The following is a 57,671-nucleotide window of genomic DNA, read 5'->3' on the forward strand; positions in this document are numbered from 1 at the left end:
GCGCCGAGTTTTTCGGCCACGGCGATGACCTCGTCGGTGGCGTTCAGCGCGCCCGCACCGACCAGCACGGCGACCTTCCTGCCCGCATTGAGCCACACCCACAGCCGGAGCGGCAACAATGGGGGGCATGAGCGACAGCCCCGCCCCCCTCGCCGATCCGCATCTCCTCTTCGACACCGCGGACGGCCGCCGGGATCTGGTGATCCTCGGCTCCACCGGGTCCATCGGCACCCAGGCCATCGACCTGGTCCTGCGCAACCCCGACCGCTTCCGGGTCACCGCGCTCTCGGCCGCCGGCGGCCGGACCGCCCTCCTCGCCGAGCAGGCGCACCGGCTGCGCGCCGGCACGGTCGCCGTCGCCGACCAGGACGCGGTCCCCGCCCTGCGCGAGGCGCTGCGCGAGCGGTACGGGGCCGGGGAGCCGTTCCCCGAGATCCTCGCCGGACCCGACGCGGCGGCCACGCTCGCCGCGAGCGACTGCCACACCGTGCTCAACGGGATCACCGGCTCCATCGGGCTCGCCCCGACACTGGCCGCGCTGAAGGCGGGCCGCACGCTCGCCCTGGCCAACAAGGAGTCGCTGATCGTCGGCGGCCCGCTGGTGAAGGCGCTGGCCGCCCCCGGCCAGATCATCCCGGTCGACTCCGAGCACGCCGCGCTCTTCCAGGCCCTGGCCGCCGGCACCCGCGCCGATGTCCGCAAGCTCGTCGTCACCGCCTCCGGCGGTCCCTTCCGGGGCCGTACGCGCGAGGAGCTGGCCGACGTCACCCGGGAACAGGCGCTCACCCACCCCACCTGGGCGATGGGCCCGGTGATCACGATCAACTCCGCGACACTGGTCAACAAGGGCCTCGAGGTCATCGAGGCGCACCTCCTCTACGACATCCCCTTCGACCGCATCGAGGTCGTCGTCCACCCGCAGTCCTACGTGCACTCCATGGTCGAGTTCACCGACGGCTCCACCCTCGCCCAGGCCACCCCGCCGGACATGGGCGGCCCCATCGCCATCGGCCTCGGCTGGCCCGAGCGGGTCCCGGACGCGGCCCCCGCCTTCGACTGGTCGAAGGCCTCCACGTGGGAGTTCTTCCCGCTGGACACCGAGGCCTTCCCGTCGGTCGGGCTCGCCCGCCACGTCGGTACGCTCGGCTCGACGGCCCCCGCCGTCTTCAACGCGGCGAACGAGGAGTGCGTCGACGCCTTCCTCGCCGGACAGCTGCCCTTCAACGGAATCATGGATACGGTCACCGCTGTGGTGTCCGAACACGGCACCCCCGCCCCGGGAACCCCGCTCAGCGTCGCGGACGTCCTCGAAGCGGAAACCTGGGCCCGCGCACGGGCCCGGGAACTCTCGGCGAAAGCGACAGCGGAGGCGCGCGCATGAGTCTGACCTCGATCCTGCTGACGGTTCTGGGGATCGCCGTCTTCGTCGTGGGCCTGCTGTTCTCCATCGCCTGGCACGAGCTGGGCCACCTCTCCACGGCCAAGATGTTCGGCATCCGGGTCCCGCAGTACATGGTCGGATTCGGCCCCACGCTCTGGTCGAAGCAGAAGGGCGACACCGAGTACGGCATCAAGGCCATCCCGGCCGGCGGCTACATCCGCATGATCGGGATGTTCCCGCCCGGCGCCGACGGCCGCCTGGAGGCCCGCTCCACCTCACCGTGGCGCGGCATGATCGAGGACGCCCGCTCCGCCGCGTACGAGGAGCTCGAACCCGGCGACGAGAAGCGGCTCTTCTACACGCGCAAGCCGTGGAAGCGCGTCATCGTGATGTTCGCCGGCCCGTTCATGAACCTCATCCTCGCCATCGCGATCTTCATGGGCGTCGCGATGACCTTCGGCTTCCAGACGCAGACCACCGAGGTCGCCGGCGTACAGCAGTGCGTGATCTCCCAGAGCGAGAAGCGCGACACCTGCAAGGACACCGACCCGGTCTCCCCGGCCAAGGCCGCCGGCCTGAAGGAGGGCGACCGGATCGTCGCCTTCGACGGCGAGAAGGTCGATGACTGGGCCACGCTCTCCGAACGCATCCGCCAGACCATCGGACCGGCCACCATCACCGTCGAGCGCGGCGGCCAGGAGATGACCCTCGACGCGGTCCTGCGGGAGAACGCCGTCGCGAAGAAGGACGCCAAGGGCGAGGTCATCGCCGACCAGTACATCAAGGCCGGCTACCTCGGCTTCGCCGCCCAGACCGAGATCGTGCCGCTCTCCTTCGGCGACTCCGTCGTGCGCATGGGCGACATGATCGAGAACGGCGTCGACGCGATCATCGCGCTGCCGTCCAAGATCCCGGACCTGTGGAACGCGGCCTTCAGCGACGGCCTGCGCGCGGACGACTCGCCGGTCGGCGTGGTGGGCGCGGCCCGGATCGGCGGCGAGGTGATGAACCTCGACATCCCGGCCCAGAACCAGGTCGCGATGATGCTGTTCCTGCTGGCGGGGTTCAACCTGTCGCTGTTCCTGTTCAACATGCTGCCGTTGCTGCCCCTGGACGGCGGGCACATCGCCGGGGCGCTCTGGGAGTCGCTGCGGCGCAATCTGGCCAAGGTCTTCCGGCGCCCCGACCCGGGCCCGTTCGACGTGGCGAAACTGATGCCGGTCGCCTACGTGGTCGCAGGACTCTTCATCTGCTTCACGCTGCTGGTCCTGGTGGCCGACATCGTGAACCCGGTCAAGATCACCTGACGCCCGCACGGTCCGGCCGCCCCTTCCGTCCCACAGGTGACCACCGGGCACACGCCTCGTGTCCGGTCGGTCACTTTGTGATGGACTTGTCCGTACGGTGCGTATGTCCCGGCTCCGGTGCCGTAACCTCGAAGCCCGGAGCCCGCCGATATCGGGACCTTGATCCACACCTTGGGGATGCACAGCGCATGACTGCGATTTCTCTCGGAATGCCGGCCGTTCCGACCAAGCTCGCCGACCGAAGGGTCAGCCGACAGATCCAGGTCGGCACGGTCGCGGTCGGCGGCGACGCGCCCGTTTCCGTGCAGTCGATGACGACGACACGCACGTCGGACATCGGTGCCACCCTCCAGCAGATCGCCGAACTGACGGCCTCCGGCTGCCAGATCGTCCGGGTGGCCTGCCCGACCCAGGACGACGCCGACGCGCTCGCCACGATCGCGAGGAAGTCGCAGATCCCGGTGATCGCCGATATCCACTTCCAGCCGAAGTACGTCTTCGCCGCGATCGACGCGGGCTGCGCGGCGGTCCGTGTGAACCCCGGCAACATCAAGCAGTTCGACGACAAGGTCAAGGAGATCGCGAAGGCGGCCTCCGAGACCCGCACCCCGATCCGGATCGGCGTCAACGCCGGCTCCCTGGACGCGCGGCTCCTGAAGAAGTACGGCAAGGCCACCCCCGAGGCCCTCGTCGAGTCGGCCCTGTGGGAGGCGTCCCTCTTCGAGGAGCACGGCTTCGGCGACATCAAGATCTCGGTCAAGCACAACGACCCGGTCGTGATGGTCAACGCCTACCGCCAGCTCGCCGCCCAGAGCGACTACCCGCTCCACCTCGGCGTCACCGAGGCCGGACCGGCGTTCCAGGGCACGATCAAGTCGGCCGTCGCGTTCGGCGCCCTGCTCTCCGAGGGCATCGGCGACACCATCCGCGTCTCCCTCTCGGCCCCGCCGGCCGAGGAGGTCAAGGTCGGGCTCCAGATCCTGGAGGCCCTCAACCTGAAGCAGCGCCGCCTGGAGATCGTCTCCTGCCCCTCCTGCGGCCGCGCCCAGGTCGACGTCTACAAGCTCGCCGACCAGGTCAGCGCCGGCCTGGACGGCATGGAGGTCCCGCTGCGCGTCGCGGTCATGGGCTGCGTCGTCAACGGACCCGGCGAGGCCCGCGAGGCCGACCTCGGCGTCGCCTCCGGCAACGGCAAGGGCCAGATCTTCGTCAAGGGCGAGGTCATCAAGACCGTGCCCGAGTCGAAGATCGTCGAGACCCTCATCGAGGAAGCCCTGAAGATCGCCGAGCAGATGGAGAAGGACGGCATCGCCTCCGGCGAGCCCCAGGTCTCCATCAGCTGACCTGCGACTTTCCCTGTCATCACCGCCTCGTCGGGCCCCGGGCCCGGCGAGGCGGCGGCGTTGTGGGCAGCCCGCTCCCGGACCCGGGCAGCGTTCAAGGGCCTTCTTGGGTACAGTGCGGAAATCAGCAGACCGCATGGTGAGGCCCCCTCGTGTTGACGCAGACCACCACCCGGGTCCTCGAACCCAGCGACCTCGGCGCAGCGCTCGCCATCCTGGAGAGCGAGCCCGTGGCCAACGCCTTCGTCACGTCCCGCGTGCAGGTCGCGGGGCTCGACCCCTGGCGCCTCGGCGGCGAGATGTGGGGCTGGTACGCGGACGGCCGGCTCCGCTCGCTGTGCTACGCCGGTGCCAACCTGGTCCCCATCTGCGCCGGCCCCGAAGCCGTACGCGCCTTCGCCGACCGGGCCCGCCGGGCCGGCCGCCGCTGCTCCTCGATCGTCGGCCCCGCCGAGCCCACGGCCCTGCTCTGGCGACTGCTGGAGCCGGGCTGGGGCCCCGCCCGCGAGGTCCGCGCCAACCAGCCCCTCATGGTCACCGAGAGCCCCTCCGCCGACGTGACCCCCGACCCGCTCGTCCGCCGCATCCGCAAGGACGAGACCGAGGTCCTGATGCCGGCCTGCGTGGCGATGTTCACCGAGGAGGTCGGCATCTCCCCGCTCGCCGGGGACGGCGGCCTCCTCTACCAGGCCCGGGTCGCCGAACTCATCGGCTCCGGCCGCTCCTTCGCCCGGATCGACGACGGCAAGGTCGTCTTCAAGGCCGAGATCGGCGCCGCCACCCCGCAGGCCTGCCAGATCCAGGGCGTCTGGGTCGCTCCCGAACACCGCGGCAAGGGCCTCTCCGAGACCGGCATGGCCGCCGTCCTGCGCTACGCCCTGGCCGACGTCGCCCCCGTCGTCAGCCTGTACGTGAACGACTACAACACCCCCGCCCGCAAGGCCTACCACCGCGTCGGCTTCCGCGAGACCGGCACCTTCATGAGCGTGCTGTTCTGACCGAACCGGGCCGCCCGCGGGCGGACTGTCGCGGCCGCCGCGCGTCCCGGTCCGCCCGCCCCGGCCAGTAGGGTTCGCGCATGGCACCAGCAGTCACCGGGAACGGCCCCGCGGACCCCGGCATCGAGGTCGGCCCCATCGACCTGGCCGCACGCGTCGATGAAGCCCTCCACGTCCAGGCGGCCGCCTTCGGGCTCAGCCAGGACGAGATCGACGTACGCCGCCACATCGTCCTCAGACACCTGGACCACCCCCAGGCCCGCGCCCTCGGCGCCCTCACCCCCGACGGGCGGCTCGTCGGCTTCGTCTACGGCCTGCCCAACGACCGCGCCCACTGGTGGTCCACCGTCGTCGAGCCCTACCTGCGGGCCACCGGCTCCGACGGCTGGCTCGACGACTCCTTCGTCATCACCGAGCTGCACGTCCACCCCGACCACCAGCAGCACGGCCTCGGCCGCACCCTCATCACCACCATCACCGACGCCGTCCCGCACCCCCGCTCGATCCTCTCCGCGATCGACCGGGACTCCCCGGCCCGCGCCCTCTACCACGCCCTCGGCTACCGCGACCTGGCCCGCCAGGTGGTCTTCCCCAGCGCCCCGCTGCCGTACGCGGTGATGGGCGCGCCCCTGCCGCTGCTGAGGCCCGGGGACTGAATGGATTTCCGCCTGCCCGCACCGCCCGGCTAACCTCGGGCTCACCACCCTTGCGAGCAGGAGTTCATCATGGCCCAGGTCCAGCGCATGTCCCGATTGATGATCAAGACACTGCGCGACGACCCGGCGGACGCCGAGACGCTCAGCCACAAGCTGCTGGTCCGCGCCGGGTACGTGCGCCGCAACGCGGCCGGCATCTGGTCGTGGCTGCCGCTCGGCAAGAAGGTCCTGGACAACATCTCCAACGTGGTCCGCGAGGAGATGGACGCCATCGGCGCCCAGGAGGTCCTGCTGCCCGCCCTGCTGCCCAAGGAGCCCTACGAGGCGTCCGGCCGCTGGGAGGAGTACGGCGACCTGCTCTTCCGCCTCAAGGACCGCAAGGGCGGCGACTACCTCCTGGGCCCCACCCACGAGGAGATCTTCACCCAGACCGTCAAGGACCAGTGCACGTCCTACAAGGACCTGCCGGTGATGCTCTACCAGATCCAGACGAAGTACCGCGACGAGGCCCGCCCCCGCTCCGGCGTGCTCCGCGGCCGCGAGTTCCAGATGAAGGACTCGTACAGCTTCGACACCACCGACGAGGGCCTCGCGCACTCCTACGCCCTGCACCGGGCCGCGTACATCAAGATCTTCGAGCGCCTGGGCCTGGACCACCGCATCGTCTCCGCCGTCTCCGGCGCGATGGGCGGCTCCGCCTCCGAGGAGTTCCTGGCGCCCGCCGCCGCCGGTGAGGACACCTTCGCCGACTGCCCCAACTGCGACTACGCGGCCAACACCGAGGCCGTGACCTTCGCGCTCGCCCCGGTCGACGGCTCGGCGCACGGCGCGATCGAGGAGCTGGACACCCCCGACACCCCGACCATCGAGACCCTCGCCGCGCACCTGGGCGTCCCCGCCTCGGCCACCCTGAAGAACCTCCTGGTCAAGGTGGACGGCGAGATCGTGGCCGTCGGCGTCCCGGGCCACCGCGAGGTCGACCTCGGCAAGCTCGGCGAGCACCTGGCGCCCGCCGTCGTCGAGCTGGTCACCGCCGAGGACTTCGTCGGCCGCGACGACCTCGTACGCGGTTACGTCGGCCCCCAGGGCCTGGAGAAGGTCCGCTACCTCGCCGACCCCCGCGTCGCCCCCGGCACCGCCTGGGTCACCGGCGCCAACCAGGAGGGCAAGCACGCGAAGAACGTCGTCGCGGGCCGCGACTTCGAGGTCGACCAGTACCTCGACGTCGTCGTGGTCGAGGAGGGCGACCCCTGCCCCACGTGCGGCACGGGCCTCACCCTGGACCGCGCCATCGAGATCGGCCACATCTTCCAGCTCGGCCGCAAGTACGCCGACACCTTCCAGCTCGACGTGCTGGGCCAGCAGGGCAAGCCCGTCCGCGTCACGATGGGCTCGTACGGCATCGGCGTCTCCCGCGCGGTGGCCGCCCTCACCGAGCAGACCGCCGACGACAAGGGCCTGTGCTGGCCCCGCGAGATCGCCCCGGCCGACGTCCACGTCGTCGCCGCGGGCAAGGCCCTCCAGACGGAGCTGGCCCTGGACGTCTCGGAGAAGCTCAACGCGGCGGGCCTGCGGGTCCTGGTCGACGACCGCCCCGGCGTCTCGCCCGGCGTGAAGTTCACCGACTCCGAGCTGATCGGCGTGCCGAAGATCCTGGTCGCGGGGCGCCGCTCGGCCGACGGCGTCCTGGAGCTGAAGGACCGCCGCACCGGCGAGCGCGAGGAGCTCACGGTGGACGAGGCCATCGCCCGCCTCACGGCCGACCTGGCCTGATCCTGTACGAAGGTCGGTCGGTCCGGTCCCGTACGAGGCAGGTCCGGTCTTGTCCTGTACGGGACCGGCCGTCTGCTCCCGTACGGGACCGGCCCGGTCTGGTCCCGTACAAGGCCGGTCAGCCCTGATCACGTACGAGACCGGTCCGGCCTCATTCCGTACGAGACCGGTCAGCCCTGATCACGTAGAAGGAGGGCCCCCGCGCACCGAGCGCGGGGGCCCTCCTCGTACCGCGTACGTACGCGCTCCTACAGCCAGCCCGCGAACTCCAGGTTGACCTCGCCCACCTGCCGCCGCCCCTCGGCCAGCGCGCGGGTGCCCGACTCCACCGCCCGGAACAGCGTCCAGCCGTGCAGCCGCGCCTGTTCCACCTCCAGCGACTCCGCGAGCTTCTTGACCCGCCGCCGGGCCGTCACCGGGCCGCCCGGGGAGGCGATCAGGTCCTCCACCCGGTCCCGCACCAGCCGCGCCAGGTCGTAGGCGCGCTCACCCACCAGCGGCTCCGGACCCACCGTCAGCCACGGGGCACGCTCGCCGGAGAGCACCTTGCTCTGGCGGAAGTTGCCGTGCAGCAGCAGGAGTTCGGGGGAGCCCTCCACCAGTTCCGTCCGTGCCGCGAGGGCCGCGTCCACCAGTGGCGCCAGCTCCGGATCGGCCTCGGCGGCCGACTGCATCCCCGCCGTCTGCCGCCCGGTCCGCTCGGCCACGGTCTCGAAGGGGTGCCCGGCCGGCGGCTCCACCCACAGCCGCCGGACCGTGCCCGCCGCCTCCAGCAGGGCCTTGGCCTCCGGCAGCGAACGCAGCGACACCTCGTGGTGCAGCCGCTCCAGCAGCACCGCACCGCAGGCGTCGAGTCCGGCCGCGTCGAGTTCCGGGGGGTCCAGCAGCTTCACCGCGCCCCAGCCGTTCCAGTGCGCAAGCGCCGCCCGCTCCTGCTCCGGTTCGGCGCGCGGCGGGGCGATCTTCAGCACGGCCGGGGTTCCGTCGGCCCGCCGCACCAGGAGCACCAGGGCGCTGCGCCCGCCGGGGGCGGCCACCCGCTCCACGGCGAGGTCCGGCCCGGCGGCGCCGACGGCCCGTTCGGTGAGCGTGGGGAGCCGGTCCAGCCAGTCGGCCGCCTCGCCGTCCCCGTACATCTCGCCGAGCGCGCGCACCAGGCGCTGCGGCGGTTCGAAACCCATACGTCCGTTGTTCCCTTTCCGGTCCCTCGATCAGTCCTGGGGAGTGTCCTGGCCCGCGGCCTCCACCGGGCCCGTGGCGGCCGGATCGGTGCCCGGGGCCCGCTCGGCGAGCCCCGGAAAGGCTACGTTGCCGCCTCTCCAGCGGGCCGCCCGCACGGCGGCCTCCCGCAGCGCGCCCGCCGCTTCGGCGCGCGCGGGCCCTTCGGTGGCCCGTACGAGATCGGAGTAGACACCCGCCACCCGGTCCTCCAGGACGGCGGCGAGGCGGACGGCCGACGCGCTGTCGGCGACCGCGAAGGGCAGAGCGTACGCGGCGTCGGCGGCGACCGGCGCACCGCCCAGGTCACGCACGGTGCGCATGAGGGTGTCCCGGCGTGCGCGGTGCCCGTCGTACGCCGCGTTCGCCTCGGTGCGCCGCTTGCCGGGGACCCGGCCGCCGAGCACCCCGTACCCGTAGACCGCGGCGTGCTCGGCGGCCAGCGCGGCCTGCGTGGCGGTGAGGGCGGGGGAGGGTGCCCCGTCCTCGGCGGGGGCGGTCCGGACGGTCATGGGGAGGTCTCCTTGGCCAGCTCGGTCAGCAGATACGCGTGCGCCGCCGCGGCCGCGGCCACCGAGGCCAGCAGCCGCGCCAGCTCCGGCTCGGCGGTGAGCAGGGCCTCGGCGTGCGCGTCGGCCCGGCGGCGCTCGGCGGCGGCCAGTTCCTTCACGGCGGCCTCGGCGTCGGCGGGGACCGGACCGGGCGCGGGCGGGACGGCCGCCTTCCCGCCGCCCGCCGACAGGACCCTGGTGTGCTCCCGTACGGCCGCCCGCAGGGGCGCCAGGCCCTGGGCGAGCCCCGGGTGGACCTCGGCGACCAGGTCGTAGTGGGCGAGCGTCGACGCGCCGGTGCGCGCCGCCGCCGTCCGCAGCTTCCGCTCAACCCTGACCGCCTCGGCCTCGGTCCGTACGGGCCCGCGGCGGCCCTCGGTCTCCTCGTCGCCCCCGCAGCCGGTCAGCACCGCACCCAGTGCGAGAGCCCCCGTCGCGGTGAGCGCGCCCCTGCGGGTCGTCCCCGTGCGCCGCACGTTTCTCCTTCGGGCCGGGACCGATCCTGACAGGATCTGTCCTGAAGTGATCACCGCAGGCGAGCGTACCCGCGGTGACAGGGCAGGCGGACGGCAACACCCCTGGCGACCGGATACCCTTTGACCTGACACACGACGATCCCCACAACAGCACACGCGGCCGAGGAGTCACCCGGATGAGCACCACCCAGAGCGAGAGGCTGCGCGGGTTGCTGGAACCGCTCGTCAGCGCGCAGCAGCTGGACCTCGAGGAGATCGAGGTGTCCCGGGCCGGCCGACGTGGAGTGCTGCGGGTCATCGTGGACTCCGACGAGGGCGTGGAGCTGGACACCTGCGCGGAGCTGAGCCGCGCGATCTCCCAGAAGCTGGACGAGAGCGACGTGATGGGCGAGGGCGAGTACGTCCTCGAAGTCAGCTCCCCCGGCGCGGACCGCCCGCTGACCGAGCACCGCCACTACGTACGCGCCACCGGACGGCTGGCCAGGTTCCACCTCGCCGCCGACGGCTCCGGTGAGCTGGTCGCCCGCATCCTCGCGGTGGACGAGGACGGGCTCGACCTCGAGGTGCCCGGCGTCAAGGGCCGCAAGCCCACCTCCCGCCGCCTCGCCTTCGACGAGATCGCCAAGGCGCGTGTGGAGATCGAATTCAACCGCAAGGACAAGAAGGAAGAGGAGGCGTAGCCGTGGACATCGATGTGAAGCTTCTGAAGGGCTTGGCGCAGGACAAGGAGATCCCGTTCGACGTGCTCGTCGGGGCGATCGAGTCGGCCCTCCTCATCGCGTACCACCGCACCGACGGCAGCTACCGCCGGGCGCGCGTGAAGCTCGACGAGAACGGCCACGTCACCGTGTGGGCCAAGGAGGACCCGGCCGACCTCGAAGAGGGCCAGGAGCCCAAGGAGTTCGACGACACCCCCTCCGGTTTCGGCCGGATCGCCGCGACCACCGCCAAGCAGGTCATCCTGCAGCGGCTGCGCGACGCCGAGGACGACCGGACCTTCGGGGAGTACGCGGGCCACGAGGGCGATGTCGTCACCGGCGTCGTCCAGCAGGGCAAGGACCCCAAGAACGTCCTGGTCGACATCGGCAAGATGGAGGCCATGCTGCCGGTGCAGGAGCAGGTGCCGGGCGAGGAGTACACCCACGGCCTGCGTCTTCGTACGTATGTCGTACGGGTCGCCAAGGGCGTGCGCGGACCCTCCGTGACGCTCTCGCGCACCCACCCCAACCTGGTGAAGAAGCTCTTCGCGCTGGAGGTCCCGGAGATCGCCGACGGTTCCGTCGAGATCTCCGCCATCGCCCGGGAGGCCGGCCACCGCACCAAGATCGCGGTCCGCTCCACCCGTTCGGGCCTCAACGCCAAGGGCGCCTGCATCGGCCCGATGGGCGGCCGTGTGCGTAATGTCATGGCCGAGCTGCACGGCGAGAAGATCGACATCGTGGACTGGTCGGACGACCCGGCCGAGATGGTCGCCAACGCGCTCTCGCCGGCCCGGGTGAGCAAGGTCGAGGTCGTCGACCTCGGCGCCCGCTCCGCCCGGGTCACCGTGCCGGACTACCAGCTGTCGCTGGCGATCGGCAAGGAGGGCCAGAACGCCCGCCTGGCCGCCCGCCTCACCGGCTGGCGCATCGACATCCGGCCGGACACCGAGACGGACGAGGAGCGCGAGAACGCCGACCGTGAGCGGGCCGAGCGGGCCCGGGAGCGTTCGGAAAGGCGTTGACCCGGAGCGGTTCCAGGGAATAGATCTGGGCCGTACGACGCTGAGATCACGACAACGTCCGTTCGATTCTTGCCCCAAAGGGGTGAGGTCGGTACGGGGAGGTAGACTTAAACGTGTCTGGCCGGACGCAAGCCCGCGCTTGCCCCGAGCGAACCTGTGTGGGATGCCGGGAGCGAGCGGCCAAGAGCGAGCTGCTGCGCATCGTGGTGGACGAGGGCGCCTGCGCCCCTGATCCACGCGGTACGCTGCCCGGCCGGGGTGCTTACGTGCACCCCACCTCTGTCTGTCTCGACCTGGCGGTTCGCCGCCGGGCATTCCCCCGGGCCCTCAAGGCCGAGGGGCCGTTCGACACCGCGGAACTCACGCGGTTCGTCGAGCGGGTGACACCGTAAGAAAGTGAACGGCACGGGACCCCGTGCGGTCAGGTACCTCGCGAGTTGGAAGTAGGTCGAGATTGCGATGAGCACTCGATGAGTACGCGATGAGTACGCCCATGAAGTAGCGACGGTCCGGCGGTAACCCGGACCTAAAAGGAGCGAAGTGGCTAAGGTCCGGGTATACGAACTCGCCAAGGAGTTCGGAGTGGAGAGCAAGGTCGTCATGGCCAAGCTCCAAGAACTCGGTGAGTTCGTCCGTTCGGCGTCCTCGACGATCGAGGCGCCGGTTGTACGTAAGTTGACCGACGCACTGCAGGGGCCCGGCGGCAACGCCGGCAAGTCCGCTGCGAAGCCTGGCGCGCCCCGCAAGGCGACGCCCGCGAAGCCCGCGGCGCCCTCCCCGGCCGCCGCGGCACGTCCCGCTGCCCCGAAGCCCGGCGCACCGGCTCCCAAGCCGGCCGCTGCCCAGGCTCCGGAGACCAGCACCCCCGCGGCGCCCTCCGCGCCGTCGGCGGGCCCCCGTCCGGGCCCGAAGCCCGCGCCGAAGGCGGCCCCGGTGACCCCGGTCCCGGCCGCCGAGTTCTCGGCCCCGGCTCCGGCCCAGCCGGCCGCCCCCCAGCAGCCCCAGGCCCCGCGTCCCGCGGCCGCCGCCCCGGGACCGCGTCCTGCCGGTGGCCCTGCCCGTCCGGCCCCGGCCGGCGGTCAGCGTGACGGTGGCTCCCGTGACGGTGGTCAGCGTGACGGCGGCCGTGGTGGCGAGCGTGGCGGAGACCGCCCCGCACGCCCCGCGGGCCAGGGCGCACCGCGCCCCGGCGGCGCCCGTCCGGCCGGTCCCCGTCCGGGCAACAACCCCTTCACCTCCGGCGGTTCCACCGGCATGGCGCGCCCCTCGGCGCCCCGTCCCGGCGGTGCCCCGCGCCCCGGTGGCGGCTCGGAGCGCCCCGGCGCCCCGCGTCCCCAGGGCGGCCCCGGTGGCGCCCCGCGCCCCCAGGGTGGTCAGGCTCAGGGCGGTGCCCGTCCCACTCCGGGCGGCATGCCCCGCCCGCAGGCTCCGCGTCCCGGCGGCGGTCCCGCCGGTAACCGTCCCAACCCGGGCATGATGCCGCAGCGTCCCGCTGCCGGCCCGCGTCCCGGTGGTGGCCCCGGCGGTGGCCGTGGTCCCGGCGGCGGCGGTCGCCCCGGTGGCGGCGGCGGCGCGGGTCGTCCCGGCGGCGGTGGCGGCGGGTTCGCCGGTCGTCCCGGTGGCGGTGGCGGCGGCTTCGCAGGCCGTCCGGCAGGTCCCGGTGGCGGCGGCGGTGCCGGTCGTCCCGGTGGCGGCGGCGGCTTCGGCGGCCGTCCCGGCTTCGGCGGTCGTCCGGGTGGTCCCGGTGGCCGTGGTGGCACGCAGGGTGCGTTCGGCCGTCCCGGCGGTCCGGCGCGTCGTGGCCGTAAGTCGAAGCGGCAGAGGCGCCAGGAGTACGAGGCCATGCAGGCCCCGTCCGTCGGCGGCGTCATGCTGCCTCGCGGCAACGGACAGGCCGTCCGGCTGTCGCGCGGTGCCTCGCTCACCGACTTCGCGGAGAAGATCAACGCCAACCCGGCGTCGCTCGTCGCCGTGATGATGAACCTCGGCGAGATGGTCACGGCGACGCAGTCCGTCTCCGACGAGACGCTGCGGCTCCTCGCGGACGAGATGAACTACGTCCTGGAGATCGTCAGCCCCGAGGAGGAGGACCGCGAGCTGCTCGAGTCCTTCGACATCGAGTTCGGCGAGGACGAGGGCGGCGAAGAGGCCCTGGTCTCCCGTCCGCCGGTCGTGACCGTCATGGGTCACGTCGACCACGGTAAGACCCGTCTTCTGGACGCGATCCGCAAGACCAACGTCATCGCGGGCGAGGCCGGCGGCATCACCCAGCACATCGGTGCCTACCAGGTCTCCTCCGAGGTCAACGGCGAGGACCGCAAGATCACCTTCATCGACACCCCGGGTCACGAGGCGTTCACCGCCATGCGTGCACGTGGTGCGAAGTCGACCGACATCGCGATCCTCGTGGTGGCGGCCAACGACGGTGTGATGCCCCAGACGATCGAGGCGCTGAACCACGCCAAGGCGGCCGAGGTGCCGATCGTGGTCGCGGTCAACAAGATCGACGTCGAGGGTGCCGACCCGACCAAGGTGCGCGGTCAGCTCACCGAGTTCGGGCTGGTGGCCGAGGAGTACGGCGGCGACACCATGTTCGTCGACATCTCCGCCAAGCAGGGCCTCAACATCGAGGCGCTCCTGGAGGCCGTCGTCCTCACCGCCGACGCCTCGCTGGACCTGCGGGCCAACCCGGAGCAGGACGCGCAGGGTATTGCGATCGAGTCCCACCTCGACCGCGGTCGCGGTGCCGTCTCGACCGTCCTGGTCCAGCGCGGAACGCTGCGCATCGGCGACACGATGGTCGTGGGCGACGCCTACGGCCGGGTGCGCGCCATGCTCGACGACAACGGTCAGAACGTGCAGGAGGCGGGTCCCTCGACCCCCGTCCTGGTGCTCGGTCTCACCAACGTCCCGGGCGCCGGCGACAACTTCCTGGTCGTCGACGAGGACCGTACGGCCCGTCAGATCGCCGAGAAGCGTGCCGCCCGTGAGCGCAACGCCAACTTCGCCCGCAAGGGTGTCCGGTTCTCCCTGGAGAACCTGGACGAGGCGCTCAAGGCCGGTCTGGTCCAGGAGCTCAACCTCATCATCAAGGGCGACGCGTCCGGTTCGGTGGAGGCTCTCGAGTCCTCGCTGCTCCAGCTCGACGTCGGTGAAGAGGTCGACATCCGGGTCCTGCACCGCGGTGTGGGTGCGGTCACCGAGTCGGACATCAACCTGGCGACGGGTTCCGACGCCATCGTGATCGGCTTCAACGTGCGCGCCGCGGGGCGTGCCGAGCAGATGGCCGAGCGCGAAGGCGTGGACGTCCGGTACTACTCGGTCATCTACCAGGCGATCGAAGAGATCGAAGCGGCCCTCAAGGGCATGCTCAAGCCGGAGTACGAAGAGGTCGAGCTCGGCACGGCGGAGATCCGCGAGATCTTCCGCTCGTCCAAGCTGGGCAACATCGCCGGTGTGCTGGTCCGCTCCGGCGAGGTCAAGCGCAACACCAAGGCGCGCCTGCTGCGCGATGGCAAGGTCATCGCGGAGAACCTCAACATCTCCGGTCTGCGCCGCTTCAAGGACGACGTCACCGAGATCCGCGAAGGCTTCGAGGGCGGTATCAACCTCGGAAACTTCAACGACATCAAGATCGACGACGTCATCGCGACGTACGAGATGCGCGAGAAGCCGCGAGGCTGATCCGCAGGGGTTCGGCGGGGTTCCGGAGGTCCGCCTCCGGAACCCGGCCACCACGGTCGGGGCCGGTCGACGGGTCGTATTTCCGTCGATCGGCCCCGGCCGTTCCGGTACGGTTCTGAGTGTCCCCGCCAAGCTCTGGCGGGGCACGAACCCGAACCGGCGGGACATCCGGACACACATGTATGTGGGGACCCTGTCCTTCGATCTGCTCCTCGGCGACGTACGGTCGTTGAAGGAGAAACGCTCCGTCGTCCGTCCGATCGTCGCCGAACTCCAGCGCAAGTACGCGGTGAGTGCGGCGGAGACCGGCGGGCAGGATCTCCATCGCAGGGCCGAGATCGGCCTCGCCATGGTCTCCGGTGACACCGGACACCTGACGGACGTACTGGACCGGTGCGAGCGGCTGGTCGCCGCCCGCCCCGAGGTGGAGCTGCTGTCGGTGAGACGGCGGCTGCACAGTGACGAAGACTGACAGTCAAGCGAAACCAGAAGGAAGAGTGACGGACCGGTGACCGACAACGCGCGGGCCCGCAAGCTGGCCGATCGCATCCAGGTCGTGGTCGCGGAGACCCTGGACCGGCGAATCAAGGATCCGCGGCTGGGATTCGTGACGATCACGGACGCCCGGGTCACCGGCGACCTGCGGGAGGCCACGGTCTTCTACACGGTCTACGGCGACGACGAGGAGCGCGCGGCCTCCGCCGCGGCGCTGGAGAGCGCCAAGGGCGTCCTCCGTTCCGAGGTCGGCCGGCAGACCGGGGTCCGGTTCACGCCGAGCCTGGCCTTCGTCCCGGACGCCCTCCCGGACAACGCCCGCACCATCGAGGACCTCCTCGACAAGGCGCGGGCCAAGGACGCGGAGGTGCGCGAGGTGTCCACGGGCGCCAAGTACGCCGGCGACGCCGACCCGTACCGCAAGCCCGAGGACGAGGACGACGAGGCCGCGGCCGACGGCCCCTCCGAGAAGAACGAGGGCCCGGCCTCCGCATGACCGAGCAGCAGACCAACACGCCAGATGATCACAGAGGGAGCGAAGCGACCTCGGACAAGGGCGGTGGCGGGCGACGGGAGGACGGCCTTGTCATCGTCGACAAGCCGTCCGGCTTCACTTCGCACGACGTCGTGGCCAAGATGCGCGGCATCGCCCGCACCCGCCGCGTCGGCCACGCCGGGACGCTCGACCCGATGGCGACCGGGGTGCTCGTGCTCGGCGTCCAGCGGGCCACCAAGCTCCTGGGCCACCTCGCGCTGACCGAGAAGGAGTACCTGGGCACGATCCGGCTCGGCCAGGACACCGTCACCGACGACGCCGAGGGCGAGATCACCTCGTCCACCGACGCGTCCGGCGTGACCCGCGAAGGCATCGACGCCGGGGTGGCGGCCCTGACCGGCGCGATCATGCAGGTCCCGTCCAAGGTCAGCGCCATCAAGATCGACGGCAAGCGGTCCTACGCGCGGGTGCGCGGCGGCGAGGAGTTCGAGATCCCGGCCCGCCCGGTGACCGTCTCCTCCTTCCGCGTCTACGACGTCCGCGAGGCCGTCGCCGAGGACGGCACCCCCGTCCTGGACCTGGTCGTCTCCGTCGTCTGCTCCTCGGGCACGTACATCCGCGCCCTCGCCCGGGACCTCGGTGCCGGACTCGGTGTCGGCGGCCACCTGACCGCCCTGCGCCGCACCCGCGTCGGCCCGTACGGACTGGACGCGGCCCGCACGCTGGAGGCGCACCAGGAGGAGCTGACGGTGATGCCCGTCGCCGAGGCGGCCGCCTCCGCCTTCTCCCGCTGGGACGTGGACGAGAAGCGCGCCAAGCTGCTCCTGAACGGCGTACGGCTGGACATGCCCGCCTACCCGCCGGGGCCGGTCGCGGTCTTCGGGCCGGACGGGGCGTTCCTCGTGCTCGTGGAGGAGGAGAAGGGCAAGGCCAAGAGCCTCGCCGTCTTCGCCTGAGCCGCTCCCCGGACGAGCCCGAGCCGTCTTTCCCGGGCGCCGGCCCGATCGGTCATTCCCGGGCGCCGGCCCGAGCCGTCTTTCCCGGGCGCCCGCTCCCCGCACCTCCTGTGTGGAGCGGGCACCCATCCCCCATCCGGCGCCCGCTCCACCTTCCCCGCCCCGGGGCCATCTCTGCTCCCGACGGGACACGCCTATTCACCCCATCGGACGGGCGCTCGGAGCGAATGGCGGGGGCGTGGGGGGCGCGTTCCCCGTCCGCGCTACTCCTGGAGATCACCGACGGCCTAACGTCGGACCATGGGCAGTGGGGACCGGTCGACGCTGGTGAGAATCTGTGATCAGGCCGGCCGGCCGCGGGGGACGGGATTCGTCGCGGACGACCGCGGCACGGTCGTCACCGCCCACCAGGCCGTCACCTCCCCGGGCCCGTTCCTCCTCCACGGCACCGACGGCCGCACCTGTTCCGTCGGCCCCGACGACATCACCGCGCTCCCCGCCCTCGGCCTCGCCCTCCTGCGTACGGGCGGCCCCGAGGCCCTCGGCGTGGAGCCGCTGCCCATCGCCGTACGGGACCGGATCGAGCCCGGCAGCTACGTCGGGATCGCCGCCCACGGCCGCCGCGAGGCCCGGGTCCTGGGCACCACCCCCGCCACCTACACCGCCCCGGACGGCCCCCACCCCGTCCCCGCCGCCCTGGAACTCGCCCTCGGCACCGACGGGCGCGACGCCCTGCGCTCCGGCGGCGCGGCGATCGGGGGACCGGTCGGCGACCCGGCCACCGGCGCGGTCCTCGGCCTCCTGTGCACCGCCCTCACCACCCCGTACGAGGCCGCCGGGCTCGCCCTGCCCCTCCCGCGCGGCGCCGACGCCACCCTGGACGCCCTCCTGGAGCGCAACGCCACCGCCGCCCCCGGCTACGGCCCCGACCTCAACCTCGCCAGCGCCCTCCAGCTCACCGCCACCTCCGTCGGCTCGGCGGACGGACCGAAGGCCCGCACCGCACCGGTCGAGCGCACCGACGTGAGCGCGGAGTTCGCCGCCTTCGAAGCCGGTACGGGCCCGGTCCTGGGCCTCGTCGGCGCCCCCGGCACCGGCCGCACCACCGAGCTGGCCGCCCTCGCCGCCCGCCGGGCCGACGGCGAGGAGCCCGCCCCCACCCTCTGGCTGCGCGGCGCCGACCTGCTCGCCGACGACACCTCGATCGTGGACGCGGCCGACCGTACGCTCACCCGCTCGGCCCGGATCGTCGCCGCGGCCGGGGCCCTCGGCGACATGGCGACGGCGACGGCGGAGCGGATCGCCGCTCTCGCCGCCGAGGCGGGCCGCCCCCTCCTCGTGGTCCTGGACGGCCCCGAGGAGATGCCGCCGCTGCCGGCCCACCGGCTCGCCGAGTGGACGGCGTCCACCGCCACCTGGCTGCGCGAGCACGGCGTCCGGCTCGTCGTCGCCTGCCGCCCCGAGCACTGGGGGACGGCCGGGGCCCTCTACCCGCCCGGCGCCCTGCACCGCCCCGGCCGCCCCGCCCGCGGGCTGCCCCCGGCCCTGCGCCTGGCCGACCTCACCCCCGACCAGGCCGAACGGGCCAAGGAACGCCTCGGCATCCCGCCGCACGCCCTCGCCCCCGGCCACGACCGCCACCCGCTCACCCTGCGGCTGCTCGCCGAGGTCCGCGAGGCCCTGCCGCCCGGCGTCCCGGGCCGCCCCGACACCGAGGACGTCTTCGGCGCCCACCTGGACCTCATGTGCGTGCGCATCGCGGTGCGGATCGCGGCCGCCGCCGACGAGCAGCCCCGCGGCACCGCCGTACGCCGGCTGGCCGCCCGGGTGGCGGGCCAGGTCCACGAGGCGGCCCGGCGCTGTCTGGGCCCGGGGCAGGGGGAGCTGGACCGGGAGGCGTTCGAGGAGGTCTTCCCCTGGCGCACCGGGTGGGCCTCGGCCGTGCTGACCGAGGGGCTCCTGGTCCCGGCCGGGGCCGGTTACCGCTTCGCCCACGAGGAGCTGGGCGACTGGGTGCAGGGCGCGCATCTGGACCTGGACGCGGCGCTGCGCTCCCTGGTGCACCGCTGGCACCGGGGGAGCGGCGGGCGGGAGCGGGTGCCGCGCCCCCGGGCCGTCGGGGAGCCCCGTGCCGTGGGGCAGGGCGGCGCCGCCGACGGGCCCCGTTCCCTGCCCGTGCCCCGGCACCGGATCGGGCCGGTGATCCAGGCGATGGTGCTCCTCGGCCGCCGCCAGGGCACCGCCGCGCTCGCGCACCGGATGGCCGACCTGATCGAGGCGCTGGACCGGCTCTGGAGCGACGAGGGCCCCCGCGACGCGGACGCCGCCTGGTGGGCCGCCCACCTCCTGGGCGGGAGCCTGCTCCGGGTGCCCGACGCCCGCCCGTACCTCGGCGTCCTGCGGGTCCTCGCCGGGCGCATCACCCGGCGAGCGGCCGCCGCCGGGGGACCGGCGGGCCCCAAGGCGTACGGGGAGTTCGGGCCCTGGTTCTGGCGGCGGCTGCGGCTGCCCGAGGAGGACCGCATCGACCTGCTGCGCCGCCTCCTGCCGGCCGACGGGGCGGCCCGCACCGACGGCGACGAGCGGTATCTGGACGCGGTGGCCCGCCGCCTGGCGCTCGATGCCCGCACCGTGCAGCCGCTGCTCTGCCGCTGGTTCACCGACGAGCGCCCGCTGCTCGTGGGAGCCCACGCGCCGGACGTACCCCTGCGCCCCACCGTCGCCGCCGCCGCGCAGGCCCTGCTCCACGCCCGCCGGGACCTGGCCGTCGACGACCTCACCGACGCGCTGGTGTCCACCCCGCACCCCAGGGCCGGCGAGCTGCTCGCCGCGCTCGCCGAGGACGAGCCCACCGCGCTCTGCCGGGCCGTGGAGCGCTGGGCCCGCGACGAGGACCGCCCGGCCCGCCGCTCCGCCGCCGCCCGGTACGGCGGGCTCCTCCAGCCGCGGGTCACCGCCGAGGGCGACCGGTCCCTGCTCCGCTCCGCCGCCCTGGCCCTGCTGGAGCGCCCCGAGGACGCCGGCCTGCACGCCGCCGCCCTCACCCTCCTCGTCCGGGACCCGCAGACCAGGGGCCGCCACCTCCCGCAGGCCCTGAGGCTCTTCGCGCACGGCGACCCCCGGCTCCCCGTGGAGCTGCTCGCCGAGGTCTTCCCGGCCCACCCGGAGCCGGTGCTCGCCGCCCTCCGCGCCCGTCTGGCCCGCCCCGGCGACGGCGCCGGTGCGGTGCTGCGGGCCCTGGCCGGGCTCGACACGCCCGCGCTCGCGCTGCACGTCGCCGGGCTCGTGCGCGAGTACATCGACGCCCACCCGGAGGACGGCACGCACGCGGCGGAGTACGTCGACCTCCGCCTCGAACACGGCCCCGCCGCCCGCGCACTGCTCCTCCCCCTGGTCACCGGGCTCCTGAGGGACCGCCCCGCCCCGCCGGCGGTCCGCGCCGCACTGGCCCGGGTGCTCGCCGGGGCCGGGTCCGCCGCCTCCCGGCCGCTGCGGGCCGAGCTGCTGGAGGTCCTGCTGGAGTTCGAGCAGACCACCGGACGCGACCCGGACGTGCTGTGCGCCCTGCTCCAGGCCGCGGCGGCCGGGGCGGGGGCCCGCCCGGAGATCCGTACGCGCGCGCTCGTCCACCGCACCGGCATGCTCCTCGTCCGCACTCCGGAGGGCGCCGCCCGCTTCGATAGGTGCCTGGTCGAACTGGCCCAGGACGTGCCCGGATTCGCCGCCCTCGTCATCCGCTGGCTCGCCGACGCCCCGCAGGAGTGGGCCGCGGTGGTGGGCCCCAGCGCCCGGCGCACGGTGGAGGCGTTGGAGACATCACGTCAGGCGATGCCGATGCCGATGCAGGCGGCGGGGCGTGAGCATGGCAGTCTTAGACCTGCGTAATCGACATACACACGTACACAGGTTCGGGCGAGGAGCGGTCACAGTGCAGCGCTGGCGTGGCTTGGAGGACATCCCCCAGGACTGGGGACGCAGCGTCGTCACCATCGGCTCCTACGACGGCGTGCACCGCGGACACCAGCTGATCATCGGGCGCGCCGTCGAGCGCGCCCGTGAGCTGGGCGTTCCGTCCGTCGTCGTCACCTTCGACCCGCACCCCAGCGAGGTCGTCCGCCCCGGCAGCCACCCGCCGCTGCTCGCCCCGCACCACCGCCGCGCCGAACTCATGGCGGAGCTGGGCGTGGACGCGGTGCTGATCCTGCCGTTCACCGCGGAGTTCTCGAAGCTGTCGCCCGCCGACTTCATCGTGAAGGTCCTCGTCGACAAGCTGCACGCGAAGGCCGTCATCGAGGGCCCCAACTTCCGCTTCGGCCACAAGGCGGCGGGGAACGTGGCCCTGCTGACCGAGCTGGGCGCCACCTACGACTACACCGTCGAGGTCATCGACCTGTTCGTGACCGGCGCGGCGGGCGGCGGCCAGCCGTTCTCCTCCACCCTCACCCGCCGGCTCGTCTCGGAGGGTGATGTGGCGGGCGCCGCCGAGATCCTGGGCCGCCCGCACCGGGTGGAGGGCGTCGTGGTGCGCGGCGCCCAGCGCGGTCGCGAGCTGGGTTTCCCCACGGCCAACGTGGAGACCCTCCCGCACACCGCGATCCCCGCCGACGGCGTCTACGCGGGCTGGCTGGAGGTGGCGGGCGAGTCGATGCCCGCCGCGATCTCGGTCGGCACCAACCCGCAGTTCGACGGCACCGAGCGGACGGTGGAGGCGTACGCGATCGACCGCGTCGGCCTGGACCTGTACGGGCTGCACGTGGCCGTCGACTTCCTCGCCTACGTACGCGGGATGCTGAAGTTCGACACGATCGACGACCTCCTGGTGGCGATGGCCGCCGACGTGAAGCGGTGCGGCGAGCTGATCGCCGCGTACGAGCGCGACCACTGACCCGCCCCCTCCCCGCCCTTCGTGCTCAGCGGCGCAAGGCGGTCTCCCGCCCCAGCTGCGACAGCTTCTCGGGGTTGCGCACGGCGTAGAGACCGGTGACGAGGCCGTCGTCGACGCGCACCGCCAGGACGGTGTCGATCTGCCCGCCGAGCCGGACGAGCAGCGCCGGGTCACCGTTGACCTGTGTCGGCTCCAGCGACATCGCGGCGGCGATCCTGCCCAGCACTCGGGCCACCCGGGCCGCCCCGACGACGGGCGCCGGCGCGGCGGGGACGACCCCGCCGCCGTCGGTCAGCAGGACGACGTCCGGCGCGAGGATGTCGAGCAGGCGCCGCAGGTCACCCGTCTCGACCGCCCGCTGGAACGCTTCGACGGTACGGCGGGTCTCGGCGGCGGAAGCGACCCCGCGCGGCCGGCGCGCGGCGACGTGGGCCCGTGCCCGGTGGGCGATCTGGCGGACCGCGGCCGGGCTCCTGTCGACGGCCCCGGCGATCTCGCCGTACCCGAGGCCGAACACCTCGCGCAGCACGAACACCGCCCGCTCCGTCGGGGTGAGCGTCTCCAGCACCAGCAGCATCGCCATCGAGACGCTGTCGGCCAGCTCGACGTCCTCGGCCACGTCGGGCGTGGTCAGCAGCGGTTCGGGCAGCCAGGGGCCGACGTAGGTCTCCTTGCGCCGCCCGAGCGTGCGCAGATGGCTCAGCGCCTGCCGGGTGGTGATCCGGACCAGGTACGCGCGCTGATTCCGTACGGTGCCGGGGTCGACGCCCACCCACCGCAACCAGGTCTCCTGAAGGACGTCCTCGGCGTCGGCGGCCGAGCCGAGCATCTCGTAGGCGACGGTGAACAGGAGGTTGCGGTGGGCGACGAACGCCCGGGTCGCGCTGTCGTCGCGCTCACCCCGAGCTGCCGGCTCGGATGCGTCCTTCGCCCCGTCGCCCGTGGTTCCGTCGTCCATCGTCGGCTCCTGCCCCGTTCGTTCCCGTACGCGTGCGCTCTCGACCGTGTCGTACACCGGACGCCGGCCACCACCGTTCTGTGACACCCGAAGTCCGTGACGCACGCCACATCGCCGGGCCGTCACAGATGCCGGAGCGTCGGCATCCCGTGTTCGTCCGGTGCGCAGGCACGGAACACCACGAGTGAGGACGAGGTCATGGAAGCTCGGTTCAACCTGTTCGACAGCCCGACCGCCGCGAAGGTCGCCAAGCGGTTCTACACCACCGCGTCGGCCCTGGAAGGGTCCACGCTGCCGAAGACCCTGCGGGAACTGCTGGAGCTGCGGGTCGGCCAGATCAACGGCTGCGGTTTCTGCGTGGACGTCCACACCAAGGAGGCCGTGGCCGCCGGGGAGACCGCGCTCCGGCTCAACCTGGTGGCCGCCTGGCGGCACAGCACCGTCTTCACCGAGGCGGAGCGGGCCGCGCTGGCGCTCGCCGAGGAGGGCACCCGGCTCGGCGACCACGGTGTGTCCGACGAGACCTGGGCCGCGGTGCGCAAGCACTACGACGACGACGAGGTCGGTGCGCTGGTCTGCCTGGTCGCCCTGATCAACGCGGCCACCCGGATGAACGTCATCGTGCACAACCCGGGCGGCTCGTACGAGCCCGGCATGTTCACCGGCACGTCGAGCTGACCGCCGAGCGGGGCCCCGGCCCGGCCCGCCGCGCGCCGGGCCCGTACGCGCCACGGCCGGATCGCGGCCCCGCCCGCACCCACCGACGTACCGCCCGACCGTGCGCCTGGCCCGGGGACGGCGGATGCTGACAGGGTGCGCGACATCCTGCCCGGCCTCCGAGCCCGCTGCGCCGCCGGTACGCCCTTCGCCCTGGCGACCGTCGTCGCCGTGCACGGCAGCGCGCCCCGCGACCCCGGTGCGGTCCTGGCCGTCGACGCGGAGGGCGCGGTGGTGGGCAGCGTCTCCGGGGGGTGCGTCGAGGGCGACCTGTACGAGGTGGCCCGCGAGGTGCTCGCCGGGGCGGGGCCGCGCGTGGTCACGTACGGGATCAGCGACGACGAGGCGTTCGGGGTCGGGCTGACGTGCGGCGGCACGATCGAGGTGCTGGTGCGTGCGTACGCGTCCCGAGCCGAGCTGGCGGACCTCGCGGCTCTGCTGGACCTGATCGCGGCCGGCCTGCCGGTCGCCGAGGCCACCGTCCTGTCCGGCGCGGCGGAGACCGGGGCCCGCCTGGTCGTCCGCCCCGCCGGGGCCGGGCCCGGCACCGGACCGCTCGGCACTCTCGGCGACGAAGGGCTCGACGCCGCCGTCACGGACGACGCCCGCGGGCTGCTGGCCCAGGGCCTCACCGGCATCCAGCGGTACGGGGCCCACGGGCAGCGGCGGATGGCAGAGGTCGCGGTTTTCGTCCGTTCCCACACCCCGCCGCCCCGCATGCTCGTCTTCGGGGCCATCGACCACGCGGCGGCCACCGCCCGCATCGGCTCGTTCCTCGGCTACCGGGTCACCGTCTGCGACGCCCGCCCCGCCTTCGCCACCCGGGAGCGGTTCCCCACCGCCGACGAGGTGGTGTGCGCCTGGCCGCACGACTACCTGGAGACGACCGAGGTCGACGCCCGTACGGTCATCTGCGTCCTCACCCACGACCCGAAGTTCGACGTGCCGCTGCTGGTCGCCGCCTCGCGCACTCCCGCCGCGTACATCGGGGTGATGGGCAGCCGCCGCACCCACCACGACCGCCTCGCCCGGCTCCGGGAGGCCGGGGTGGCCGAGGCCCAGCTGTCCCGCCTCGCCTCACCCGTGGGCCTCGACCTCGGAGCCCGTACGCCGGAGGAGACGGCGGTCTCCATCGCCGCCGAGATCATCCAGCACCGCTGGGGCGGGACGGGGAGGCCGCTCGGCGAGCTGACGGGCGCGATCCACCACCACCTCAGGCCTTAGCGCCGCACGCCGCAGCCCAGTGGCACGCCACCTGGGTCTCCGCCCCGCCGCCCAGCACCGGCAGATCCACCGTGCGGCAGGCCTCCGCCACTCCGGCCCGCTCCGCCTCGCCCGAGGCCAGGACCTGGCAGCGGACGTGGAAGCGGCAGCCGGAGGGGATCCGGGCGGGGTCCGGGGGCTCGCCGGTCAGGACGACCGGCTCGCCCTTCGCCTCCGGGAGGACGGACAACAGGGCCCGCGTGTACGGGTGTTGAGGAGCCGTGAGCAGCTGCTCGACCGGGCCCGTCTCGACGATCCGGCCGAGGTACATGACCGCCACCCGGTCCGCGATGTTCCAGGCCAGGCCGAGGTCGTGGGTGACCACCAGCGCGGAGAGCCCCAGCTCGTCCCGGAGCCGCAGCAGGAGGGCCAGGATCTCGCCCCGTACCGAGGCGTCCAGCGAGGCCACCGGCTCGTCGGCCACGATCAGCTCCGGCTCCAGCACCAGCGCCCCCGCGATCACCACGCGCTGGCGCTGACCGCCCGACAGCTCGTGCGGGTAGCGCAGGAAGAAGCGTTCCGGCGGCCGTAGACCCGCCCGGGACAGGGCCTCGGAGACGGCCGCCCGCTCGTCCCCGGCGTACGTGTGGATGCGCAGCCCCTCGGCCACCGCGTCGTACACCGTGTGCCGGGGGTTGAGCGAGCCGCTGGGGTCCTGGAGCACCAGTTGCACGCGCTTGCGGTACGCCTTGAGGGCCCGGCCCGCGTAGTCCAGCGGGGCGCCCCCGAAGGTGACCCGGCCGGCGGTGGGTGGCACCAGGCCGAGCAGCGAACGGGCCAGTGTCGTCTTGCCGCACCCCGACTCACCGACCAGCGCGACGATCTCGCCGGGCCGGATGTCGAGATCGACGCCGTCCACGGCACGGGCGGTGGCGCCCCCGCGCCGGCCGGGGAAGGCGACCTCCAGCGCTTCGGCGCTGAGGAGGGGCGTGGCGCTGACGAGGGGGGTCGTGCCGCTCATGGGGTGCTCCTCGATTCGTCGGCGGCCGGGGCCTCCACCAGCACGCAGGCCGCCCGCCGCTCGCCCCCGGCCTCCCGCAGCTCCTGGTCCTTTGTGGCGCAGGAGTCCAGCGCCACCGGGCAGCGCGGATGGAACGTACAGCCGCCCGGCAGCGCCGCCGGGTCCGGCGGATCGCCCGGCAGGCCGCGCGGGGCGCGCCGTGAGGAGAGGTCCCCGATCGTCGGGAAGGCGGCGGAGAGGGCCCGGCCGTACGGGTGGCGGGCGTCCGCGTACACCTGCCGGGCCGGGCCCTCCTCCACCACGCGCCCCGCGTACATCACCGCGAGCCGGTCGCAGGTGTCGGCGAGCACCGCCAGATCGTGGCTGATCATGATCAGCCCCACGTCCTGGTCGGCGACCAGCTGCTCGATCAGCCGCAGGATCTGCGCCTGGATCATCACGTCGAGCGCGGTCGTCGGCTCGTCCGCGACGATCAGCCGCGGATCGCAGGCCAGCGCCATCGCGATCATCACGCGCTGCCGCTGACCGCCGGACAGCTCGTGAGGGTACGCCTGGGCGCGGGCGGCGGGCAGCCCGACCTGTTCCAGCAGCTCCCCGGCGCGCCTGCGGGCGGCGGACACGGAGGACCCGCTGTGCAGGAGAATCGGTTCAGCGATCTGGTCCCCGACCCGGTGGACCGCGTTGAGCGAGTGCATCGCGCCCTGGAAGACGATCGACGCGCCCGCCCAGCGGACCGCCCGCAGCCGCCCCCACTTCATGGTCAGGACGTCCTCGCCGTCCAGCAGGATCTCGCCGGACAGCTCGGCCGAGGCGGGCAGCAGGCGCAGCAGCGCGAGCGCCAGCGTCGACTTCCCGCAGCCGGACTCCCCGGCGACACCGAGCTTCTGCCCGGCCTCCACCCGCAGATCGACCCCCCGTACGGCGGGGACGGCACCGCCCCCGCCGCCGTAGGTGACGGACAGGTTCCGCACCTCCAGGAGCGGCGGATCGGCGACGGGCCCCGACAGGCCGGGCGAGGCGGACGGGTCCGGCTCCGGTGTGGCGGTCGTCGCGGTCGTGGCGGTCAACGGGCCACCCCCAGCTTCGGGTTGAGCACGGACTCGATGGTGCGGCCGCACAGCGTGAAGGCGAGGGCGACCACGGCGATGGCGAGTCCGGGCGGGGCGAGGTACCACCAGTTGCCGGAGCTGACCGCCCCCGCCTCGCGGGCGTCCTGGAGCAGCCCGCCCCACGAGACGACCGTCGGATCGCCGAGCCCGAGGAAGGCGAGGGTGGCTTCGGTGAGGATGGCGGTGGAGATCACCAGCGTGGTCTGGGCGAGCACCAGCGGCATCACGTTGGGCAGCACGTGGCGGGACATGATGTGGCCGTGTCCGCCGCCGAGCGCCCGGGAGCGTTCGATGTACGGGCGGGACTCGACGGAGAGCGTCTGCGCCCGGACCAGGCGGGCGGTGGTCGGCCAGGTCGTCACGCCGATGGCCAGGATGGTCGTCCAGATCGACCGGGACAGGACCGTGGCCAGGGCGATGGCCAGCACGAGGGTCGGCATCACCAGGAACCAGTCGGTGATCCGCATGATGACGGTGGCGTACCAGCCCTTGAAGTGGCCCGCGGTGATCCCGATGAGGGTGCCGATGGCCACCGACAGGAACGCGGCGAGCAGGCCGACCGTCAGCGAGACCCGGGTGCCCCAGAGCATCAGGGCCAGCAGGCTGCGCCCGAACTGGTCGGTCCCGAGGGGGAATTCGCCGCTGGGCGCCTCCATCGGGCCGCCCGGGGCGTTGGTCACGCTCTGCGAGTCGGCCCCCACGAGCAGGGGCGCGGTCAGCGCCAGCAGCGCGATCACCGCCAGCACGGCGAGGCCGACGAGACCGGCCCGGTGCGTGCGGTACTGCCGCCAGAAGCGCCCGGCGGCCTGGCGCCGCCGGGCGCGGGCCAGGGCGCGTGGGCTCTGGCCCCGTACGTCCCCGGGTGTCTCCGGGGGCTTCTCCATCGACGTCGTCATCGGCCCACCCGGGGATCGAGCAGCGGATAGATCACATCGGCCAGCGTGTTCATCAGGATCACCGCGGAGGCGAAGACGAAGAACAGCGCCTGCACCAACGGCAGGTCGGGCACGCTCAGCGCCTGGTAGAAGAGGCCGCCGAGCCCCGGCCAGGAGAAGACCGTCTCCACCAGGATCGCCCCGGCCACCGTCGTACCGAGGTTCACGAAGAGCAGCGTCACGGTCGGCAGCAGCGCGTTCGGCACGGCGTGCTTCCGGCGTACGAGGTCGTCGCGCAGCCCCTTGGCGCGGGCGGTGGTCAGGTAGTCGCTGCCCATCTCGTCCAGCAGCGAGGAGCGCATCACCAGCAGGGTGCGCGCGTACTCCACCGCGACCAGGGTGATGACGGGCAGCACCATGTGGTGGGCGATGTCGAGGACCCGGTCGAAGCCGGTGGTCGAGCCGGTTTCCATGCCGCCGGTCGGGAAGAGCCCGGGGATCGGGCCGACGCCCACCGACAGGGTGATGATGAGGAGCAGGCCGAGCCAGAACGAGGGCACCGAGTACAGCGTCAGCGCGAACGCGGTGCCGGCCCGGTCCCCGGCAGAACCGTTACGCCAGGCGGAGCGGGCGCCGAGCCAGATGCCGAGCAGGGTGTAGATGACGAACGCCGTGCCGGTGAGCAGCAGGGTGGCGGGCAGCGCCTCGGCGATCTTGTCGATGACGGGGGCCCGGAACTGGTACGACGTACCGAAGTCGCCGGTCAGGGCCTTGCCGCAGTACTGGGTGAACTGCTGCCACAGCGGCAGGTCCAGCCCGAACTCGCGGCGCATCGCCGCGATCTGTTCGGTCGAGACCTGGCGGCCGCCGGTCATCTGCTTGACCGGGTCGCCGGGGATCAGCCGGAAGAGGAAGAAGCTGGTGACGAGGACGGCGAAGAGGGAGACGGCCGCCCCGGCCAGCTTGCCCGCCACGTAGCGGGCGTAGGCGGCCGCGGAGCGGGAGCGCGGGGAGCGGGCCGGCGGCCCGGCCGGAGCCGGGCCGCCGGACGCGGTGCTCTCCACGCCCGCTGCGCCCTTCAGCAGCGCGGGGGTGCTTTCTGAGCTCATGGGCTATTCACGGTCTTCCGCGGTGGAGCGGCGACGCATGGCGAACAGCAGTCCGCCACCGGCGAGGACGACGACGGCGATCCCGGCCCCGACGAGCACTCCGGTGGAGGAGCCACCGGAGTCGGAGGAGGACGACGAGGGGGCCCCGGCGGCCGGGACGGCCGACCACCAGCTCCAGTAGCCGTCCTGGCCGTAGATGTTGCCCGCGGCCGACGGCATGGTGGTGATGGACTCGATGTGGTCGGTGCGGTACGCCTCGACGGCATTCGGGTACGCCATGACGTTCATGTACCCGGTGTCGTACAGCCGCGACTCCAGTTGCCGCACAAGATCCGCCCGCTTGGCGGGGTCGTACTCGGCCAGTTGCTTCTTGTAGAGCTCGTCGTACTGTTTGTCGCAGATGAAGTTGTCGGTCGCGGCCGACTCCTTCGCCTTGGACGGCAGCGCGGCACAGGTGTGGATCGACAGGACGAAGTCGGGGTCCGGGTTGACGGACCAGCCGTCGAAGGCGAGGTCGTACTCACCGGCGTACCAGGGGTCGGAGACGTTGTCGAGGCAGTCGACCTTCAGCCCGATGCCCTGCTCGCCCCACCACTCCTGGAGGTACTTGCCGATCGCCTTGTCGTTGGGGTCGGTGGCGTGGCAGAGGATACGGAAGTCGAGCGGCCTGCCGTCCTCGCCGACGCGCTTGCCCGCGCTGTTCTTCCGGTACCCGGCCTCGTCCAGCAGGGCGGCGGCCTTCGCCGGGTCGTAGGAGAGCTTCTGACCGTCCGACGGCTTCCAGAAGTAGTCCGAGAAGCGCGGCGGGATGTACCCCTCGCCCTCCACGGCGTGGCCCTGGAAGACCTTGTCGATGATGGCCTTGCGGTCGACCGCCATGAACAGTGCGTGCCGCACCTTCTGGTCGAGCAGCGCCGGGTGGCCGTCGCCGAACTTCGTCCCGGCCTTGGTACGGGCTCCGGGGTTGACGGCGAGGGCGAAGAAGCGCCGGCCCGGGGCGTCGTTCACCTTGATGTCCGGGGTGTTCTCCAGCGAGGCGGACTGGGCCGGGGTCAGGCTCGGGCTGCCGGCGACGAAGGAGACCTCGCCCTTGCGCAGGGCGGCGACGGCCGCGTCCTGGTCCTTGTAGTAGCGGAAGACCAGCTCGTCGAACTTGGGCGACCCACGCCAGAAGTCCTTGTTGGCCTTGAGCTTCACATAGCTGTCGACCTTGTAGTCCGTCAGGATGAACGGGCCGTTCCCCACGATGGGGAAGTCCTTGTCGTTGTTGAACTTGGAGAAGTCGTCGACCTTCTCCCAGATGTGCTTCGGCACGATCGGCACATCGAGCGCGGCCATCGTGGCCTGCGGTTCCTTGAGCTGGATGACCAGCTTGTCCTTGCTGGGGGCGGTCACCTTCTCGAAGTTGCCGACGAAGCTGCCGTTGGAGGTGGCGGCGCCCTCGTCGTTCATCATCGTGTTGAACGTCCAGGCCGCGTCCTCGGCGGTCGCCTGCTGCCCGTCGGACCACTTCGAGTCCGGCCGGATCGTGTACGTCCACGTCAGCTTGGACTCGGACGGCTCCCAGGCGGTGGCGAGCCCCGGGATCGCCTTGTTGTCCTTGGCGTCGTAGTTGGTCAGGTAGTCGTACATGAGCCGGTGGATGCTCGTGCTGACCAGCCGCTGCGCGAGGAACGGGCTCAGCGAGTCGACGCTCTGCGCGACGGCGACCGTGAGCGTCGTCCCCCCGTCGTCGGCGCGGGCCTCGGAGGGCGCGGGCGCGAGCGGGTTTCCGGGGACGACGGCCCCGGCGGTGAGCGCCAGGGCGGCTGCGCCGGAGGCCAGGAGGGTACGCAGGCGCCTGCCGGGCCGGGGGGTGTGGGGGGAGACTCTTGTGACCATGGACGGGGACCTCGCGTCATCACTCGCTCGAGAAGGCGGGCCGATCTCTGGTTCGCCAGCTGGTGAAGCGAAGGTCTATCAGCGGTCGCGGGGCTCGTCAACGGTCCGTCAAACCGTGTGTGGGCTGCGGAAATAGCCAAAAGGGCCCGCACCGCGCGAGCGGTGCGGGCCCTCATTGGTTCAGACCTCTAACGCCTTACTGGTGAGGGGCCTGCGGCGGCTGCGGAGGCGTCTGCTGCCACCCCGCCGGATCCACCGGACCCTGGGGATCGGGCGAGCCCGCCGGGTTGTCCTGACCATCCGGCCGACCCTGCGGCGGCGCGGCCGGAGCCGGTCCACCCGACTGGCCCTGCGGTCCACCTGGTTGGCCCTGTGCTCCACCCGGCTGGGTCTGCGAGGGCAGCGGCTGCTGCCACCCGTTCTGCGGTCCGCCCGGTCCCGGCTGCGGGGGGTAGGGCTGCTGCGGGGGCTGCGGGGCGCCCGGCTGTCCGGCTCCCTGGTATCCCCCGTACGGCGGCCGGCCCTGCTGGCCGGGGTAGGGCTGTTGACCCGGCATCGGCTGGCCCGGCCCGCCGTGCTGACCGGGGTACGGCTGCTGCTGGGGCTGCTGCTGGTAGGGCTGGCCGGGGGCGGGCTGCTGGGGCGCGTACGGCTGCTGGCCGCCGGGGCCGCCCGGCTGCTGGGGTGGGTAGGGCTGCTGCTGGTGCGAGGCGTGGGGCTGCTGGCCCGGCATCGGCTGACCGGGCATCGGCTGACCGGGCATCGGCTGGCCCGGCGCCGGGTAGCCCTGCTGGCCCGGCATCGGCGGGGCGTACTGCGGGGGCGGGTTCTGGCCGTCCGCCGTCCACAGCCCCTGCTGCTGCTGGGCGCGCGCGAAGTCCTCCGCGACGAGGGCCGAGAGGTTGAAGTACGCCTCCCGGGTCTTGGGCCGCATCATGTCCAGGTCGACCTCGGCGCCCGCCGCCAGGTGCTCGTCGAACGGGACGACCACGACGCCCCGGCAGCGCGTCTCGAAGTGCTGCACGATGTCGTCGACCTTGATCATCTTGCCGGTCTCGCGGACCCCCGAGATGACGGTGAGCGAACGCTGCACCAGGTCCGCGTAGCCGTGCGCCGAGAGCCAGTCCAGCGTGGTGGAGGCGCTGGAGGCACCGTCGACCGAGGGCGTGGAGATGATGATCAGCTGGTCGGCGAGGTCCAGCACGCCGCGCATGGCGCTGTAGAGGAGGCCGGTGCCCGAGTCGGTGAGGATGATCGGGTACTGCTTGCCGAGCACGTCGATCGCGCGCCGGTAGTCCTCGTCGTTGAACGCCGTGGAGACCGCGGGGTCCACGTCGTTGGCGATGATCTCCAGACCGGAGGGGGCCTGCGAGGTGAACCGCCGGATGTCCATGTACGAGTTGAGGTACGGGATCGCCTGGACCAGGTCGCGGATCGTGGCCCCGGTCTCGCGGCGCACCCGGCGCCCGAGCGTGCCCGCGTCGGGGTTGGCGTCGATGGCGAGGATCTTGTCCTGCCGCTCGGTGGCCAGGGTCGAGCCCAGCGCGGTCGTCGTGGTGGTCTTGCCGACCCCGCCCTTGAGGCTGATCACGGCGATCCGGTAGCAGGAGAGCACCGGCGTACGGATCAGCTCCAGCTTGCGCAGCCGCTCGGCCTCCTCCTTCTTCCCGCCCAGCTTGAACCGGGAGGCGGCGGAGGGGTTACGGCTGCTCTTCGCCTTCTGCTTGCCCCGCACGAGCCGGTCGGAGGAGAGCTCGACGGCCGCCGTGTACCCGAGGGGCGCGCCCGGCACGGAACGCTCGCGCTGGTCATGCGTGACCGGGGTGGGCCAGGCACCGCCGGAGCGGGGGTCGACGGGCTGGCCGGGGTGGCCCTGGCCCTGCGGACCCGGTTGGCCCTGGGGCTGGCCGGGGTGGCCCTGCTGCTGGCCCTGCTGTTGGTACGGCTCCGGCTGCTGCGGGGCGGTGGGGGCGGCGGGCGCGGGCAGGTTGTCGGGTGCGGACTGCGCCGGGAAGGGGGCTTGCGGGGGCTGCTGGGACTGCTGGGGTGGCTGGGGCGCGTTGGGGGCCTGGGGCGGTTGGGCCTGCGGGAAGCCGTAGCCGCCTTGCGCGCCCTGCGGAGGCTGGTGCTGCTGTTGCTGGGGGAAGCCGTAGCCGCCCGCGCCCTGGGGAGCCTGGGGGTGGGCCTGCGGCGGCAGGGGGGCGGCCGGTGCGCCCTGCGGCCCCTGGCCGGGGAACTGGTGGGGCTGGTGGGGCGCCTGCGGGAAGCCGTACCCGCCGGGGGCTTCGGTGGGCGGCACCGGGGCGGGCCACTGCGCCGCGGGCTGCGGTGCGGTGGGCTGCGGGGTGGCCGGCTGGAAGGCGGGCGGCAGCGGGGGCAGCGCGCCGCCCTCGGGGGGCGCGGACCACGGTGCCGGCGCGGCGGGGGCCGGCGGGCCGGGCAAGGCGGCGGGCGGGGCGCCCTGGGGAGCGGCGTCCTGCGGTACGGCGTCGGCCTGGGCGCTCGCGCCTGTTCCCGCACCTGTTCGGGGGTCTGTGCCTACGCCTGTGCCGGCCTCGGCGTCGGGTCCCTGGCCCCGGCCCGTGTCGCCGTCCGCGCTGTCGTCCGGTGCGGGCACGTCGTCCCCGTCGGCGCCGGCGGAGTCCGTGAGCTTCGGGGCGTCCGTGGTGGCCGATGCGTCCGTGTCGCTGCCCGTGCCCGTGCCCGTGCCCTTGCCCGTGCCCGAGTCGTGGTCGGCGGTGGCGGGACCGCTCGTACCGTCGGAGTCCGTGGAGCCCGTCTCCGTACGGGAGGAGGCCGGACCCGGCTCCGTACCGGACAGGCCGGAACCCGCTTCCGCCTCGCGCTCGGCGATCTCCCGCTTCAGGGCGGCCGGGGAGAACCGCATCGTGGCGCCGCTCTCCACATCGCCGCCCCCGAACGTGCCCGGGTCGTCAGGCCCCTCGGCGGAGGCGACCGGAGAGGCCGGAGAGGCCGGAGTGACCGGAGCGGTCGGAGTACCGGGAACGACAGGCCCGACCTGATCGGCGGGCGGAGCGGCCGCCTCCGGGGCCGCCGGCACGGCAGGCTCGACGGGCACGGGCACGGGCGCGGGTGCGTTCGCGGGCGGGGCCGCGGGATCCGGGGCCCAGTTGGGGTCGAAGCCGCCCGGGGACGGCTGCCCCGGTACGGACACGGGGGCCCCGTTCGGCGGCGGAGGCGCCAGGTGGGAGCCCGCTCCGCCCGAAGAATCCCCCGCCGCGTTCTGCGTGTACCAGGCGGGAGGGGTGTAGTCGATGGTGAACTCACCCGTCATCTCGGCGGGATCCGCGTCGGACGACTCGTCGACGGGCGTGTTCCATCCGCCGCGGGTCTCGTCCCGATCGCTGTTCACTATGCCTCCTGGTGTGGTCGAGCACCCTTGTGCCGTGGTGGGTGGGGGCGACCGGTCTCATGGGCCCGGTACGCCCGGCTCTCCCCCTTGCGACGCGCACAACCCGCTCACAGGTTTCCTCTGCCGCGCCCCACCCACCCTAATCGCCATCGGGCGAACTCCGGCAGGCCCCATCGCACGGCGAAGAACACCCCCCGGATCACGTACCGCTCCCCGGCGAACCGGGTACGGCGGAAACGGAAGAGGGAGGCGGTCGATTCGGACATGCGCCGACACGGCGAAGGGTGGCCGCCCGGCCGGGCAACCACCCTCGTACCGCGTACGGCGCCTACTTGAGGTCGAACTCACCGTCGCGCGCACCCAGGACGAACGCCCGCCACTCCGCCTCCGTGTACCGCAGGACGGTGTCCGGGTCCAGGGAGGAGCGCATGGCGACCGCGCCCCCGGGCAGATGCGCGATCTCGACCCGCTCCTCGACGTCCTCGGTGCCGGGCGCGCTCAGCCACTCCACGCCCGAGATGTCGAGAGCGTAGAGCTCGTCCTTTTCCTGCTGGGTGCCCATGCCGGCGTCCCTTCCGATCGAACTGTCGAACTGTGTCGTTGCCCGGCCCATGATCCCCGGTGAGAAGGCCGCGTGTGGTGCGAACGGGAGAGGAATCAGTCCATCCGGCGAGCTGTGCCCAGCAGACCGGTCTCCGCGTCCGTCGCGCTCGTCATCACCCAGTGGCGCTCGCGGCCCGCCACCCAGAGCGTCACACCGTCCGCCAGAGTCGGCAGCGCCTCGCTCTCGGCCGGTGCGAGCCCCAGGATCCGGCCGATCTGCTCCGCCTCGTCGGGCGAGACCCGCTGGATGCCCACGAGCGCCGAGGAACGCATCAACCGGGGTGCCACCGGGCTGAGATAGGGGAGCAGCGTCAACACGGACTGCCAGGGGGAGGAGATGACCCGGCCGCGCGGCGGTCGCATGCCGCAGTCCCGGATGACCACCACGGGGCTCCCGACCGTGGCACCCGTCGGCGGAACCCGCCCCACGTCGTACAGGGAGACGCACTCCAGCCCGGCGCCCGCCGCCTGCGCCAGCGTGGTCCAGGCCTGCACCCGGCCGGTCTCGACCGCCACCCGCGCACCCGTGCCGGCGGCGCGCAGCGCCAGCACCTGCGCGGTCCACAGGCCGCCGATCAACGTCACGTCGTACGGCACCGGCCGGTGGAACCCGATCAGCTGCGGGCGCCCCTCCGCGTCGTTGCCGATGATCACGCCGTCGTCGCCGACCGGGAGCGACAGGGCGCCCAGATGGCCGGTCGGCACGGTGTGGCCCGCGTGGCGGGGGCCGAGCAGCCCGCGCCTGGCCCCGGCCCACTCCGTCACACCCTGCGCCACCGCTGCTCCGCCTCTCCTCGACCGGATCGTCACTGGGCCCCTCCCAGCGGGAGCGTCGCCAGCACACCCGGCAGCTGTTCGCGGTCCAGCCGGGCCAGCCCCACCTTCGCGTGCCGGGCGGCCTGCTCCAACGTCCTGCGTACGCCGACCAGTTCGGTGTCCGACCCGCCGGTCACCCGGACATGGCCGCTGACGTTCGTCTCGCCCTGCCGCGCACCTCGCCGTACGGTCAGGCTGAAGGTGGTGGCGTACGCGGGCACCGACGTCAGCAGCGCGACGAGCTGCGGCAGCGGCGTCGCCCCCCGGCCCAACTCGGGCCAGCGGTCCACGGCGTACGTGGTGTGCCACCGGTCGTCGCACCGCCAGACCCGCGAGGTCTCCATCGTGCGCCGTTGAGGCGCGGCGTCCGGGCGCCCGGCGCGCCCCGACAGCAGCGGGTTGGCGCAGGCGGACGTGGCGACGGCCGAGTTCAGCTCGTCCTGGTCCAGCACCACCGCCCGGAACCCGGCCCCCGTGATCCGGCTCGCCACATGGTCCGCGACCCGTACCAGAGCGCGCTGGGCCCCCTCGATCCCGCCGCCGCGCGCCTCGACGGCCTCCCGGCACAGCTCCGGATCCAGCTTCACCGCCACCCAGGTCATCCGCAGGGCCGGCGCCCCGGTCTTGTCCTGGAGGGGCGCGTACGAGAGGCGGGCCACCGACTGCTGCGGCAGATGCGGAGCGGGAGCGGCCCGTACCTGCTGCACCAACTGCGCCGACTCCAGCACGATGTCGTCGACCCGGAGGGCGTCGCCCAGCAGCGACAGCGGCAGCGAACGGGCGCCGAACGCGGGCCGCAGCGCCTCACCGCTCGCCTCCACCCGCACCACGGCGGTCAGGAAGGTGCCGTCGCCGAGCATGCCCACCGTGCGGTGGTCGCGGTCGACATGGATGTGCGGGCCGAAGCCCGGCACGTTCTCCGCGACCGGGGCCAGCATCGGCTCCGCGGTGGCGGCCGGTGCGCTCGCCGCCCGCCGCCGGGCCTTCAACGCGAGGGCGCCCGACAGCCAGTCCTGGAGCGCGCGCCCCCGGCGCCGTACCACCGCGAGCAGCACCAGCAGCACGACGAGCACACCGGCGGGCACCAGCCACGCACCGCCGAGCGCCGCACCCACCACGGCCACGGCGAGCGCCGCCTCGATGATCACCAGCTGCCGCAGCAGCGGTCGCGCTCGGCCGGTCCGCGCGGCGGCGCGCAGGGTGGTGGCCGCGGGGGCGCTCGGCGTGCTCGACGCGGGGGCAGGGGCTGTGGCGGCCGGCTCGTTGCTGCGTTGCCGGCGGGAAGGCCCGGGGGTTCGGCGGCGGGACCGCCCGGTACGCTCTCGCGTAGCTGCACCCATTGCCGCGTTGCCCCCTCGTGTCCGTATTCACCGTTTTTTGCACGGGTGTTGACCGGGTGGTCACCCTACCTGAGCAGTGGGGGCCGAGCCTCTGGGGGCATAGTAGGGGCCCGGTGCGACGCCAGGGGCCGACGGTGCGTGTGGCACCCTGGTCGACCACTGGGGAGAAGGGGCAGCGGAACATGGCATCACGGCGGGACGAGCTCAACGCCTACACCTTTGCGAAGCGGAGGTTGATCGCACAGTTCCTGCAGCCCAACCCGACCGGCTCGGAGGAAGGCGCACCGCGCCCCCTGCGCGCGGTCGTGCCGGGAGCGATCATCGGCGTCGTCGTCCTCGCCGGCTTCGGCGCCTGGGGCATGTTCAAGCCGGTGGCCCCCAAGGAGTGGGACACCCCCAACGAGAACGTCATCATCGCCAGCAAGTCCACCACCCGTTACGTGGTGTTGAAGACCGGTGGCAAGAAACAGCTCCACCCCGTCCTGAACATGGCCTCGGCCAAGCTCCTGCTCGCGCAGGACAAGGGCAAGGTCGTCAACGTCGACGAATCGGTCCTGGACGACGGCACGATCCCGCACGGCGCGACGCTCGGCATCCCGTACGCCCCCGACCGGCTGCCCGACGCCAAGGACGCCGGATCCGCCAAGCGCTGGGCGGTCTGCGAGCGGCCAGGCGAGGGCGGCCAGGCCATCCAGAAGGCGGCCTTCGTCTTCGCCGAGCGCGAGGAGAACAGGACCGAGGGGAAGTCGAAGCTGTGGGGCGGCGAGGTGATGTACGTCGAGGGCCCCGACCGGACCCGCTACCTCGTGGACGCCACGGGCAAGGCCTACCCCGTCCCCGACGACGAACTGCTGCTGCGCACCCTGGTCGACCAGAACTCCAAGCCCCAGCGGGTCTCCGCCGCGTGGCTGGCGACCCTGCATCAGGGGGACCGGATCACCTTCCCGGCCCTGGACGGGGTCCCGGGCGACCCCGCGAACGTCCCGGGCACCCTGGACACCGGCGCGAACCGGGTCGGCATGGTCCTGGCCGCCACCGCCGGAACCAGGACCCAGAGTTACGTCGTCCTGCCCGGCAGGGTCGCCCCGGTCTCGGACTTCATCGCCAAGCTCCTGCTCAGCAGCCGGGACCTGACGACCCTCGGCCAGGCCGGCCAGGTGACGCCGGTGAGCGCCGCCGACTTCTCGCCGGGCAAGGCCTTCGGCGCGGAGCTGGACTGGCCCGTCCAGGAGCCGAAGACCGTCAACTCCCCGGACCTCACGAAGGGAAGCCGGAACACGGTGTGCAACGTCCTGCGCGAGGTCGACGCCGACAACGGCGCCACCACCCTCTCCACCTGGGTGGGTACGAGCTTCCCGGCGACGCTCCCCACCGGCTCCTCCAGCGCCTACGTCACCCCCGGATCCGGCGAGTTCTTCCGGCAGTTCAAGGGCTCCAAGACTGACGCCGGCTTCCTCTTCCTGGTCACCGACACCGGACTGCGCTACGCGATGCAGTCCAACAGCGACAGCGGCCAGGACGAGTCCGGCATCGGCGAGTCCGGCTCGGAGAAGGAGCGGCAGGAGCGCCGGCAGGAGGCGCAGCAGGCCCAGAACCTGCTCGGCTACAAGGACGTCGACCCCACCCCCGTACCGGCCGAGTGGTCCACGTTCCTGCCGACGGGCCCGCGCCTCTCGACGGGCGCGGCGAGCCAGCCGCAGGGCTCGTGAGGAGCGTACGGACATGACGCGCCCCACGACCGCGCCCACCAGGCGCCTCCTGACGGCAGCGGCGGCCACCGGAGTCCTTCTCGTCGCCCTCCCGGCCCCCACGGCCGCCGCGGACGACACGACCCAGTGCACGTTCCCGTCGAAGAAGTACCCCGGACGCCCCTGGTCGTTGCAGCGCGTGCTGATGGACGAGCTGTGGAAGCAGTCCACCGGGAAGGGGGTACGGGTGGCCGTCATCGACACCGGCGTCGACGTGAAGAACCCCCAGCTCACCCCCGCCGTGGACGTCAAGGCGGGCCGCAACCTGCTGCCGAAGGACCTCAAGACCGAGGACGGCAGGAAACTCGAACGCGGCAAGGAGAACGGCACCACCGACACGGTGGGCCACGGCACCAAGGTCGCCGGCATCATCGCCGCACGCGAGGCGAAGGGCACGGGCTTCACCGGCCTCGCCCCGGACGCGACGATCATCCCGATCCAGCAGAACGACGCCGACGGCAACGGATCGGCGAAGACCCTGGCCGAGGCCATCCACTACGCCGTCGACAAGGCCGATGCCGACATCATCAACATCTCCCAGGACACCGCCGGCGCCGTCGAGCCGACATCGGAGCTGAAGGAGGCGATCGACCACGCCCTGGCCCAGGACATCGTGGTCATCGCCTCAGCGGGCAACGACGGCATGGGCGGCAACGTCAAGCCCACCTACCCCGCCTCGTACGAGGGCGTCCTCGCCGTCGCCTCCTCGGACCGGAACAACGAACGCGCCTACTTCTCCCAGGGCGGCGGTTTCGTCGGCATCGCCGCCCCCGGCGTGGACATGATCTCCACCGTCCCCGGCGGCGGCCACTGCGCCGACAACGGCACCAGCTTCTCCGCCCCGTACGTCGCCGGAGTCGCCGCGCTGATCAAGGCCAAGCACCCCGACTGGAAGCAGCGGCAGATCGTGGCCCAGATCCAGCAGACGGCGGAGCGCTCGGTGGCCGGCCACGACCGCCACGTGGGCTGGGGCGTCGTCGACCCGGTACGCGCCCTGACCGAGGACGACAAGCCCATCGACCAGCCGGTCGCGAGAGAGGGCATGAGCAAAGGCGAAGCCCCGACCCCGGCCCGGTTCCACCTCGGCGAAACGGCCGACGAACGCAACGCCCGCCTCGCGACGTACGTCGTGGTGGGCGGTGGCGTCCTGGTGGCCACGATCGCCGGCGCGGCAGTGGCCGTACGGGACATGCGCCGCCGCACGAGGCGGCTGGCGGGCGGCGGCTGACACACGGGAAACGGCCACTGACGCACGAGAAGCGGCCACTGATACATGAGAAGCGGCCACTGACGCACGGGAAGCGGCCACTGATACATGACACAAGTCACGGGGCCACCAACCCAATTGGCCCGGCGTCACGCAGTGACTAGAGTTGCCGGTGAGATGGGCTCGGATCGCACCGGTGCGATAGCAACGCAGCACGATCCGAGCAAACGGGGATGCGGAACGGGGAGGACGGCATGGTGACCGGTACGGGGGACCTCAGGCGTGGCGTAGGCGCGCTGGAGACATTCAAGAAGCGGGTGGACTCCCTGCTCGCGGACCTCGAAGGCTCGGCGGCCGGCAGGTCGAAGGTGGCGGCCCAGACGGTGTCGCGCGCCTCCCTGAGCGGCCCGAACGCCCGCTTCGCCGAGGCGGACGGCCTCTACACCCAGTACAACCGCGTCCACGAGTCCCTGGTCTCGCTCTCCAAGTCGCTGGGCGACCAGATCGAGTACCTGAGCCTGGGCGTGCACGCGGCGGCGGTCGGCTTCGACAACGTGGACGACGAGACGCGGCGGCGCTTCCACGAGATCGAGACGCGCATGGACCGGGAGCGCGAGGAAGCCGCCAACCAGAAGCCGCGCAGTGACGACGACAGGTCCGGATCCGGGTGGGGCGCGAAGTGAGCGACGAGAAGCAGCCGGAGCTGACCCCGGCCGAACAGCACAAGCACGACGAGGGACGCGTCAGGACCCAACTCGTCGTCACCGACGCGACGGAGCTGGGAAGAGAGGTCCTGAGCTTCTTCGCCCCCGGGGGCGCAGCCAGAAGCGGCCGTACCTCCTTCGAGGGACACGACCTCAACGCCATCATCGACCTGGTGGAGAACTCCAACCCGGCGGACCTGGAGAACGCGGGCGAGGCGCTCTGGAAGGCCAGGGACGCGATCAAGAGCGCGGCGAAGGAGCTCGGCGACCACATCGACGGGGTCGACTGGCGGGGCGAATCCGGCGAGGCCTTCCGCACATGGGGCAAGGGCCTGGTCGCCCACGCCACCAGGCTCAGCGACTTCGCGGACGCGGCGGGCACGCAGATCACGGTGGCCGGCACCGGCCTGGCGTCGGTACGGAGCTCCATGCCGCCGCGCGACAGCCGGCTGATCCAGACGGACGTGGACGACATCCTGTTCCCGGCCCGGACCGAGACCAACCCGGCGTACGCGGCGGCCCTCACGGTGGAGAAGAACCGCCAGGAGGCCATCAACCAGATCAACCGGCTGGCGTCGTACTACGCGGTGTCGGAGGAGGTGCTGGCGGGGCAGGAGCCGCCTCGGTTCGATCAGAGGCTTGGTGTCAACGTGCCTAAGCCCAGCGGCAACGGGGAGCAGAATGCCGACGCTCTGGTGTCGCCTGCGGGCACGGGCACCCTGGGCCCGGGGGGAACCGCGTCAAGTGTGCCGGAACGCTCGACAGTCGGCGGGTCGGCCAGCACGGGTAGTGCGAGTGGACGGGCTCCGGTAGACGCTCTTGGACCTGCGCCTGTGCTGGACAAGAATGTGTCGACGGAGATCAACAGTGTCTCTGTCCCGACCGCTCCGAACACGATTGCCACCGCGCCGCCCCTATCGGTAACCAGCGGCTCAGCACCGGTCAATACGCCGACGCCGCCGATGGCGCCCAGCTTCGGGAACCCGGCAACGGCCAGCTACTCGCGGCCTGCGGGTTCACCGGCCGGGCCTCGGTCCGCCACCCAGACCGGTGTAGGTCTGGGCAAGGTGCCCCCTACCACTGCGCGTGCCACACCTGGGGGTGGCAGCGGCACGCCCGTTGGCCGACCGAGCCCCATGAGTAGTGCGCCATCAGCAAGTGGGCGCCCCGGTAGCAGTCCGCAGCTGCCCGCGGCCGGTCAGTCCGGTGTGATGGGCGGCCGCCCCATGCCGGCCCACGGAGGTACCCCCGCACCTGGCAGCTCCCGTACGGGACAGGGCAACGGCATTGTGGGCGGAACTCCGCAGCGGGCGACGTCCGCATCGTCCGGGGTCGGCGGGTCTCGTGCCGTGCCTCGGGGAACGGTGATCGGCGGAACCGGCGGGAGCGCCAACGCTCCCCGCGCCGGCCAGCGCGGCGCTCCGACTTCGGGCGCCAACGGAGTGGTCGGTGCCCCCCGAGGGACGTCGGGCTCCGGAGCCAAGGGCTTCACCGCTGGCGGTGCAGGGCTTGTCCGTGGCCCTGCCGGTCAGCGGAAGTCTGACAGGAAGGACGAGGAGAACACCGGGTCGACCCGTCCGGACTACCTGACGGAAGACGAAGAAACATGGGCGTCCCGACGGCGCGGAGCTGTGCCGCCGGTGGTCGAGCAGTAGCCCCAGGGAAGGTTCGGAAGTCGGGATGACAGCAGGAATGGGCCGGTCCCAGAAGCGTGTACTCGGTGCACTGGCGCTGGCTGCTTCGTGGAGCATCGTCTTTGCCGGAGCGGCACAGCCTGCCGCAGCTGCGGACGTGCAGTCCAAGCAGTGGTACCTCAGCGCGATGCAGGCTGAGGAAATGTGGAAGGTGACGACGGGCGAAGGCGTCAAAGTTGCTGTCATCGACACAGGTGTAAATGCCTCCACTCCGTCCCTGCAGGGGCAGGTCCTGAAAGGCACCGATGCCACGGTGGCCGAGGGCGACGAGTACGACGACTACAGCGGTCACGGCACGACGATGGCTGAACTGATCGCCGGGACGGGCAAAGGCGGGGGGTTGAAGGGGCTTGCCCCAGGCTCCAAGATCATTCCGGTGCGGATCAGTAATGACGAATTCCAGAAGAAGCCTTCCCTGAATACCACTGAATGGGCAGATGCTATCCGAGCTGCGGCTGACAGTGACGCGAAAATCATCAGCATGTCGTTCGGTGGCGAGTTCGGTGTGCATCGTGAGAGGGAGGCCGTAAAGTACGCGGAAAGTAAGGGCAAGCTCTTCTTTGCTAGTGTCGGCAACAATGCGGAGAAGGGTAACGCCGATCTCTATCCGGCCTCGTTCCCTCAGGTAGTGGGAGTTTCCTCGGCGGATAAGGACGGGAACGTCTCCAAGTTTTCACAGAATGGTAACTCTGTGAACATCGCCGCCCCGGGAAGTGATATTCCCCGGTGGTGCGATAACTCCTTCAAAAGTTATTGTGACGGAATCGGCGGAACCAGCTCCGCCACCGCCATCGCCTCCGCATCCGCAGCCCTTGTCTGGTCCGCCCACCCCGACTGGACCGCCAACCAGGTCCTCAACGTGCTCTTCGACACAGCCGGAAGGAGCTGGGAGAAGGGCACTCTCAGCAAGTACCTCGGCCACGGCCTCGTCCGCCCCGCGATGAACATCCTCAAGGGCGAGGGCGACCCCGGAGACCCGGACATCAGCCCTCTCACGGACGAGCCGACCAACGGCTCCCCGGCCTCGCCCGACCCCTCTGCCACGTCCTCCGCCCCCGCCTCCCAACAGCCCGCCCAGAACGAGAAGGCCGACGAGGCCGTCGCCGTGGGTGACAGCGAGAAGGCGGCGGAGGACGGCATCCCCGTGAGCCTGATCCTCGGCGGCATCGCAGTCGTCGCCGTCCTCGGGGGAGTGGTCTTCGCCGTCGTCCGCAGACGCGGCGCGGCCTGACCGCAGGTTCCTCACATGTACCGGCCGGCGATCCATGTCGGCCCGCAGAATCAACTGGAAGGAAAGGAAAGCCATGTCGGCAGACCAGAAAGTCTCAGCTCAAGCCCTCCTCAGGCTCGAGGGCGAGCTCACCGAGCGGTTCGACTCGGTGAAGGGCCAGCTCAAGCAGCTGCACGCGACGATCGACAGCCTGGAAGGTGCCTGGAAGGGCATCGGGGCCGGAGCGTTCAACGCGAAGCAGGTCCAGATCAACAACAACATGGTCGGCATCGGCAACGAGCTGCTGCGCTTCCAGGAGGCCATCAAGGCCGCCCGTACCATTTCGGGCAACAACGAAGAGGAGATCAAGGCGGCCCTCATGGGAGTGGACGTCGTCGACGGCTACTCGGGCGACGCCGGGGCCACGGCCCGGACCTCGAACCTGAACAACTTCTGACCGGTATTCCGTAACTCGACTGAAGGAGGACCACATGGCCGCCAACGACGGTACAACGGTCGTCACTTATGCCAGCCTCGATCTCGCGGCCGCGTCGATCGAGCGTCAGGCCAAGCAGCTCGACCAGGACCTCCGAGCGATCAAGACCATGATCGCCTCGGTCTCGGAGCTGTGGGAGGGCGAAGCCAAGACGGCCTACCGCGACGCGCAGAACCGGTGGGACGTGCAGGCGTCGGGCATCAAGGAGAACCTCTCCCAGATCTCGCGCGCCGTGCGCAACGCGGAGGCGGCCTACCGCAGCGGTGACAAGCGGGCGGCGGCGAACTTCCACTAGCCGGTCCGGCTGGAAGCAGGCCGCACGTAGAACGTCGGGCTGCACGTAGAGCGTCAGGCCGCACGTAGAACGTCGGGCTGCACACAGCACATCAGGGTGGACACGCGCGGGAGGTGTCCACCCTGATGTATGCCCGCCGTGCGCGCGTACGCCGACAACCGCTGCGGGCAGGGGGAGGGCCGGGGAGGGCTGGCTGCCAAAAAAGGCCCCCAGCAGCCGGCCCTCCCCGCCCCCGCCGTCTACTCCCCCCCGTCCACCAACCCCGTCTGCACCAACGGGTTCCCCCGCCGCCGCGTGATGAAGATGCCCCGCCCCGCCGGCATCGGCCGCGGTCGTACGCCGCCGAGGACGTCGCCCTCCATCGGGTCGCCCGACAGCAGCACACCCTGCGCGCCCAGCTCCGTCATGCGCTGGAGGAACGGGTCGTACAGCGCCCGGCTCGCCCCCGCCGTGTTGCGGGCGATGATGAAGCGGACGCCCACGTCACGGGCGAACGGCAGCAACTCCGTCAAGGACGACAGCGGGTTGCCGCTCGACGTGGCGACCAGGTCGAAGTCGTCGATGATCACGTAGACCGTCGGGCCGCGCCACCAGCTGCGGTCGCGCAGCTCCTGGGCCGTGACGTCGGCCGACGGGGTGCGGCGCTTCATGAGGTCGTGGAGCGCGACCATGTGGTGGTCCATGTTGTTGGACATGGGGATGTACTCCGCCAGGTGCGTCGGCGGGGTCACGTCCAGCAGGGAGCGCCGGTTGTCGATGACGAAGAGCTTGCAGGTGTCGCCGTCGTACCGCTCGGTGAGCTGCTTGACGACCAGCCGCAGCAGGTTGGACTTGCCCGACTCGCTCTCGCCGAAGACCAGGAAGAACGGGTCGTGGTCGAAGTCGACGAAGACCGGCGCGAGGTTGTTCTCGTCGATGCCGAAGGCGATCCCGCGCTCCGGAACGGCGTGGCCCGCGGGGAGTTCGGTCGCGGGCAGGGAGCGCGGCAGCAGGCGGACCTGCGGCGCCGGCGCGGCCGTCCAGTGCCGGGAGACCTCCTGGTTCATGGCGGCCGTCGCCTCGGACAGGTCGCTGTCGGAGTTGATGCCGTCGATCCGCGGGACCGCCGCCATGAAGTGCAGCTTCTCCGGCGTCAGCCCGCGCCCCGGCACCCCGGCGGGCACGTTGGCCGCGACCTTGCGGTCCAGCTCGGAGTCCATGACGTCGCCGAGCCGCAGCTCCAGGCGGTTCATGAGGTGGTCCTTGAGACTGGCCCTGACCTCCATGGACCGTGACGCGGTGACGATCAGGTGGATGCCGTAACCCAGGCCCCGCGCCGCGATGTCCACGGCGGCGTTCTCCAGGGCCTCGTAGTCCGTACGGAAGTTGCCCCAGCCGTCGATGATCAGGAAGACGTCGCCCCACGGCTGGTCCGTCACCGAGATCTCGCCGCGCTCCCGCATCCGGCGGAAGGTCGCGATGGAGTCGATCCCGGCGCTGCGGAAGTATTCCTCGCGCCGCGACAGGATGCCGTACACCTCGGCGACCGTACGGCGCACCCGCTCGGGGTCCAGCCGCGAGGCGACCCCGCCGACGTGCGGGAGGCCCGCGATGGACGACAGGCCGCCACCGCCGAAGTCGAGTCCGTAGAACTGGACTTCCTGTGGTGTGTGGGTCAGGGCGAAGCCCGCGATGAGCGTGCGGAGCAGAGTCGACTTGCCGGACTGCGGACCGCCGGTGATCTGCATGTGGCCGGCCGCCCCGGAGAAGTCCCGGTACAACGTGTCGCGCCGCTGCTCGAACGGCTTGTCGATCACGCCCAGGGGTACGACGAGACGCCCCGCCCCCTCGAACCCGGGCTGCGTCAGCCCGCGCCCCGGTACGGGCGAGAGCCCCGGCAGGATCTCGTCCAGCGTCGGCGGGTTGTCCAGCGGCGGGAGCCACACCTGATGGGCCGAGGCACCGCGCCCCTCCAGCCGGCGCACGATCACGTCCAGCACCGTGTCCGCCAGCGCGTCGTCGTCCGCCGCACGCTGCTCGGGCACCGCCGCCCGCGGGCTCGGCCGCACGTACCGCACCGGCACCGGCGCCGCCGTGAACGGAACCGGGCTGCGGTCCACCGGCAGCGGCCCCCCGGACGCGGCCGCCTGCTGGCCCCCCGCCCGGTACACCCCGGAGACGTACGCGGCCTTGAACCGCACCATCTCCTCCGTACCGAACTTGAGCAGCCCCGAACCGGGCACGTTGGGCAGGTGGTACGCGTCGGGCACCCCGATCGCCGCCCGGGACTCGGCCGCCGAGAAGGTCCGCAGACCGACGCGGTACGAGAGGTACGTCTCCAGACCGCGCAGCCGCCCCTCCTCCAGGCGCTGCGAGGCCAGCAGCAGATGCACGCCCAGCGAACGGCCGATGCGTCCGATCTGCACGAACATGTCGATGAAGTCGGGCTTGGCCGTCAGCAGTTCGCTGAACTCGTCGATGACCAGGACGAGCGAGGGGATGGGCTGCAACGGCGCACCGGCCGCGCGCGCCTTCTCGTAGTCGTGGATGTTGGCGTAGTTGCCCGCGTCGCGCAGCATCTCCTGGCGGCGGTTCAGCTCACCGCTGATGGAGTCGCCCATACGGTCGACCAGCGTCAGGTCGTCCGCGAGGTTGGTGATCACCGCGGCCACGTGGGGCATCTGTGCCATACCGGCGAAGGTCGCGCCGCCCTTGAAGTCCGCGAGGACGAAGTTGAGGGTCTCCGAGGTGTGGGTGACGGCCAGGCCGAGCACCAGCGTGCGCAGCAGCTCCGACTTCCCCGACCCCGTGGCGCCCACGCACAGCCCGTGCGGGCCCATGCCCTCCTGCGCCGCCTCCTTGAGGTCCAGCATCACCGGGGCGCCGCCCTCACCGACCCCGATCGGTACGCGCAGCCGCTCGGCCTGGGAGCGGGGGCGCCAGGTCCGGCTGACCTCGATGGAGGCCGCGTCCCCGAGGTTCAGCAGATCGGTGAACTCCAGGTTGGCCAGCAGCGGCTCGTCGTCGTCCCCGCCCGTCGCCATGTGCAGCGGGGCCAGCTGACGGGCCAGCGCCTCGGCAGCCTCGTAACTCAGCAGGTCGGGCACCCCGTCGTAGACGAGCCCCTGCCCCGACTCCAGTTGCAGCGACTGCGGCTGCACCACGACGGAGAGGCCGCCGCGCGCCCCCTGCACCTCGCCCGGCACGACCTCGATGACCGTCACGCCCTGGAGCCCCTCGGCCGAGGCGAGCACCGACATCGGGGGCACCGCGTCGCCGTCCAGGACGATGACGATGTGCGGCTGCTCCAGGAGCGGCTGGCCGCCGGGCTGGAAGCGGGGGCGGCCGTCGAGGCGGGCCGCCAGCTGCTGTTCGAGCTCCAGGACGGTGCCGGTGATCAGGCGCCGGCTGCCGGCACCGTCGACCGAACCCGTGTCCTGTACGTGGGGGAGCCACTTCGCCCACTCCCACTGCGGGGCCGCCTCCGCGCCCGCCGCGATCCCGATCACCAGGTCCTCGGGGGAGTGCAGCGAGGCCAGGGCGCCGACCATCGCCCGCGCCGAGGAGCGCGCGGAGTCCGCGTGGCCGCTGATCGTCAGGTGGTAGAACGCCCGCAGCGACACGGCCATCGGCAGACCGTCCAGCGTGGAGTGCGTCGTCAGGAACTGCTGCATCGCCCCGGCGGTCAGCGGCTCCAGCTCCTCGACCGGCGCCGTCTCGGGCGCGACCAGGGGCGTGGCCAGCTCCTGGCTGCCCAGACCGATGCGCACCTGCGCGAAGTCCGAGTCGGCGACCCGCCGCTCCCACACCCGGCTGCCCTCGGCGACGAGCGCCCACAGCTGCTCGGGCGAGGGGTGCAGATGGAACTGCGCGTCACGCTGCTTGCGCGCCGTCTTCACCACCGTGCGCCGGGTCTGCGTCAGGTACTTCAGATAGTCCCGTCGCATGTCCGCGAGCTGGCCCTGCGTGCCCCGCCGGAAACGCACCAGCATGGCGATGGCCATGGCCACCGTCGAGGCGATCATGATCACGCCCATGATCCGCATGATCGGGTTCGGCGTCATGAAGAAGAAGACGACGGAACCACCCATGCCCAGCATCGGCAGGAGCTGCATCAGAGCGCCCTCCTGCTGACCGCGGGGCAGCTCCGGAGGAGATTGCAACTGCACCTGCTCGACCGGCACTTCGGAGGGCAGGGCCCGCGGTGGGCGCTTGACGACGATCTGGCTCACAGCTCACCAATTCCCTTGCCGGACGGAAGTGTTCCTATCGGCGCCCCCGTGGCGACGGGCTCCATCCGCGGGATGGATCCTACTGGCGGAGCGGGTGCCGCATGGCGGTAGGGTGTCGCGATGCGTATACGCATCCGCTAACTACCGCAAGAAGGCGGTCATTCGGGACGCGGGGCGAAATCCACGGTCCTGAAGGGTGTTTCCGGCAGAAGTTCCGAAAGCGGCACACAGCGGTTCGGGGAAACGGCACACAGCGGTTCCGGAAAGCGGCGCACAGCGGTTCCGGAACAACCGCCGGCACCCACCGTGACGCCGAGCACCAGAGCAGCGGGCAACAGCCAGAGCAGCAGGCAACAGGGGGAGCAGCAGGTGACAATGACGGCCCAGACGGCAGCCACCACGACCGGCCGGCCGAGTCACGGGGTCGCGTCCGGCAACAGCACGGGCTTCTGCCGGGTCACGGTCGTCGCCCCCGACAGCCGGGTCGACGTGGCGTTGCCCGAGGACGTGCCCGTCGCCGATCTCTACCCCGAGATCCTCCGCCTCTCCGGACAGGGCCCCGCCCCCGGCGCCCCCGTCGGCTACCACCTCGTACGCCGCGACGGCACCGTCCTGGACAGCGCCCGTACGCTGGCCGGCCACCGCATCCTCGACGGCGAGCTGCTCTCCCTGCGGCCCTTCTCCGAGTCGCTGCCGCCCGCCGTCTTCGACGACGTCTCCGACGCCGTCGCCACCGCCGTGGCCAAGGACCGCACGCTCTGGGGCGACTCCCTCATGCGCGGCGCCGGCCTCTTCGGCGGGTCCGTCCTGCTGAGCCTGCTCGGCTTCGTGCTCTGGACGGCCGACCCCCGGCACGACATGCACGGGCTGCCCGGCATCCTGGCCGCGGTCACCGCCGTACTCCTGCTCGCCCTCGCCTGCGTACGCGCACGGGTCTACGACGACCGGGGCTCGTCCATCGCGCTGGGCACCGGAGCGCTGGTGAACGCCGCGGTCGCCGGCTCCGGGCTGCTCTCGCTCAGCGCGGGCCAAGGCGTGGGGCGGCTGCAGTTCCTGCTCGCCTGCGCCGCCGTGCTGGTGGTGTCGGTCATCCTCATGATCACCGCACCCGGCGGCGACGGGCCGTTCGTCGCGTTCGTCTTCGCGAGCGCCACCGGCCTCGTGGTCACCTTCATCGCGATCACGGCGGAGCTGAAGCCCACCGAGGCCGCCGCCGTCTGCGCCCCCTTCGCCGTGGGCGCCCTGGCCTTCCTGCCCGGCCTCTCCACCCGCTTCGCCCGCCTCCCCATCGGCTTCGAACCGCCCCGCTCCGCCGTCGGCGACTACGGCACCTCCGACCCGGCCCCCCAGGGCCCGGTCGACGCCGTACGGATCGCCGCCCAGGCCCGCCGCGGCCACGAGCTGCTCCTCGGCCTGGTCGGCGGCTGCGCACTGGTGGCCGTGGCCGCCGCCGCCGTACTGGGCTTCTCGGACAACGTCTGGGGCCAGCTCCTCGCCCTGGCCACCGGCATCGCCCTGCTGATGCGCGCCCACCTGTTCCGCTACACCGCACAGGTCGGCTGCACCCTCGCGGCGGGCCTCGGCTCCCTCGTACTCCTGGGCCTCGGCCTCTCCCTCAACCCGCCGCTCACCCTGGTGCGCGACGCCCTGCGGGGGGACTCCACCGCCCTGGACATCCGTACGGTGTGGCTCGCCGCCGCCGTCGCGGGCGTCGCCGCCCTGATCACCGCCATCGGCCTGATCGTGCCGCGCAAGGGGGTGACCCCGTTCTGGGGCCGCTTCCTGGAGATCGCCGAGACGGTGGTCCTGCTCACCCTGCTGCCGCTCTGCCTCGCGGTCTTCGACGTCTACCGCTCGATCCGGGCCCTCACCAGCTGACGAGAGAGCCGACCGGTTCGCCACCGTCCGGGTGTGACCCGAATGGCTGGTACTGTGACCAGTGGCCGTTTGTGTACGCCTCTCCGGGTCATCCTGGGGACTGCGCTCATCGGACCTTCGCCTCCGAGTCACGGAAGCTCCCCTGAGATCAAGACCAGGGGCACTCGTGGGCGCTTCGAACACCAAAGAGGAGTACGCGTGCCGCTCGACGCCGCTACGAAGAAGCAGATCATGTCCGAGTTCGCCCAGAAGGAGGGTGACACCGGATCCCCCGAGGTCCAGGTCGCCATGCTCTCCCGCCGGATCTCGGACCTGACGGAGCACCTCAAGACGCACAAGCACGACCACCACTCCCGTCGTGGTCTGCTGATCCTGGTCGGCCAGCGTCGCCGCCTCCTGCAGTACCTGGCCAAGAAGGACATCCAGCGCTTCCGCGCGCTGGTCGACCGCCTCGGCATCCGCCGCGGTGCGGCCGGCGGCGCCAAGTAAGTACGTCGTGGAGAGGGAGCGGTTCCCGCGTCTGAGGGGACCGCTCCCTTTGCCGTACGTGCACGACCGGTGTCAAGCTCAGTAACCTGGATACCGGAACACCAGCAACACCACCGCAACACGAGGGAGAGGCGCAGCGACGCCGCCGCCGGTCCTCGGTAGTGGCCCCCGGGAAAATGCCCGGGAGCTTCGATCGAAGACCGGCCCGCACACACGGTGCGCTTCTCCCGCACCGTCCTCCGCCACACGGGCGGCAGGACGAAAGACGACGAGTATGGAGAAATCACTAGTGGAGAACGAGACCCACTACGCCGAGGCCGTTATCGACAACGGAACCTTCGGCACCCGCACCATCCGCTTCGAGACGGGCCGCCTGGCCAAGCAGGCCGCAGGCTCCGCCGTCGCGTACCTGGACGACGACACCATGGTGCTGTCGGCCACCACCGCTTCCAAGCGGCCCAAGGACAACCTCGACTTCTTCCCCCTCACGGTGGACGTCGAGGAGCGGCAGTACGCGGCCGGCAAGATCCCCGGCTCCTTCTTCCGTCGTGAGGGCCGGCCCTCCGAGGACGCGATCCTCACCTGCCGCCTGATCGACCGCCCGCTGCGCCCCTCCTTCAAGAAGGGCCTGCGCAACGAGATCCAGATCGTCGAGACGATCATGGCGCTCAACCCCGACCACCTGTACGACGTGGTCGCGATCAACGCCGCCTCCTGCTCCACCATCCTGGCGGGCCTGCCCTTCTCCGGCCCGATCGGCGCCACCCGCGTCGCCCTGATCAAGGGCCAGTGGGTCGCGTTCCCGACGCACACCGAGCTCGAGGACGCCGTCTTCGACATGGTCGTCGCCGGTCGCGTCCTGGAGGACGGCGACGTCGCGATCATGATGGTCGAGGCCGAGGCCACCGAGAAGACCATCCAGCTCGTCAAGGACGGCGCCGAGGCTCCCACCGAGGAGATCGTCGCCGCCGGTCTGGACGCCGCGAAGCCCTTCATCAAGGTGCTCTGCAAGGCCCAGTCCGACCTCGCCTCCAAGGCCGCCAAGCCGGTCGGCGAGTTCCCGGTCTTCCTGGACTACCAGGACGACGTCTTCGACGCGCTGGCCAAGGCCGTCACCTCCGAGCTGACGCAGGCGCTCACCATCGCCGGCAAGCAGGACCGCGAGGCCGAGCTGGACCGCGTCAAGGAGATCGCCGCCGAGAAGCTCCTCCCGGCCTTCGAGGGCCGCGAGAAGGAGATCTCCGCCGCGTACCGCTCGCTGACCAAGAAGCTGGTCCGCGAGCGCGTCATCAAGGACAAGGTCCGCATCGACGGCCGTGGCGTCACGGACATCCGTACGCTCGCCGCCGAGGTCGAGGCCATCCCGCGCGTGCACGGCTCGGCGCTGTTCGAGCGTGGCGAGACCCAGATCCTGGGCGTCACCACCCTCAACATGCTCCGCATGGAGCAGCAGCTGGACACCCTCTCCCCGGTGACCCGCAAGCGCTACATGCACAACTACAACTTCCCGCCGTACTCCGTCGGCGAGACCGGCCGCGTGGGCTCGCCCAAGCGCCGCGAGATCGGCCACGGCGCGCTCGCCGAGCGCGCCATCGTGCCGGTGCTCCCCTCGCGCGAGGAGTTCCCCTACGCGATCCGCCAGGTCTCCGAGGCGCTGGGCTCCAACGGCTCGACGTCCATGGGCTCGGTCTGCGCCTCCACCATGTCGCTGCTGAACGCCGGTGTGCCGCTCAAGGCCGCCGTCGCCGGTATCGCCATGGGCCTGATCTCGCAGGAGATCGACGGCAAGACCCACTACGTCGCCCTCACCGACATCCTCGGTGCGGAGGACGCCTTCGGCGACATGGACTTCAAGGTCGCCGGTACGAAGCAGTTCGTGACCGCGCTCCAGCTCGACACCAAGCTCGACGGCATCCCCGCCTCGGTCCTGGCCGCCGCGCTGAAGCAGGCCCGTGACGCGCGTCTGCACATCCTGGACGTCATGAACGAGGCCATCGACGTCCCGGACGAGATGTCCCCGAACGCCCCGCGGATCATCACCGTCAAGATCCCGGTGGACAAGATCGGTGAGGTCATCGGCCCCAAGGGCAAGATGATCAACCAGATCCAGGAGGACACCGGCGCCGACATCACGATCGAGGACGACGGCACCATCTACATCGGTGCCCAGCAGGGTTCGCAGGCCGAGGCCGCCCGCGCCACGATCAACGCGATCGCCAATCCGACCATGCCGGAGGTCGGCGAGCGCTACCTGGGCACGGTCGTCAAGACGACCACCTTCGGTGCGTTCGTCTCGCTCATGCCCGGCAAGGACGGCCTGCTGCACATCTCGCAGATCCGCAAGCTCGCCGGTGGCAAGCGCGTGGAGAACGTCGAGGACGTGCTCGGCGTCGGCGCCAAGGTCCAGGTCGAGATCGCCGAGATCGACTCGCGCGGCAAGCTCTCCCTGATCCCGGTCGTCGAGGGTGAAGACGAGGACGAGAAGAAGGACGACACCGACAAGTGACGTCCCGTAGTTCCGCGACGACGGCCCGCCCCTCCTCCGAGGGGCGGGCCGTCGCCCGTACCCAAACGCTCCTCAAGGGCACAGGCGGCATCGGCACCGTCCGCCGCACCGTCCTCCCCGGCGGTCTGCGGATCGTCACCGAGACCCTGCCCTCCGTCCGGTCCGCCACCTTCGGAATCTGGGCCAACGTCGGTTCACGCGACGAGACGCCCACCCTGAACGGCGCGACCCACTACCTCGAACACCTCCTCTTCAAGGGCACCGCCAAGCGCACCGCCCTCGACATCTCCTCCGCCATCGACGCGGTCGGCGGCGAGATGAACGCCTTCACGGCGAAGGAGTACACCTGCTACTACGCGCGGGTCCTGGACACCGACCTGCCGCTCGCCATCGACGTGGTCTGCGACATGCTGACCGGCTCGCTGATCGCCCCCGAGGACGTCGACGCCGAGCGCGGCGTCATCCTCGAGGAGATCGCGATGACCGAGGACGACCCGGGCGACTGCGTGCACGACCTGTTCGCGCACACCATGCTCGGCGACACCCCCCTCGGCCGCCCGGTCCTCGGCACCGTCGACACGATCAACGCGCTGAACCGAGGCCAGATCGCCCGCTTCTACAAGAAGCACTACGACCCCACGCACCTGGTCGTCGCCGCCGCCGGCAACGTCGACCACGCCACGGTCGTACGCCAGGTCCGCAAGGCCTTCGAACGCGCCGGCGCCCTCTCCCGTACGGACGCCGTCCCCATGGCGCCCCGCGAGGGCTCCCGCACCCTGCGCACCGCGGGCAAGGTGGAGCTGCTCAACCGCAAGACCGAGCAGGCCCACGTGGTCCTCGGCATGCCCGGCCTCGCCCGCACCGACGAGCGCCGCTGGGCGCTCGGCGTCCTCAACACCGCCCTCGGCGGCGGCATGAGCTCGCGCCTCTTCCAGGAGGTACGGGAGAAGCGCGGCCTGGCCTACAGCGTGTACTCGTACACCTCGGGCTTCGCCGACTGCGGCCTCTTCGGCGTCTACGCGGGCTGCCGGCCCAGCCAGGTCCACGACGTCCTGAAGCTCTGCCGCGACGAGCTGGACCGGGTCGCCACCCACGGCCTGGACGACGACGAGATCACCCGCGCCATCGGGCAGCTCTCCGGCTCCACCGTCCTCGGCCTGGAGGACACCGGCGCGCTGATGAACCGTATCGGCAAGAGCGAGCTGTGCTGGGGCGAGCAGATGTCGGTGGACGACATGCTGGCCCGTATCGCGGAGGTCACTCCCGACGACGTACGGGAGGTGGCGGGCGAGCTCCTCACCCACCGCCCCTCGCTCTCGGTCATCGGCCCGCTCAAGGACAAGCAGGCGGACCGCCTCCACGAAGCGGTCTCCTGATCCGAAGCGCTCGCACTCCCTAAGGAAGACAAGATGAGCAAGCTGCGCGTAGCCGTTCTCGGTGCCCAGGGCCGGATCGGCTCCGAGGCCGTACGGGCCGTCGAGGCCGCCGACGACCTGGAGCTGGTGGCGGCCCTGGGCCGGGGCGACAAGCTGGAGGCCCTCGCCGAGGCGGGCGCCCAGGTCGCCGTCGAGCTGACCACCCCCGCGTCGGTCATGGGCAACCTCGACTTCTGCGTCCGGCACGGCATCCACGCCGTCGTCGGCACCACGGGCTGGACCGACGAACGGCTCGCGCAGCTGACCACCTGGCTGGAGAACTCCCCGGAGACCGGCGTCCTGATCGCCCCGAACTTCTCCATCGGCGCGGTCCTGACCATGAAGTTCGCCGAGCAGGCCGCCCGCTACTTCGAGTCCGTCGAGGTCGTCGAGCTGCACCACCCCAACAAGGTCGACGCCCCCTCCGGCACCGCGACCCGCACCGCCCAGCTCATCGCGGCGGCCCGCGCCAAGGCGGGCAGCGCCCCCCAGCCGGACGCCACCACCACCGCCCTGGACGGCGCGCGCGGCGCGGACGTCGACGGCGTCCCGGTCCACGCGATCCGCCTCCGCGGACTGCTCGCCCACCAGGAAGTGCTGCTCGGCGGCGAGGGCGAGACCCTCACCATCCGCCACGACTCCCTCCACCACAGCAGCTTCATGCCGGGCATCCTGCTCGGCGCCCGCCGCGTGGTGACCACTCCCGGCCTCACCTTCGGCCTGGAACACTTCCTCGACCTGAACTGACGGGCCCCCATGCGCGCGAAGATCACCTACATCGTCACGGCCGCCGTCCTCGTCTTCTACTTCGTCCTGGTCGGCAGCCGCGGCCTGATGCTCATCCGGCACGGCACGCTGCTCACGGTCACGTTCGGCGTCGCCGTACTGATCCTGCCGGTGATCGGGATCTGGTTCCTCTGGAAGAACACCCAGTTCGTCCGGCGGGCCAACGCGCTCGCCGCCGAACTGGACGCGGAGGGCGGCCTGCCGGTCGACGACCTGGCCCGCACCCCGTCCGGCCGCATCGACCGGGACGCCGCCGACGCGGTCTTCACCCGGCGCCGGGAGGAGACGGAGGACGCCCCGGACGACTGGCGCGCCTGGTTCCGGCTGGCGGTCGCCTACCAGGACGCGAGGGACACCCCGAGGGCCCGCAAGGCCATGCAGAGGGCCATCGCGCTGCACAGAGCCCGTCCGGCCGCACCTGCGGCTCCGTCCGGCGAGCCCGCGCCTTCCGGCCCGTCCGGCGCCTGAGGGCACCTTCCACGCCGTACGCAGATGAGCCCGGGACCCTCGCAAGGGTCCCGGGCTCATCCACGTACACGGCGACGGCTCACCCGTGGCGGTATTCGTCCGCCCAGGCCTCCACGGCGTCGGTGGCCCGCTCGAAGGCCTCCTCGCGCCCGAGGAAGTCCGCGTTGTGGTCGGAGGCCAGCGGCGGCAGCGTCTCACCGTTCTGCCGGGTCACGATCAGGGCCTGACCCTGCACCGTACGAGGCAGCCCCAGCCACTTCACGGGCTGCTGGACCGTACGGACGGAGGCGGTGGCCCCCCACGGCACCGTGGTGGTCCGGAAGAACCCCACGCGCCGCACACCGTGCCGGCTGACCCACGCGCCGACCCGCAGGAGCCGCAGGGCGGCACCGATCAGCGCACCCGCGAGCAGCAGACACGCGGTGGCTCCGGAAGGCGCTCCGGCGACACCGATGATCATGGCCGCGAGCAGAACGAACGAGGCCAGCAACAACAAAGTGGCCGCCGCCGCGACCCGCCACGGGCCGGGACGGTAGGGCCGCCGCCAGCTGTCGTGGTCGTCGAACGGCAGCGCAACGTCCTCCGCGCTCGCATCGAATGCGCGGTCGGCCGTCAGAAAGGGCAGGGGCACGACTCATCCTCACTCACAAGCACGCTCGATTGCTGTGCCCGGTGAGGCTACCGAGGCCGCCCCCGGCCCGACCACCCCAGGGGGTCCGTACGAGTAGCCGGCGGGCCCTGGAGACCGGTCGGCGGCCCCGGCGGACCGGTCAGCGGCCCTGGGACGCCTCGGACTGCTTGCCCTGCGAGGCGGACTGACCGGAGTCGAGCGCCGGGATACCCAGCAGCAGCGACCCCACGAGCCCGGCGACCACGGTCAGCCCGACGAGGGAGCGCCCGAGCAGCTCGGGCACGCTGGCGCGGGGGGAGGGGGGAGGAGTGACGTTACTGCGGAATCGGTCGGCCTCGGCGACGAACGAGAACGGGACGGATTCACGCCGGCGGAACATGAGGAAACTCTCCTTGATCTCAGAGGCGGGTGCTGCTAATGAGTCAGACGTACGACAGCCCCGATCGGTGCCCCGAAACGCCGTAACGTTTCAAGGACTCCACGAACGGCTGCCCGAGCCTGCCGTTTGCATGCGTCCGTGCACATGCACGGACGCATGCAAACGGCCCGTAGAGTGGTCGCCGCCCGAGCGCAGCCCCTGGAAGGACCCCCGCCGGTGACCGACACCCCCGAACCCGCAAAGCCCCACTTCCGCAGCGATGTCACCGTTGAGCTGGTGAAGAGCGCCGCCGGCGACGCGGACGTGCTGTTCGCCGCCCGGGTCTCCACGGCCGGCGAGCAGTCGCTGGAAGAGGTCACCAAGGACCCGGAGCGGTCCAAGGGGCTCATCAACTACCTCATGCGGGACCGGCACGGAAGCCCGTTCGAGCACAACTCGATGACCTTCTTCATCAGCGCCCCGATCTTCGTCTTCCGCGAGTTCATGCGGCACCGCGTGGGCTGGTCGTACAACGAGGAATCGGGCCGCTACAGGGAGCTGGAGCCGGTCTTCTACGTCCCGGGAACCTCCCGCAAGCTGGTCCAGCAGGGCCGCCCCGGCAAGTACG

The 57,671-nt window shown here is 71.9% G+C and carries 47 protein-coding genes (1 of these 47 running past the window's edge); 31 read left to right on the plus strand and 16 right to left on the minus strand.

The window, feature by feature from the left end:
* Positions 1-127: 127 nt before the first annotated feature.
* The 6 genes from dxr (at position 128) to AB0917_RS09670 (ending at position 7,458) form a co-directional block, all read left to right on the plus strand.
* Complete coding sequence (dxr, locus tag AB0917_RS09645; protein WP_366818952.1) at positions 128-1,381, plus strand: 1-deoxy-D-xylulose-5-phosphate reductoisomerase; 1,254 nt, start codon at positions 128-130, stop codon at positions 1,379-1,381.
* Entirely contained in the window at positions 1,378-2,688 is a 1,311-nt protein-coding gene (locus AB0917_RS09650) for a site-2 protease family protein (protein WP_366818953.1), read from the plus strand. Before dxr ends, AB0917_RS09650 begins: the two co-directional genes overlap by 4 nt.
* A gap of 188 nt (positions 2,689-2,876) precedes the next feature.
* The gene (gene ispG / locus AB0917_RS09655; protein ID WP_366818954.1) at positions 2,877-4,031 is read left to right on the plus strand and encodes a flavodoxin-dependent (E)-4-hydroxy-3-methylbut-2-enyl-diphosphate synthase; all 1,155 of its coding nucleotides are present in this window, start codon (positions 2,877-2,879) and stop codon (positions 4,029-4,031) included.
* Between the two features lie 155 nt (positions 4,032-4,186).
* Entirely contained in the window at positions 4,187-5,029 is an 843-nt protein-coding gene (locus tag AB0917_RS09660; RefSeq protein WP_366818996.1) for a GNAT family N-acetyltransferase, read from the plus strand.
* Positions 5,030-5,109: 80 nt separating this feature from the next.
* Positions 5,110-5,685, plus strand: coding sequence for a GNAT family N-acetyltransferase (locus tag AB0917_RS09665; RefSeq protein ID WP_366818955.1), 576 nt, complete (start codon positions 5,110-5,112; stop codon positions 5,683-5,685).
* 69 nt (positions 5,686-5,754) lie between these two features.
* Complete coding sequence (locus AB0917_RS09670; protein WP_366818956.1) at positions 5,755-7,458, plus strand: proline--tRNA ligase; 1,704 nt, start codon at positions 5,755-5,757, stop codon at positions 7,456-7,458.
* Between the two features lie 248 nt (positions 7,459-7,706).
* Here AB0917_RS09670 and AB0917_RS09675 read toward each other — a convergent pair whose 3' ends face one another.
* The 3 genes from AB0917_RS09675 to AB0917_RS09685 are packed head-to-tail and all read right to left on the minus strand — an operon-like array spanning position 7,707 to position 9,703.
* Positions 7,707-8,639 (minus strand): aminoglycoside phosphotransferase family protein, encoded by a 933-nt coding sequence (locus AB0917_RS09675; protein ID WP_366818957.1) that lies wholly within the window; start codon positions 8,637-8,639, stop codon positions 7,707-7,709.
* Positions 8,640-8,669: 30 nt separating this feature from the next.
* On the minus strand, positions 8,670-9,188 hold the full coding sequence (locus AB0917_RS09680; RefSeq protein ID WP_366818958.1) for a ferritin-like domain-containing protein: 519 nt from the start codon (positions 9,186-9,188) through the stop codon (positions 8,670-8,672).
* Positions 9,185-9,703: a fimbrillin family protein gene (locus tag AB0917_RS09685; protein ID WP_366818959.1), complete on the minus strand. Its 519-nt coding sequence runs from the start codon at positions 9,701-9,703 to the stop codon at positions 9,185-9,187. The genes AB0917_RS09680 and AB0917_RS09685 overlap by 4 nt, the downstream gene beginning before the upstream one ends.
* A gap of 176 nt (positions 9,704-9,879) precedes the next feature.
* Here AB0917_RS09685 and rimP point away from each other — a divergent pair, with 176 nt between their 5' ends.
* The 9 genes from rimP (at position 9,880) to AB0917_RS09730 (ending at position 21,942) form a co-directional block, all read left to right on the plus strand.
* Positions 9,880-10,383: a ribosome maturation factor RimP gene (rimP, locus tag AB0917_RS09690; RefSeq protein WP_366818960.1), complete on the plus strand. Its 504-nt coding sequence runs from the start codon at positions 9,880-9,882 to the stop codon at positions 10,381-10,383.
* A gap of 2 nt (positions 10,384-10,385) precedes the next feature.
* Positions 10,386-11,426, plus strand: a complete 1,041-nt coding sequence (gene nusA, locus AB0917_RS09695) for a transcription termination factor NusA (protein WP_366818961.1) — start codon at positions 10,386-10,388, stop codon at positions 11,424-11,426.
* Between the two features lie 113 nt (positions 11,427-11,539).
* Positions 11,540-11,818, plus strand: coding sequence for a YlxR family protein (locus AB0917_RS09700; RefSeq protein WP_366818962.1), 279 nt, complete (start codon positions 11,540-11,542; stop codon positions 11,816-11,818).
* Positions 11,819-11,966: 148 nt separating this feature from the next.
* Positions 11,967-15,110: a translation initiation factor IF-2 gene (gene infB / locus AB0917_RS09705; protein WP_366818963.1), complete on the plus strand. Its 3,144-nt coding sequence runs from the start codon at positions 11,967-11,969 to the stop codon at positions 15,108-15,110.
* A 178-nt stretch (positions 15,111-15,288) separates the two neighbouring features.
* On the plus strand, positions 15,289-15,582 hold the full coding sequence (locus tag AB0917_RS09710) for a DUF503 domain-containing protein (protein WP_358261703.1): 294 nt from the start codon (positions 15,289-15,291) through the stop codon (positions 15,580-15,582).
* A gap of 36 nt (positions 15,583-15,618) precedes the next feature.
* Positions 15,619-16,101: a 30S ribosome-binding factor RbfA gene (gene rbfA, locus AB0917_RS09715; RefSeq protein WP_366818964.1), complete on the plus strand. Its 483-nt coding sequence runs from the start codon at positions 15,619-15,621 to the stop codon at positions 16,099-16,101.
* Positions 16,098-17,057 carry a tRNA pseudouridine(55) synthase TruB gene (gene truB, locus AB0917_RS09720; RefSeq protein ID WP_366818965.1) on the plus strand — a complete coding sequence of 320 codons (960 nt, stop codon included), beginning with the start codon at positions 16,098-16,100 and terminating at the stop codon, positions 17,055-17,057. The genes rbfA and truB overlap by 4 nt, the downstream gene beginning before the upstream one ends.
* Positions 17,058-17,357: 300 nt before the next feature.
* A complete protein-coding gene (locus AB0917_RS09725; RefSeq protein ID WP_366818966.1) occupies positions 17,358-20,942 on the plus strand; it encodes a trypsin-like peptidase domain-containing protein in 3,585 nt (1,194 codons plus the stop codon).
* A gap of 43 nt (positions 20,943-20,985) precedes the next feature.
* Entirely contained in the window at positions 20,986-21,942 is a 957-nt protein-coding gene (locus AB0917_RS09730; RefSeq protein WP_366818967.1) for a bifunctional riboflavin kinase/FAD synthetase, read from the plus strand.
* 25 nt (positions 21,943-21,967) lie between these two features.
* Here AB0917_RS09730 and AB0917_RS09735 read toward each other — a convergent pair whose 3' ends face one another.
* The gene (locus tag AB0917_RS09735; RefSeq protein ID WP_366818968.1) at positions 21,968-22,900 is read right to left on the minus strand and encodes an RNA polymerase sigma-70 factor; all 933 of its coding nucleotides are present in this window, start codon (positions 22,898-22,900) and stop codon (positions 21,968-21,970) included.
* Positions 22,901-23,098: 198 nt separating this feature from the next.
* Between AB0917_RS09735 and AB0917_RS09740 the strand changes: the two genes are divergently transcribed.
* Positions 23,099-23,578 (plus strand): carboxymuconolactone decarboxylase family protein, encoded by a 480-nt coding sequence (locus AB0917_RS09740; protein WP_366818969.1) that lies wholly within the window; start codon positions 23,099-23,101, stop codon positions 23,576-23,578.
* Positions 23,579-23,713: 135 nt separating this feature from the next.
* Positions 23,714-24,841, plus strand: a complete 1,128-nt coding sequence (locus AB0917_RS09745; protein WP_366818970.1) for an XdhC/CoxI family protein — start codon at positions 23,714-23,716, stop codon at positions 24,839-24,841.
* Here AB0917_RS09745 and AB0917_RS09750 read toward each other — a convergent pair.
* From AB0917_RS09750 to eccE, 9 genes are all read right to left on the minus strand, one after another.
* Positions 24,831-25,841: an ABC transporter ATP-binding protein gene (locus AB0917_RS09750; protein ID WP_366818971.1), complete on the minus strand. Its 1,011-nt coding sequence runs from the start codon at positions 25,839-25,841 to the stop codon at positions 24,831-24,833. The two genes, AB0917_RS09745 and AB0917_RS09750, sit on opposite strands and share 11 nt — an antisense overlap.
* Positions 25,838-26,908 (minus strand): ABC transporter ATP-binding protein, encoded by a 1,071-nt coding sequence (locus tag AB0917_RS09755; RefSeq protein WP_366818972.1) that lies wholly within the window; start codon positions 26,906-26,908, stop codon positions 25,838-25,840. Before AB0917_RS09755 ends, AB0917_RS09750 begins: the two co-directional genes overlap by 4 nt.
* A complete protein-coding gene (locus tag AB0917_RS09760) occupies positions 26,905-27,846 on the minus strand; it encodes an ABC transporter permease (protein WP_366818973.1) in 942 nt (313 codons plus the stop codon). The genes AB0917_RS09755 and AB0917_RS09760 overlap by 4 nt, the downstream gene beginning before the upstream one ends.
* The gene (locus tag AB0917_RS09765) at positions 27,843-28,934 is read right to left on the minus strand and encodes an ABC transporter permease (protein WP_366818974.1); all 1,092 of its coding nucleotides are present in this window, start codon (positions 28,932-28,934) and stop codon (positions 27,843-27,845) included. Before AB0917_RS09765 ends, AB0917_RS09760 begins: the two co-directional genes overlap by 4 nt.
* Before the next feature lie 3 nt (positions 28,935-28,937).
* Entirely contained in the window at positions 28,938-30,815 is a 1,878-nt protein-coding gene (locus tag AB0917_RS09770; protein ID WP_366818975.1) for an ABC transporter substrate-binding protein, read from the minus strand.
* A gap of 196 nt (positions 30,816-31,011) precedes the next feature.
* A complete protein-coding gene (locus tag AB0917_RS09775) occupies positions 31,012-34,188 on the minus strand; it encodes an SCO5717 family growth-regulating ATPase (protein ID WP_366818976.1) in 3,177 nt (1,058 codons plus the stop codon).
* 328 nt (positions 34,189-34,516) lie between these two features.
* The gene (locus AB0917_RS09780; RefSeq protein WP_015611831.1) at positions 34,517-34,750 is read right to left on the minus strand and encodes a DUF397 domain-containing protein; all 234 of its coding nucleotides are present in this window, start codon (positions 34,748-34,750) and stop codon (positions 34,517-34,519) included.
* 95 nt (positions 34,751-34,845) lie between these two features.
* Positions 34,846-35,568 (minus strand): hypothetical protein, encoded by a 723-nt coding sequence (locus tag AB0917_RS09785; RefSeq protein ID WP_366818977.1) that lies wholly within the window; start codon positions 35,566-35,568, stop codon positions 34,846-34,848.
* Positions 35,569-35,597: 29 nt separating this feature from the next.
* Positions 35,598-36,947, minus strand: a complete 1,350-nt coding sequence (gene eccE / locus AB0917_RS09790; protein WP_366818978.1) for a type VII secretion protein EccE — start codon at positions 36,945-36,947, stop codon at positions 35,598-35,600.
* Positions 36,948-37,129: 182 nt separating this feature from the next.
* Between eccE and eccB the strand changes: the two genes are divergently transcribed.
* The 7 genes from eccB (at position 37,130) to AB0917_RS09825 (ending at position 44,301) form a co-directional block, all read left to right on the plus strand.
* Positions 37,130-38,656 (plus strand): type VII secretion protein EccB, encoded by a 1,527-nt coding sequence (eccB, locus tag AB0917_RS09795; RefSeq protein WP_366818979.1) that lies wholly within the window; start codon positions 37,130-37,132, stop codon positions 38,654-38,656.
* A 13-nt stretch (positions 38,657-38,669) separates the two neighbouring features.
* Positions 38,670-39,923 (plus strand): type VII secretion-associated serine protease mycosin, encoded by a 1,254-nt coding sequence (gene mycP, locus AB0917_RS09800; RefSeq protein ID WP_366818980.1) that lies wholly within the window; start codon positions 38,670-38,672, stop codon positions 39,921-39,923.
* Positions 39,924-40,135: 212 nt separating this feature from the next.
* Positions 40,136-40,585, plus strand: coding sequence for a hypothetical protein (locus AB0917_RS09805; RefSeq protein ID WP_366818981.1), 450 nt, complete (start codon positions 40,136-40,138; stop codon positions 40,583-40,585).
* Positions 40,582-42,261, plus strand: a complete 1,680-nt coding sequence (locus AB0917_RS09810) for a hypothetical protein (protein WP_366818982.1) — start codon at positions 40,582-40,584, stop codon at positions 42,259-42,261. The genes AB0917_RS09805 and AB0917_RS09810 overlap by 4 nt, the downstream gene beginning before the upstream one ends.
* A 25-nt stretch (positions 42,262-42,286) precedes the next feature.
* Positions 42,287-43,531: a S8 family serine peptidase gene (locus AB0917_RS09815; protein WP_366818983.1), complete on the plus strand. Its 1,245-nt coding sequence runs from the start codon at positions 42,287-42,289 to the stop codon at positions 43,529-43,531.
* A gap of 73 nt (positions 43,532-43,604) precedes the next feature.
* Positions 43,605-43,967: a WXG100 family type VII secretion target gene (locus AB0917_RS09820; protein WP_366818985.1), complete on the plus strand. Its 363-nt coding sequence runs from the start codon at positions 43,605-43,607 to the stop codon at positions 43,965-43,967.
* A gap of 34 nt (positions 43,968-44,001) precedes the next feature.
* Entirely contained in the window at positions 44,002-44,301 is a 300-nt protein-coding gene (locus AB0917_RS09825; RefSeq protein ID WP_366818986.1) for a WXG100 family type VII secretion target, read from the plus strand.
* A gap of 239 nt (positions 44,302-44,540) precedes the next feature.
* On the opposite strand, the gene eccCa is transcribed toward AB0917_RS09825, so the two are convergent.
* Positions 44,541-48,512, minus strand: coding sequence for a type VII secretion protein EccCa (eccCa, locus tag AB0917_RS09830; RefSeq protein WP_366818987.1), 3,972 nt, complete (start codon positions 48,510-48,512; stop codon positions 44,541-44,543).
* Positions 48,513-48,887: 375 nt separating this feature from the next.
* On the opposite strand from eccCa, the gene eccD reads away from it, so the two are divergent.
* From eccD to AB0917_RS09860, 6 genes are all read left to right on the plus strand, one after another.
* Complete coding sequence (gene eccD / locus AB0917_RS09835; protein WP_366818997.1) at positions 48,888-50,390, plus strand: type VII secretion integral membrane protein EccD; 1,503 nt, start codon at positions 48,888-48,890, stop codon at positions 50,388-50,390.
* A gap of 198 nt (positions 50,391-50,588) precedes the next feature.
* Positions 50,589-50,879, plus strand: coding sequence for a 30S ribosomal protein S15 (gene rpsO, locus AB0917_RS09840; protein ID WP_003965855.1), 291 nt, complete (start codon positions 50,589-50,591; stop codon positions 50,877-50,879).
* Between the two features lie 289 nt (positions 50,880-51,168).
* Entirely contained in the window at positions 51,169-53,385 is a 2,217-nt protein-coding gene (locus AB0917_RS09845; protein WP_366818998.1) for a polyribonucleotide nucleotidyltransferase, read from the plus strand.
* A complete protein-coding gene (locus AB0917_RS09850) occupies positions 53,382-54,761 on the plus strand; it encodes a pitrilysin family protein (RefSeq protein ID WP_366818988.1) in 1,380 nt (459 codons plus the stop codon). Before AB0917_RS09845 ends, AB0917_RS09850 begins: the two co-directional genes overlap by 4 nt.
* Before the next feature lie 33 nt (positions 54,762-54,794).
* Positions 54,795-55,547 (plus strand): 4-hydroxy-tetrahydrodipicolinate reductase, encoded by a 753-nt coding sequence (gene dapB / locus AB0917_RS09855; RefSeq protein WP_366818989.1) that lies wholly within the window; start codon positions 54,795-54,797, stop codon positions 55,545-55,547.
* 9 nt (positions 55,548-55,556) lie between these two features.
* Positions 55,557-56,054, plus strand: coding sequence for a tetratricopeptide repeat protein (locus tag AB0917_RS09860; protein WP_366818990.1), 498 nt, complete (start codon positions 55,557-55,559; stop codon positions 56,052-56,054).
* A gap of 79 nt (positions 56,055-56,133) precedes the next feature.
* On the opposite strand, the gene AB0917_RS09865 is transcribed toward AB0917_RS09860, so the two are convergent.
* Both AB0917_RS09865 and AB0917_RS09870 read right to left on the minus strand, forming a co-directional pair.
* Positions 56,134-56,685, minus strand: coding sequence for a hypothetical protein (locus tag AB0917_RS09865; protein WP_366818991.1), 552 nt, complete (start codon positions 56,683-56,685; stop codon positions 56,134-56,136).
* Positions 56,686-56,824: 139 nt separating this feature from the next.
* The gene (locus AB0917_RS09870; RefSeq protein WP_366818992.1) at positions 56,825-57,064 is read right to left on the minus strand and encodes a hypothetical protein; all 240 of its coding nucleotides are present in this window, start codon (positions 57,062-57,064) and stop codon (positions 56,825-56,827) included.
* A 216-nt stretch (positions 57,065-57,280) separates the two neighbouring features.
* Here AB0917_RS09870 and thyX point away from each other — a divergent pair, with 216 nt between their 5' ends.
* A protein-coding gene (gene thyX, locus AB0917_RS09875) for an FAD-dependent thymidylate synthase (RefSeq protein ID WP_366818993.1) crosses the window boundary here: on the plus strand, positions 57,281-57,671 show its 5' portion. 347 nt of this gene lie beyond the right edge of the window; the window shows 391 of its 738 coding nt (coding positions 1-391); its start codon is at positions 57,281-57,283; its stop codon lies off the right edge, out of view.

The sequence above is a fragment of the Streptomyces sp. NPDC007346 genome, from assembly GCF_040703535.1.
In the GTDB taxonomy this organism is placed as follows: Bacteria; Actinomycetota; Actinomycetes; order Streptomycetales; family Streptomycetaceae; genus Streptomyces.

Bases quoted from the DNA above. Each gene is read 5' to 3' on its own strand.
- mycP (WP_366818980.1), top strand. From the start codon at position 38,670: ATGACGCGCCCCACGACCGCGCCCACCAGGCGCCTCCTGACGGCAGCG.
- AB0917_RS09665 (WP_366818955.1), top strand. From the start codon at position 5,110: ATGGCACCAGCAGTCACCGGGAACGGCCCCGCGGACCCCGGCATCGAG.
- eccD (WP_366818997.1), top strand. From the start codon at position 48,888: ATGACGGCCCAGACGGCAGCCACCACGACCGGCCGGCCGAGTCACGGG.
- AB0917_RS09770 (WP_366818975.1), bottom strand. From the start codon at position 30,815: ATGGTCACAAGAGTCTCCCCCCACACCCCCCGGCCCGGCAGGCGCCTG.
- AB0917_RS09825 (WP_366818986.1), top strand. From the start codon at position 44,002: ATGGCCGCCAACGACGGTACAACGGTCGTCACTTATGCCAGCCTCGAT.
- AB0917_RS09805 (WP_366818981.1), top strand. From the start codon at position 40,136: ATGCGGAACGGGGAGGACGGCATGGTGACCGGTACGGGGGACCTCAGG.
- AB0917_RS09675 (WP_366818957.1), bottom strand. From the start codon at position 8,639: ATGGGTTTCGAACCGCCGCAGCGCCTGGTGCGCGCGCTCGGCGAGATG.
- AB0917_RS09870 (WP_366818992.1), bottom strand. From the start codon at position 57,064: ATGTTCCGCCGGCGTGAATCCGTCCCGTTCTCGTTCGTCGCCGAGGCC.
- AB0917_RS09680 (WP_366818958.1), bottom strand. From the start codon at position 9,188: ATGACCGTCCGGACCGCCCCCGCCGAGGACGGGGCACCCTCCCCCGCC.
- AB0917_RS09725 (WP_366818966.1), top strand. From the start codon at position 17,358: ATGGGCAGTGGGGACCGGTCGACGCTGGTGAGAATCTGTGATCAGGCC.
- AB0917_RS09750 (WP_366818971.1), bottom strand. From the start codon at position 25,841: ATGAGCGGCACGACCCCCCTCGTCAGCGCCACGCCCCTCCTCAGCGCC.
- AB0917_RS09860 (WP_366818990.1), top strand. From the start codon at position 55,557: ATGCGCGCGAAGATCACCTACATCGTCACGGCCGCCGTCCTCGTCTTC.
- AB0917_RS09735 (WP_366818968.1), bottom strand. From the start codon at position 22,900: ATGGACGACGGAACCACGGGCGACGGGGCGAAGGACGCATCCGAGCCG.
- eccE (WP_366818978.1), bottom strand. From the start codon at position 36,947: ATGGGTGCAGCTACGCGAGAGCGTACCGGGCGGTCCCGCCGCCGAACC.
- AB0917_RS09780 (WP_015611831.1), bottom strand. From the start codon at position 34,750: ATGGGCACCCAGCAGGAAAAGGACGAGCTCTACGCTCTCGACATCTCG.
- ispG (WP_366818954.1), top strand. From the start codon at position 2,877: ATGACTGCGATTTCTCTCGGAATGCCGGCCGTTCCGACCAAGCTCGCC.
- AB0917_RS09650 (WP_366818953.1), top strand. From the start codon at position 1,378: ATGAGTCTGACCTCGATCCTGCTGACGGTTCTGGGGATCGCCGTCTTC.
- rimP (WP_366818960.1), top strand. From the start codon at position 9,880: ATGAGCACCACCCAGAGCGAGAGGCTGCGCGGGTTGCTGGAACCGCTC.
- eccB (WP_366818979.1), top strand. From the start codon at position 37,130: ATGGCATCACGGCGGGACGAGCTCAACGCCTACACCTTTGCGAAGCGG.
- AB0917_RS09740 (WP_366818969.1), top strand. From the start codon at position 23,099: ATGGAAGCTCGGTTCAACCTGTTCGACAGCCCGACCGCCGCGAAGGTC.
- AB0917_RS09820 (WP_366818985.1), top strand. From the start codon at position 43,605: ATGTCGGCAGACCAGAAAGTCTCAGCTCAAGCCCTCCTCAGGCTCGAG.
- AB0917_RS09815 (WP_366818983.1), top strand. From the start codon at position 42,287: ATGACAGCAGGAATGGGCCGGTCCCAGAAGCGTGTACTCGGTGCACTG.
- dxr (WP_366818952.1), top strand. From the start codon at position 128: ATGAGCGACAGCCCCGCCCCCCTCGCCGATCCGCATCTCCTCTTCGAC.
- AB0917_RS09710 (WP_358261703.1), top strand. From the start codon at position 15,289: ATGTATGTGGGGACCCTGTCCTTCGATCTGCTCCTCGGCGACGTACGG.
- dapB (WP_366818989.1), top strand. From the start codon at position 54,795: ATGAGCAAGCTGCGCGTAGCCGTTCTCGGTGCCCAGGGCCGGATCGGC.
- AB0917_RS09765 (WP_366818974.1), bottom strand. From the start codon at position 28,934: ATGAGCTCAGAAAGCACCCCCGCGCTGCTGAAGGGCGCAGCGGGCGTG.
- AB0917_RS09670 (WP_366818956.1), top strand. From the start codon at position 5,755: ATGGCCCAGGTCCAGCGCATGTCCCGATTGATGATCAAGACACTGCGC.
- AB0917_RS09760 (WP_366818973.1), bottom strand. From the start codon at position 27,846: ATGACGACGTCGATGGAGAAGCCCCCGGAGACACCCGGGGACGTACGG.
- truB (WP_366818965.1), top strand. From the start codon at position 16,098: ATGACCGAGCAGCAGACCAACACGCCAGATGATCACAGAGGGAGCGAA.